We start from the raw sequence: 56,394 nt of genomic DNA, 5'->3' as shown, positions 1-56,394 counted from the left end.
GTCCGGCGGCGCGTACGCCGCGGCGTCCAACCAGGACATGCTGACCGCCGCGATCGACGGGCTGGTGGCCCGCTTCGGCCTCGCCGGCCAGAAGGTCGACGAGGTCGTCGCGGGCGCCGTGCTGAAGCACACGCGCGACTTCAACCTCACCCGCGAGTCGGTGCTCGGCTCCGCCCTCGACCCGCACACCCCGGCCGTCGACCTGCAGCAAGCCTGCGGCACCGGCCTGGAGGCCGTCATCTACGCGGCCAACAAAATCCGTCTCGGCCAGGCCACCACAGCCATCGCCGGCGGTGTTGACTCCGCCTCCGACGCCCCGATCGTCGTCAAGGAGGGCCTGCGCCGCGCGCTGCTCAAGGCGTCCTACGCCCGCAAGCCGCTCGACCGCGTCAAGGCGTTCACCGCCGTCCGCCCGGCCGACCTCGCCCCCGTGCCGCCGGCCGTCGTCGAGCCGCGCACCGGTCTCTCCATGGGCGAGTCGCAGGCGCAGACCACCGCCAAGTGGGGCATCACCCGCCAGGCGCAGGACGAGTTGGCGCTCGCCTCGCACCGGAACCTCGCTCGTGCCTGGGACTCCGGCTTCTTCGACGACCTCGTCACCCCCTACCTCAAGGTCGCCAAGGACAAGATCCTCCGCCCCGAGACCACCATCGAGGCGCTTGGCAAGCTGCGCCCGGTCTTCGGCGGGCAGGACGGCACGATGACCGCCGGTAACTCCACCGCGCTGACCGACGGCGCGGCCGTCGTGCTGCTGGCCGAGGAGTCGTATGCCCGTGAGCACCACTGGCCCGTGCTGGCCAGGGTGGTGGACGCCCAGGTCGCGGCGTCCGACTACGTCACCGGCAACGAGGACCTGCTGCTCGCCGGCGCCCGGGCCATCCCCGAGTTGCTCGAGCGCAATGGGCTGGGGCTGGACGACTTCACCTACATCGAGATCCACGAGGCCTTCGCCTCGACCGTGCTGGCCACGCTGGCGGCGCTGGAGCAGAACGGCACCGGAACCGTCGACCGCGCCAAGCTGAACGTGCACGGCAGCTCGCTGGCCGCCGGCCACCCGTTCGCCGCCACCGGCGGCCGGATCGTCGCCACCCTGGCCAAGATGCTCGCGGAGAAGGGTGCGGGTTCGAAGGGCCTCATCTCCATCTGCGCCGCCGGCGGTATGGCCGTCACCGCGATCCTGGAGGCCGTGTGATGTCGATCCTCGAGAGCATCCTCACCTCGCCCCTGGGCAAGAAGGTCACCGCCAAGGCCGGCCTCGCCGAGCCCCCGGTCCTGCGCCGTGGGCGCGTGCCGGCCGCCGGGCCCGTGGCGCTGGCGTCCCTGCCCGGCGGCGGCATCGCCGCCGACGTGCTCGGCCACCTCGGCGTCGAGACCGTCGAGCCCCTGCTCGACGTCGCCGACAACCGGACGCCGGACGAGAAGGGCCGCCCGCAGCCCCCGCGCTACACGACCCGCCCCGGCGCGCTCGTGGTGGACGCGACCGGCTTGCGCGAGATCCCCCAGCTCGAGCTCATCCGCCAGGTGCTGCGCCCGGTCATGAAGGGGCTGGAGAAGTCCGGCCGCGTCATCTTCCTGGCGACCGAGGCCGAGTTCGTCGACGGGCTGGAGGCCAAGGCCGTCGCCCAGAGCATCGACGGCATCATGCGCACGGTCGGCAAGGAACTCCGCGGCGGGGCGACCGCCAACCTGGTGCTCGTGGGGCCCGACACGCGGGCGTCCGACCTTGCCTCGACCCTGTCCTTCCTCCTCGAGGGCCGCTCGGCGTTCGTGTCAGGCCAGGTCTGGCGGGTGGGTCCCGCCAAGGGTGACCACGACGGCTCGGTGTCCGACCGTCCCTTCGAGGGGCGCATCGTGGTCGTGACGGGCGCGGCCCGGGGCATCGGCACGTCCATCGCCCAGACGTTCCACCGGGACGGCGCGGCCCTGGTGGTCGTGGACGTCCCCGCCGCCGGTGACGCGCTGGCCAAGGTGGCGAACGAACTGCGCGGCTCGGCCCTGCAGCTCGACATCACCGCCCCGGACGCCGGCGCCCGCATCGCCGCCCACGTCGCCCGCGTGCACGGGCCGGATGCCCGCATCCACGCCATGGTGCACAACGCCGGCATCACCCGCGACAAGATGCTGGCCAACCTCGACGAGAAGCTGTGGGCATCCGTGCTGGACGTCAACCTCGCCGCCGAGATGCGCATCAACGAGGTCCTGCTCGACCACGGCCAGCCCGGCGCGCTGGCGTCCGACGGCCGCATCATCGGCATCGCCTCGACCTCGGGCTGGGCCGGTAACAAGGGGCAGACCAACTACGCGGCCTCCAAGGCCGGCGTGATGGGCCTGGTCTGGGCGATGCGAGACGAACTCGCGGATTCGCAGGTCACCACCAACGGCGTGGCGCCCGGCTTCATCGAGACCGACATGACGGCGGCGATCCCGTACGTGCAGCGGGAGGTCTTCCGTCGGACGAACTCGCTGTCGCAGGGCGGCTCGCCAGTCGACGTGGCCGAGACCATCGCCTACCTGTGCGACCCCGCCTCCGGCGGCGTCGACGGCCAGGTCATCCGCGTCTGCGGACAGAACCTGATCGGGCGCTGACATGGCCGACCTCGTCTTTCCCGAGTTGCCGTCCATCGGGCCGCTGCTCGCGCGCGGCGTCGCCGGCTCGATCGGGGCCGGTCGCGGTGCGCGCCCGGTGCCCGGGCGGGCAGCGATCGTGGCGTCCCACCGCCAGGACATCGCGCGGCTGTCGGCCTACGCCCGGGTGTGCGGCTTCACGCTGCGCGACCACGTGCCGCCGACGTGGCTGCACGTCCTGACCTTCCCGCTGCAGGCGGCCCTGATGGCCGAGCGCGACTTCCCGTATGCACTGGCCGGGCTCGTGCACGCGTCGAACTCGATGATGCTGCACCGCCCTGTGTCGGTCGGCGAGGAACTCGCCCTGGTGGTGCGCGCCGGCAACGCGCGCCCGCACCGCAAGGGCGCGCTGTTCGACCTGCTGGGCGAGGTGCGTGGACGCGGCGGCGAGACCGTCTGGACGGGCACCAGCAGCTACCTCGCCCTCGGGGGCAAGGTCGCGGGAGCCTCGGCACCAGCGGAGGCCGAGCCCGCGGCGTCCGAGGTCGCGCTGCCGGCCATCAGCCAGCAGTGGCGCCTGCCCGCCGACCTGGGCCGTCAGTACGCGGCGGTGTCGGGCGACGTGAACCCGATCCACCTCAACGCGCTGACCGCGCGGGTGTTCGGGTTCAAGCGGCCGATCATCCACGGCATGTGGACGCACGCCCGCGTGATTGCGGCCCTCGAGCCGCGGCTGCCCGACGCGTACACCGTCGACGTGGAGTTCAAGCGCCCGATCCTGCTGCCCGGCAAGGCGGGTTTCGCCACCGACGGCTCCTCGTTCGCGGTCACGAACCGCGACGGCAAGCCCTACCTGACCGGCTCCATCACACCCGCCTGACCCTCCGTTCGCCGCGGCGAAGCGGGAGGCACGAGCAGGACTCCTGCTTGACCGCCGAGGGCTTGCCTACACCTCGCCGAGGGCTTGCCTTCACCTCGCCGAGGGCTTGCCTTCACCTCGCCGAGGGCTTGCCCGCGGCTCGGACGTCCGGGGCACTGCCCCCGGCGATCCCAAGCCCTCGGCGGAGTGGACCCAAGCGCTCGGCGGAGTGAACCCAAGCCCTCGGCGGAGTGGGCCCAAGCCCTCGGCGGAGTGAACCCAAGCCCTCGGCGGACCTAGGCTGTCCGCCGTGACCCGACACCGCATCTTCGGCATCCCGTTCGCCGACATCTACCCGCACTACGTCACCAAGGCGCAGAAGAAGGGGTACACGGTCGCGGACCTCCACACGGTGCTGGAGTGGCTCACCGGCTACGACGAGGCCGGCATCGCCGCGGCGGTCGCCGATCGGCGCGACCTGGAGACGTTCTTCGCCCAAGCGCCGAAGATGAACCCCAACGCCACGCTCATCACCGGGGTGATCTGCGGCCACAAGGTCCAGGACATCGAGGACCCGCTCATGCAGCAGATCCGCTGGATGGACAAGCTTGTCGACGAACTCGCCAAGGGCAAGAAGCTGACCAGCATCCTGCGGGCCGGCTGATGCCCCGCATCATCCACACCGGCCAGGCGCTGGTGGACGCCACCGCCATGATCCCCGCCCTGCCGCGCCGGGGGCAGAACGTGATGGCCGTCGACTGGAACCAGCACGCCGGGGGAGCGGTGAACATCCTCGCCGCCGCGGCCCGCTCGGGCGCCGAGTGCGTGCACGCGGGGGCGATCGGCACCGGACCCAACGGCGACCTGATCCGCTCCGCGCTCACGCGGGAGGGCGTGGTGTGGTCCGCCCCGGCGGTCCCGGACGCCGACACCGCCCTGTGCGTCGTCCTCGTCGAACCCAGCGCCGAACGGACGTTCGTCACCACACTGGGCGCCGAGCGCCGCATCACCGTCGACAGCCTCGCCGCCAGCGGGCCCGCCGCCGGCGACCTCGTCTGCGTGACCGGCTACTCGCTGGCGGTCGAGTCGACCCGGGCGCCGCTCCTGACCTGGCTCGACACCCTCCCCGAGGGGGTGGAGGTCGTCCTCGACCCCGGCGCGGCGTTCGCCGCCCTCCCGCCCGGGGACCGGGCCACGATGCTGCGCCACACCACCGTGTGGACCTCGAACCAGGAGGAGGCGGACGACCTGCTCGCCGCCCACGGCGTCCGGCGGGCCGACCACCCGGGCACGGACATGGCCGACGCGGCCGAGGCGCTCACGGGCCTGCTGCCCGGGATCGTCGTCGTGGTCCGCGACGGGCGCCACGGGTGCGCCGTCGCGGTCGGCGGGACGACCACCGACGTGCCCGGCTTCCCGCAGGAGCCGGTCGACACCAACGGGGCCGGCGACGCGCACACGGGCGTCCTGCTGGCCGAGCGCGCGCGGGGCACCGACTGGGTCGAATCCTGCCGGCGGGCCAACGTGGCCGGCGCCATCGCCGTCACCCGCCGTGGCCCGGCGGCCGCACCCACGGCGTCCGAGATCGACGCCTTCCTGGCGGGGCTATCGGCCGGGGGCGGTGGCGACCAGGGGCGCTGAGCGCGGGGCGGCGTCGAGGCCGCTGCACGCCACGGCCTTCTCCCGGTCGGCCAGCATCTGCTGCGCCGTCTCCGGGTCGGGGGCCGGGATGCCGGAGGTTGGGATCGACAGCGGCTGCCACGCGTCCCGGACGACCACGGGGCCGGGCGATGGCTCGCCCTGGGCGAGCGCCTTTCTCTTGGCCGAGACCTGCCCCTTGTCGACCTCGATGGTCAGCACGCCAGTGGAACGCCCGGGGAAGGTCGTGTTGCGGAACCACACGAAGTTGCCCAGCCCATAGCCGACGTAGGTGTCGCCCAGCCAGCCGCTTCCCATCACGCGGTGGCTGTGGCCTCCCACGACCACGTCGGCCCCGGCGTCCGCCAGCTGCCTCGCTGCGGCGACCTGCTTGGCGGAGGGGCACGTTTGCTTCTCCACGCCCCAGTGCGGCACGACCACCACGACGTCGTGGGTGATGGCCGCCTCGCGCACGGCGGCCAGCAGCCGCTCGGGGTCCTCCATGCTCGCCACGCCGGCCTTGTCCTCACCGGCGCGGAAGTAGACCGTCGTGTGGTCGCGCAGCTGGGTGGCCGCCAGCACGGCGATCGACATGCCGTCGACCGTGTGGACGGACGGCGCGAAGGCCTCGGCCGCGTTCGCCCCGATGCCGACCATGGCGACGGGGGAGCCGGCCCGGGCCGCGAGCGTCTGCTCCAGGCCCTTGGCGCCGAAGTCGACGCCGTGGTTGTTGGCCAGGGAGACCACGTCCACGCCGGCGTTGGAGAGCGTGGTGAGGCCCGAGGGCGGGGTCGCGAAGGTGAACTGCTTGCCGGCCATCCGCCTCCCGCCCCCGTCGGTCACGGCCGACTCGAGGTTGACGATGGTCAGGTCGGCGGCGCCCAGGTGCGGCGCGAGGGACGCCAGCCCCTGCGGGTCGGCGGCCACCGGGGCGAGCTGATTCTCGAAGTGGACGTCGCCGGCCAAGGCGATCGTGACCGGGTCGTCGCCGACCAGTGGCTGGCCGGGGACGGGGCCCGGGTCGGCGAGGGCGGGGACGATCCCACCCGGCGCGGAGCCGGAGCTGCCCGGTCCGATGGTGGCCACGGCGTTGACGGCGAGCACGAGGACGCCGGCGATGCCCGCTGCGGCGAGGGCACGAAGGAAGAGGACGGGAGCCATGGGGAAGACCTCCTGCGCGGCAGGGTACCCTGACCCACCCCCGGAGGCGCCGCGGCGCGCCGGGTGCTCCTGCGCGATCCGGGCGGTTCGCCCGTGCGACACTGCGGGGATGACCGCATCACAGCCGGTGCAGCAGCCGGCCCCGGGCTTCGACGAAGCCACGAAGAGCCGCCTCATCGAAACCAACGGCATCGACATCATCAGCGAGTCCGAGCGGACTGCGCAGCCCCGCGACCTCTTCTGGCCCTGGTTCGCCGCCAACGTGTCCGTGTTCGGCATGGGGTATGCCGCGTTCATCTACGGCTTCGGCGTCTCGTTCTGGCAGGCGCTCGTCGTGGCGCTCATCGGTATCCCGATCTCGTTCGTGCTCTGCGGCATCATAGCGATCGCCGGCAAGCGCGGCTCGGTGCCCACGATGGTGCTGTCCCGCGCCGCGTTCGGCGTCCACGGGCAGAAGCTGCCGGGCATCGTGAGCTGGTTGCTGTCGATCGGCTGGGAGACGTTCCTCGCCATCATGGCCGTGCTCGCTACCGCGACGGTGTTCGACCGGCTGGGCATCGGCGGGGGCGCGACGACCAAGATCATCGCGGCGGTCGCCGTCGCGGCCCTCATCGTCATCGCGTCGGTGCTCGGGTACCACACGATCATGAAGCTGCAGTCCGTGCTGACCTGGATCACCGGCGCGATCACGATCTTGTACATGCTCCTCACCGTCAGCCACATCGACTGGGCGGCCGTGCAGGCGATCCCGTCGGGCTCGGTGGGCCAGCTGCTGGGCGCCCTCACCATGGTGATGACCGGCTTCGGCCTGGGCTGGATCAACATCGCCGCCGACTGGTCGCGCTACCAGCACCGGGACGCCTCCAACGGCTCCATCGTCTTGTGGAACACACTGGGCGGCTCGGTCGCCCCGGTGGTCCTGGTGACGTTCGGCCTGCTGCTCGCCGGCTCCGACCCCGCCCTGAGCGAGGGCATCGCCAGCGACCCGATCGGCACGCTCGCCACCATCCTGCCCATCTGGGTGCTGATCCCGTTCTGGATCACCGCCGTGCTCGCGCTGGTCTCCGGCGCCGTGCTGGGCATCTACTCCTCGGGCCTGACGCTGCTCAGCCTGGGCATCCGCATCCCGCGCCCGGCGGCGGCCGCCATCGACGGCGTCATCCTCACCATCGGCACCATCTGGGTAGTGTTCTTCGCCGAGAACTTCCTCGGCCCGTTCCAGAGCTTCCTGCTGGTCCTCGGCGTCCCGATGGCGTCGTGGGCCGGCATCCTGATCGCCGACATCGTCACCCGCAAGCGCCCCTACGACGAGCTCGCGCTCTTCGAGCCGACCGGCCGCTACCAGGCGTTCGACTGGGTCTCGATCGGCACCCTGGTCGTGGCCACGATCATCGGCTGGGGCCTGGTCATCAACCAGTTCGCCGGCGATGCGCCATGGGCCAACTGGCAGGGCTACCTGCTCGAGCCGCTCGGCCTGGGCACCCGCACCGTCGTCGACGGCGTTGAGGCCTGGGACGGCGTCTGGCCGTGGGCCAACCTCGGCGTCCTGCTGGCGCTGGTGCTGAGCTTTGTCGTCACGCTGATCGCGCGCCGCGGCACCATCGTCCGCCAGGAGGAGCGGGCGTGAGCCGGCCCTGGTTGGTCGTCATCGACCCGCAGCGCATCTTCGCCGACCCGGACTCCGACTGGGGCTCGCCGATGTGGGCTGACGCCGTGCGCCGCATCAACGAACTCCTGCCGCACTACGCCGGTCGCACGATCATCACCCGCTGGGTGCCGCCCGAGGCGTCCGGGCGGTTGGGATCGTGGGACGCCTACATGAAGGCCTGGCCGTTCGCCGACCGTCCGCCGACCGACCCGTACTTCGACCTGGTCGACGACCTCGCCGACGTGGACGCGCTGGTCCTGGACGCCCCGACTTTCGGCAAGTGGGACGTCCTGGCGCCCGTGGTCGGCGAGGCCGCCGAGCTGGTCATCACCGGCGTGTCGACGGACTGCTGCGTGATCTCCACGGTGCTCCCCGCGGCGGACGCCGGCGCCACGATCACGGTCGTGACGGACGCCTGCGCCGGGTCGACCCCGGAGAACCACGCCGCCGCCGTGCAGGTGATGGGGCTCTACCCGCCGCAGGTCACCCTGGCCACCAGCCCAGACCTCATCGCGAGCCTCCAAGGGGCGTAGGATACGTTCCCTTGTTCGCTGTGGCAAGGGGTTTCAGGAGATTTCCCTCGCCGGGGGCCGTTCGCCCCGCGCGTGCCGCCGAGAGCATTGTGCACCCGCGGCGTCCGGCCTACTGTGCGCTCAAGAGACGCCGCGGTCCTCCCATGGCACGATCGGGCCGCGGCGCGCGACGACGGGGCGATGGTGCCCCGGAGAGGGAGAACCGTGACCAAGAGACGCACCCTTCAACTCGCAGCGTTCCTGACGGCCGGTGCACTCGCCCTGGCCGGGTGCGCCCCGGGCCAGCCCGCCACCACCACCGAACCCGCGCCGGGCCCGCAGAGCGCGGCGCCCGACGCCCCCCGCGAGCTCACCTACGTCTACTTCACCGACGGACCGGACGAGCAGGCGACCCGTGACCTCATCGCCCAGTTCGAGCAGGCCAACGACGCCAAGGTGACGCTCGAGGTCGTCCCGTACGCCAACCTCGAGCAGACCCTGCAGGCACGCCTGGCGGGCAACAACGCCCCCGACGTGGCCCGCGTCGCGGGCCTCGGCCCGTGGCTGGAGGACCTCGCCGACCTCAGCGCCGTCAAGGACGAGCTCGACGGCCAGTTCATCGCCGGCAGCGACGCGTTCACCCACGACGCGTCCGGCAACCCCATCGCGGTCTTCAGCGACCTCACGATGAACGGTCCGCTCGTCAACGTCGACCTCTTCGAGAAGGCCGGGGTGTCGTACCCCAAGCTCGGCGAGAAGTGGACGTGGGACGAGATGGTCGCCGCGGCCAAGCAGGTCAAGGAGAGCCAGGGCACCGAGTACGGCATCGCCATCGACATCTCGGCACACCGCCTCTCGACGATGTTCAGCCAGTACGGCACGACGCTGTTCGCCGGCGACGGGATGGAGCCCAACTGGGACGTCGCCAAGGGAGCCACGGCGATCGAGCAGTTCGTGACCCTGAACAACGACGAGGTCATGCCCAAGGACGTGTTCCTGCAGGCCGGCTCGAAGTACGCGGCGCCCGCCGACGTGTTCCTCGCCCAGCAGGTGCCGGTCTACATCTCCGGCAACTGGCAGGTCGCCTCGCTGTCGAGCAAGGCGAACTTCACCTGGGCGGCCGCGCCGAACCCGTGCGCCGAGCGCTGCGGCGGGTTCCCGGGCGGAAAGTTCATGGTCGGGTTCGAGCAGGGCAAGAACGTCCCGCTGGCTTCCGAGTTCATCGCCTTCATGAACAGCGCCGAGGCCCAGACCCACATGGCGGTGGAGGCCAACTTCCTGCCCACCCGCAACGACCTCATCGAGCAGGGGATCGAGTACACCAACCGCGGTGACGACATGAAGGTGTTCCTCGCCGACGTCGCCCTCACCCCGGACGACACGTACCCGGCCAACTTCTCGCCGGTGTTCGGCGCGACCGGACGCGAGGTGATCGCCGAGATCGGCCAGGTCATGCAGGGAGGCAAGACGGCGCAAGAGGCGTCCGAGGCGATCCGCACGGTCGTCGAGACGAATGCTGCCGGCTGACACGCTCGCGGCCCCGACGGCGGCTCCCACCCGGAGCCGCCGCCGGTGGCTGAGCCCGATCAAGATCGCGCCCTACCTGTTCGTGCTGCCCAACATGATCGTGTTCGGCCTGTTCACGATCTGGCCCGCGATCAACATGTTCAACATCTCGCTCTACGACTCCACGAACGGCCGCACGTTCCGCTGGGTCGGGTTCCAGAACTACGCGGAGCTGACCTCCAACCAGGCGTTCCTGCGCGCGTTCACCTCCACCCTCGTGTTCACCGTCGCCTTCGTGGTGCTCACCACGATCCTGGCCACGGGGTACGCGATCCTGCTCAACCAGTCCTTCCGCGGCCGTGGCTTCTTCCGGGCCGTGCTGTTCCTGCCCAGCCTGTTGTCGGCGGTCGTCGTCGGCCTGCTCTGGGGCTGGATCCTCAACCGCACCAACGGCCTGCTGAACGTGGGGTTGGACGCCGTGGGCCTCGGCCAGCCGGGCTGGCTGATCGACGGACGCCTCGCGATGGTCGTGATCATCTTCGTCGGCCTGTGGATCCACGTCGGTTTCTACACCCTCATCATGCTGTCGGGACTCCAGGGCATCGACCCGAGCGTCTACGAGGCCGCGGCCATCGACGGCGCGAGCCCCACCCAGCAGTTCCTCTCGATGACCTGGCCGCTGCTGCGTCCGACGACGCTGGTGGTGGTGATCCTGGCGACCATCTCGGGCTTCCAGTCGTTCGACTTCATCTGGACCCTCACCGGTGGCGGCCCGGTCGGCGCCACGACGCTCATGGTCCAGTACATCTACGAGCGGGCCTTCGAGTCACCGATCCGCTACGGGCTCGCCTCGGCCGGCGGCGTGATCCTGTTCATCTGCGTGTTCGGCTTCACCCTGCTCAACTACCTCAACGGACGCCGTCAGGACGCCGCATGAGCACCTCGACCTGGACCTCGACCGGCCACTGGCGGACGCCCACGCTCGGCCTCGTCATCCGCTACACCGTGCTCGTCGCGACGACGCTGGTGATACTCATCCCGCTCGTGTGGACGCTGTTGTCCTCCTTCAAGACCGAGGTGGAGCTGGCCGCGCGCCCACCGCGTCCGTTGCCCGCGCAGTGGAACCTCGACAACTACACCGGCGCCCTGGAGAGCTTCGCCTTCGGGACGTACCTGATGAACTCGACCATCGTGACCGTGGCGGCGACCATCCTCACGCTGGTGATCAACACGATGTGCGCGTACGGGCTGGCCAAGTACAACTTCCGGGGGCGCAACCTGCTGTTCCTGCTCGTGCTGGCGACGATCATGGTGCCCCTGCAGGTGATCCTGATCTCGGTGTACCAGGTGGCCGCGCAGCTGGGGCTGGTCAACAGCCTGCTGGGCATGATCATCCCGCCGGCGGCGACCCCCACCGGGGTGTTCCTGTTGCGCCAGTACATGCTGTCGATCCCGGACGAGCTGATCGAGGCGTCCCGCATCGACGGGGCGGGGGAGTTCCGGACGTTCCTGCAGGTGGTGGTCCCCCTGTGCGGGGCGCCCATCGCGGTGGTGACGATCTTCTCGATCATGTGGCGTTGGAACGACTTCCTCTGGCCGCTGATCATCGCGCAGGACCAGTCGAAGTACACGCTGCCGGTGGCGCTGGCCCAGTTCAACAGCCAGCTGGTGGTGCCCTTCAACTACATCCTCGCCATGTCCGTGGTGTCGATGCTGCCGGTGATCGCGATGTTCCTGTTCCTGCAGCGCTACATCGTGCTGGGTATCGCCAACAGCGGGCTGAAGTAGGGGCTATCGGCGCACAACATCGGGGCTCTGGGCGCACGACACCGGGGCTCTGGGCGCACGACAGCGGGGCTGTCGGCGATGGAATAGGATCGCGGCCGTGACCCAGGCATCCACGCAGACCACGCACGCGCCGGTCCTGGTCGTCGACTTCGGCGCCCAGTACGCCCAACTCATCGCCCGCCGCGTCCGCGAGGCCAAGGTGTACTCCGAGATCGTGCCGCACACGGCGTCCGTCGAGGCCATCGCGGCCCGGCGGCCGGCGGCGATCATCCTGTCGGGAGGGCCCCAGTCGGTCTACGCCGACGGTGCACCGCAGGTCGACCCGCGCCTGTTCGAGCTCGGCGTCCCGGTGTTCGGCATCTGCTACGGCTTCCAGGCGATGGCGGCCAGCCTCGGCGGCGAGGTGTCGCAGACCGGCCTGAGCGAGTTCGGCCGCACCCCCACGACGGTGACCCAGCGCGGCGTCCTGCTGCACAACCTTCCCGACTCGTTCTCCACATGGATGAGCCACGGCGACGCCGTGAAGGTCGCCCCCGACGGATTCACCGTGCTGGCCCACACAGCCGGCGCGCCCGTCGCCGCCTTCGAGGACGCCGAGCGTCGCCTCGCGGGCGTCCAGTGGCACCCCGAGGTGCTGCACAGCCAGCACGGCCAGCAGGTGATCGCGCAGTTCCTCTATGACGTCGCGGGCCTGGAGCCCAACTGGACCGCGGCCAACATCGTCGAGGAGGCGGTGGCCGCGATCCGCGCCGAGGTCGGGGACGCCAAGGTCCTGTGCGCCCTGTCCGGCGGTGTCGACTCGGCGGTGGCCGCAGCGCTCGTGCACAAGGCCATCGGTGACCAGCTCACCTGTGCGTTCGTCGATCACGGCCTGCTGCGCAAGGGGGAGCGCGAGCAGGTCCGCGACGACTTCGTCCGCATCACCGGCATCAACTTGGTCGTGGCGGACGCCGAGGAGCAGTTCCTGACCGCGCTCGCCGGGGTGAGCGAACCGGAGACGAAGCGCAAGATCATCGGACGCGAGTTCATCCGTGTCTTCGAGCAAACCGTTCGCGAGATCGACGACGCCGAAGACATTCAGTTCCTCGTGCAGGGCACCCTCTACCCGGACGTCGTCGAGTCCGGCGGCGGTGAGGGAGCGGCGAACATCAAGAGCCACCACAACGTGGGCGGACTGCCCGACGACCTCCAGTTCACGCTCATCGAGCCGCTGCGCACGTTGTTCAAGGACGAGGTGCGCGCCGTCGGCGAGGAGCTCGGCCTGCCGCACGAGATGGTGTGGCGCCACCCGTTCCCCGGTCCGGGCCTCGGCATCCGCATCGTCGGCGAGGTCACCCGCGAGCGCCTCGACCTCCTCCGCGAGGCCGACGCGATCGCCCGCGAGGAGCTGGCGGCGTCCGGCCACGAGCAGGACGTCTGGCAGTTCCCCGTGGTGCTGCTGGCCGACGTCCGCAGCGTCGGCGTCCAGGGCGACGGCCGCACCTACGGCCACCCGATCGTGCTGCGCCCCGTCTCCAGCGAGGACGCCATGACCGCCGACTGGTCGCGCCTGCCGTACGAGCTGCTCGAGAAGATCTCGACCCGCATCACCAACGAGGTGCGCGAGGTAAACCGCGTCGTGCTCGACATCACCAGCAAGCCGCCGGGCACCATCGAGTGGGAGTGACGGGCCCCGGCCCGTCGGCGCTGCTCGAGGCGATCCTGCCCGAGTGCGTCCGCGTCGCCGCCGCCTCGGGCGACGCCGGCTCCGGCCCGCTCCTGCCGCCCGAACCGGACGCCGTGCGCCACGCCACGGCCGACCGCGTCGCCGAGTACACCACCGGACGCCATCTGGCCCGCCGGGCCCTGGCCGAACTGGGTGTGGCGCCCGTCGCCCTCCCCACGGCGCCGATGCGCGCCCCGGTGTGGCCGCCCGGCGTGGTGGGCAGCATCACGCACTGCGCGGGCTACCGCGCCGCCGCGGTCGCCCGCCGCGAGCACCTGGCCGCTCTCGGGATCGACGCCGAACCCGACCTGCCCCTGCCCGGCGACACCCTCGGCGTGATCGCGTCGGACGCCGAACGCGCGGCGCTGGCCGGTCTCCCGCCAGGCCCGGCCTGGGACCGTCTCCTGTTCAGCGTCAAGGAGGCGCTGTTCAAGGCCTGGCACCCGCTGATGGGCGTCTGGCTCGACTTCGGGGACGCCGACGTCCGCCTGCACCCCGACGGCTGCGCGCGCGTGCGGCTCGCCGAACCGCTGGTCGCCGACGGCCGAACGCTGGGCGAACTGACCGCCCGCTGGCACGCGACTGGGGGGCTGCTGGCCACCGCCGTCGCCGTGGGGGCCGCCCAGAGAGGTCACGCAGCCTGCGTGAGCGACTCCCGGACCTGCTTGCGCAGCACCTTGCCGAGCAGCGACTTGGGCAGCTCCTCGACCGCGACGAAGCTGCGGGGCACCTTGTAGGCGGCCAGCCGATGCTTGGCCCACGCGCGGACCTCGGCGACGTCCAGGTGCGCGCCAGGCCGGAGGACGACGGCGGCGGCGACCTGCTCGCCCGACTCCGTCTGCAGCCCGACCACCGCGACGTCGTCGATGTCGGGGTGCTCCATGAGCACGTGCTCCACCTCCGAGGGCGACACGTTGAACCCGCCGGTGACGATGATCTCCTTCAGCCGGTCCACGATGGTGGTGAAGCCCTCGGCGTCGGTGACGACAATGTCGCCGGTGCGCAGCCACCCGTCGGGCAGCAGGGACTTGGCAGTCTCCTGCGGGGAGTTCCAGTAGCCGACGAACACCTGGGGGCCCTTGAGCAGCAGCTCGCCCTCCTCGCCCTGGGCCACCTCGCGGGTCGGGTCGTCGGGGTCAACCACCCTCATCAGCGTCGAGGGGAACGGGACGCCGATCGTCCCGGTGCGCCGCGTCGGCCAGAACGGGTTGCCCAGGGCCACCGGGGAGGTCTCGGTCAGGCCGTAGCCCTCGACGAGCAGTCCGCCGGAGACCGACTCCCACAGCTTTACGACGGGGTCGGTCAGCTTCATTGCCCCGGAGATGCAGAACTTCGCCGACTTGAGCGAGATCTTCCGCTCGATCGCGCGCCGTGCGGTCTTCTCGTAGATGGGCGGCACGGCGCAGAACACCGTCGGCGGGCGCTTGCGGGCGGCATCCAGCACCATGTCGACGTCGAACGTCGGGAACAGCACCAGCCGGGCCCGCTTGAGCATCCCGAAGGTCAGGTACAGCGTCATCCCGAACGCGTGGAACATCGGCAGGACGGCGTAGATCGTCTCCTTGCCGTCCTTCGCGTCCTTCATCCAGGCTGCACCCTGCAGCGCGTTGGCGTACAGGTTGCGGTGGGTGAGCATGGCGCCCTTGAACGCGCCGGTCGTACCCGAGGTGTACTGGATCACCGCCAGGTCGGACGCCGTGGGTTCGGCCCAGTTCTCCAGCGGGGCGTGGGAGAGCAGCTTCCGCCACGCGATGGTGCCCGGCGCCTTGGCGTGCAGCCGCCTGCGGGTGGCCGCCAGCTTCGGCACGGGGAGGTGCAGCGCGAGCCGCTTGGCGGCGGGGAAGGCCTCGAGCAGGTTCACCGCGACGACGTGGTCAACCTCGGGCAACTTGGGGACCGCGATGTCCCACGCGATGGCAATGCGGGCGCCGTGGTCGGCGAACATGGTCGACAGCTCGGTCGCGGTGTAGAGCGGGTTGTGCTCCACGACCACCGCGCCCAGGCGCAGGACGGCGTAGAACGCCACCACGTGCTGCGGGGAATTGGGCAGCACGATCGCGACGCGGTCGCCGGGGCCCACGCCCAGCGAGGCGAGGCCGGACGCCGCACGCTCGACCTGGTCGGCCAGGTCGCGGTAGCTCGTCTCGGCGCCGAAGAACTCGCACGCGGTGCGGCGTCCGCCCTTGCGCGCGGCGCGGGCGAGCATGGCCGTCAGCGGCTCGTCGGGGACGTCGATCTCGACGGGGACGCCCGGCTGGTAGTTGTTGGTCCATGCTGGATTGGTCACGGGGACCATTGTCCTCCCCCCATCGGGCAGGATGGAATCCATGAGGCCGATCCCCGCCGGCCGCGCCGGCTACGCGGGCCTGACCACGGGCGGGATCGCCGCGCTGCCAGAGTGGGCCCGCACGATGATCGGGACGCGCGTCCCGGTCGGGCCGGGTCGGGTGGTGGGACGCCTGGCCACCGCGACGGTGCGATGGGGGCTGGCGGGCGTGGAGAGCGGGCGACGGTCCGCACCGCCGCCCGCTGAGGATCTCTGAGCCTGCCGAGGGGTCAGTTGCTGGAGGAGCCGAACTGGTCCTTCAGCGCGTCGAAGCCGGTGCGACCGGAGCTCTCGGCGGGCAGCAGCAGCCACAGGGCCACGTAGATGAGCCAGCCGAACTGCAGGAAGATCGCGCCGAGCACGAACAGGACCCGGAGCAGGTTGGAGTCGATGCCGAACTGGCGGGCAAGCCCGCCGCAGACACCGGCGATGACTTTGTCGGAACTGCTGCGAACGAGGGCGTTGGACATGGGGGTCTTCCTTTCGTTGGGGTCTTGCGGTGAACTCAGGCCTTGCCCCGCGAGGCGAACAGCCCGATCAGGCCGAACACGACGAGGCAGACGGGGGCGGCGATGGCGACCGTCGACCAGGCGACGGCGCTGAAGGCCTCCCAGAGGCCGACGCCGGCCAGGGCCAGCAGCACCAGGCCGATGACGAGGGCGACGACGTCCGTGCGGGGCTTCATGGGCGGACCACCACCTCACCAAGGCCGACCTCGACCTCGATCGTTCGGGTGGGCGCTGCTGGGTCGTCGACCCGCGACCAGGTGTGGTCGAGGTCCATGCCCTCGCGGTCGCCGCTCGGGGTCTTGATCTCGCCCAGGTCGACGTGGGCGTTCACCACGACGTTGCCCTCCCGGGGCACGCGCACCTCGACGTCGCCGAGGTCGAGGCGGTAGCGGAGCGTCTCGTCGGCGGTCGGGCTGGCTGCCAGGTCGATGACGTTCTCGCCGATCGGCAGGTTCTGGACGGTGCCGGGCATCGCGACGGGAGCCGTCACGTTCGCCACCGTGGGTGCCGCGACGGGGGTGAGGAGCGGGATGGTGCCCAGGCCCACGAGGATCGCCAGCGGCAGAAGGAAGCGGGGGCGTCCGTACGCAGCACGGGCGGGGCGGGCCGACCACACGAGCGTGGCCGCCAACACCAGCAGGGCGGACGCCGCCCATGCCAGCGGCTCGACCACGACGCCCAGGGCGGATGCGATCGCCAGGCCGGTCCATGCCGAGCCGACGCCGACGCCGACGCCGAGCCACGTGCGTGCGCCGCGGCGGCGGACGGCGGGGGAGCGCCGCGACACGGGGCCCGCGGCGGGCGAGTACAGGGACGACGAGGCGGCCTCGACTTGGGGTACCCAGTCGGCGGGGCGTCCGTTCTCTAGGTTGTCGAGGCGCTGCTGCCAGGCCAGCGCCACACGCTCGAACGGGGTGGTGGGCGGCGGCAGGGGGGCGGAGGCGGCGGGCGGCTCGGGGGTGCGCCGGCCGGCCAAGCCGAAGCGCAGGATGACCCAGGCCAGCACGAGCACGACGAACGCGCCCGGTCCGCTGCCGGAGACGGCCGCGCCCACGGTCGCGGTGACGAGGACGACGACGGTCACCAGCGTCGGCCACGACCACGACCGTGTGGCGGGGAACAGCTGGTGCAGGGGGGCCTGGCCGCCGCGCTCGGGCAGCAGGGCCCACAGGGCGGCGTAGGCGGCGATAATGAAGCCGTTGGTGAAGAACGCCAGCAACACGAAGGCGACCCGGACGATGATCGGGTCGATCGACCACGCCCGCGCGAGGGCTGCACAGACGCCGGCGAGCTTGGCGTCGGTGCGCACGCGCACAGGGAGGTTGGGCATGCTCCCATTCTTCCCGGCGTCGGCACGAAACCCATCAGGGTTCCCCCGATGGGTCCCCCGGGCTGTGAGCCCTAGCATGGGGTGCATGCTCGAGGCCTCCGCGAACGACGACTCGTTGAGCGTGATCCCCACCGGCCCCCGGCACCTGGTGCGGCCGCTGGAGCGCGCCCAGGTCGCGGGGGTGGCGGCCGGCCTCGGCGACCACATCGGAGTCTCCCCGCTGATGCTGCGGGCGGCGTTCGCCGTCCTCGCCGCGTGGCAACTCATCGGCGTGGCCGCTTACCTCATTCTGTGGCTGCTGATCCCGCCGGCGACCGGACTCCGCGCCGCCCCCGGCGTGGAGGCCGCCACCCGCCGGGGCCTGCGGACGGCCGAGGCGTCCGGCCCGCGCGGCGCGGACGTCGGCCAGGTGATCGCCCTCGGCCTGGTGGCCGGGGGTGGCCTGTGGCTGCTGCAGGTGCTCGGCTGGGGGCCCCAACTCCCGTGGCTGTTGGCGGGTGGCCTGGGCGCACTGGCGGCCGGGCTGGTGTGGTGGCAGGCCGACCGGGCGCAGGGGACGCCGTCGGAGCAGGCGAACGGCTGGCGCAGTTGGGCCCGCACGGTGGCCGCCCACTGGACCATCGTGCTGGCGCACATCGTCGCTGTGGTCGCGCTCGGCGCCTCGATCACCCTCGTCCTGCTGCAGCTGCCGCAGGTGGGCACGCTCGGCGTCCTGCTGCTGGGCCTAGGCCTGCTGGTCGCCGGTCTGGCGCTGCTTGCGGCGCCCTGGGTGCTGCGCGCGCGCCGCGCGCTGGGCCGGCTGCGGGAGGCGAAGCTGCTGAGCGACGCCCGCGCCGACATGGCCGCCCACCTGCACGACTCGGTGCTGCAGACGCTCGCGCTGATCCAGCGCCAGTCCACGGACCCACGCGAGGTGTCGCGGCTGGCCCGCCGCCAGGAGCGCGAGCTGCGTGAGTGGCTCTACGGCGAGGCGGAGGAGGCCGACACGCTCCGCGGGGCGTTGCTGGAGGCCGCCCTGGAGGTCGAGGACAATTTCCCCGTCACGGTCGAGACAGTCACGGTAGGGGACGACGTCGAGCTGACCCCGGCGCTGCGGGAACTGGTCCGCGCCGCGCGGGAGGCGATGCGCAATGCGGCCAAGCACTCGGGCGCACCGCTGGTCGACGTCTACGCTGAGGTGGGTGAGGACCTCGTCGAGGTGTTCGTCCGCGACCGCGGGCGGGGCTTCGACACCGACGACATCGCGGACGACCGGATGGGCGTCCGCGGCAGCATCCTGGACCGGATGGCCCGGCACCACGGCGTGGCGAGGATCCGGTCCTCGGCCGAGCGAGGAACGGAAGTGACCCTGGAGATGAGGCGATGAGCGAAGAGACCACCAGCCCCGAGACCACCGAGACCCCGAGCCAGCCGAACCGGCAGCGGCGCGTGGTCGTGGTCGACGACCACGCCATGTTCCGCAGCGGCGTCAAGCACGACATTGGCCCGTACGTGACCATCGTCGGCGAGGGCGAGGACGTCCCGACTGCCGTCGAGGCCATCACCCGCACCACCCCCGACGTCGTCCTGCTGGACGTGCACATGCCCGGGGGCGGGGGAATGGAGGTCATCAAGCAGGTGCACGCCACCCAGCCGGACGTGAAGTTCCTGGCGGTGTCGGTGTCCGACGCGGCCGAGGACGTGATCGGCGTCATCCGCGCCGGCGCGCGCGGCTACGTCACCAAGTCGATCTCCGGCGCCGAGCTCGTGGAGGCCATCGGCCGCGTCGCCGACGGGGACGCCGTGTTCTCGCCGCGCCTGGCCGGTTTCGTGCTGGACGCCTTCTCCGGCGCCATCGACATCGCCTCCATCGACGAGGACCTTGATCGGCTCTCCCAGCGCGAGCGCGAGGTGCTGCGCCTCATCGCGCGCGGTTACGCCTACAAGGAGGTCGCCAAGGAACTGTTCATCTCGATCAAGACCGTGGAGACCCACGTCAGCTCCGTGCTGCGCAAGCTCCAGCTGTCCAACCGCCACCAGCTGACGCGCTGGGCGACCGACCGCAAGCTGGTCTGAGCACGTCAGTAGACGGCGAAAGGCCCCCGGGAGGATTCCCGGGGGCCTTCTGCCTCCTCGAGGCCGCGTGTCAGGCGCGACGGTTCTTGGTGACGAAGCCCCAGATGACCAGGACCAGCAGCGCGCCGAGGATGGCGACGATCCAGGTCTGGAGGCTCCAGAAGGTGTCGAGGCCGACGTTGAAGACGGCGCTACCGATGAAGCCGCCCAGCAGGGCGCCGACCACACCCAGGACGAGGGTGGCGAGCCACCCGCCGCCCTGCGAGCCCGGCATGATGGCCTTGGCGATGGCCCCAGCGAGGAGGCCCAGAACAATCCAACCGATGATTCCCATGGCTCGAGGCTAACCGGGCTTTGCCCGTTTGCGCTAGCCACACGCCGCCCGTTCAGGGTTCAATCAGGTGCACCCCGGGAAGTCAGCCCTGAGAGACGCGCTTTACAGGCTCAGGGCCTCACAGGAGCGGTCGCAACGGAGCGATGATCCCCTCGGACACTTTCGCGGCCAGAGGGCGCTGCTCCCACTCCTCGAGCGTGAGCTCGCGGCAGTTACCGAGGTCCATGGTGAAGATCCCCTCCATCATGGCCGCGATGTCGGCGTTCAGCACCTCGGCGTTGACCTCGTAGTTGCCAACGAGGCTGAGGCGGTCGATGTTGGCCGTGCCAATCGTCGACCACACGCCGTCGATGGTGGCCGTCTTCGCGTGCACCATGGCGTTCTGGTACAGGAAGAGGCGGACGCCACGGCTCAACAGGGCGTGGTAGGACACCCGGCTCAGCCAGTCGGCGACCACGTGGTTCGACTCGGCCGGCACGATGATCCGGACGTCGACGCCGCGCTCGACAGCCTCCACGAGGGCGAAGACCAGGTCGTCGTCGGGGATCAGGTAGGCGTGGGTGAGCCAGATGCGTTCGCGGGCGCGGTCGATGGCCTCCAGGTACATGTAGCGAATCGGATACACGCCCAAGCTGGGCACGTTGCGGGCCAGCGTGATGGGTGAGTCCCACTGCCGCTGGTCCGGTTGTGCGAGCGTCGTGTGGTTCTTGGAACGCGTCTGGTTCCAATAGTCGACGAAGACGTTCTCCAGGTCGGCGACGGCCGGGCCGACGAGCCGCATGTGCGTGTCGCGCCAACGGGTGGCGTACTCCGAGCCGATGTTGTAGCCGCCGAGGAAGCCGATCGCGCCGTCCACGACGAGCACCTTGCGGTGGTTGAGGCCGGGGGCCCGGACGGGGAATCGGCGCAGGCCCGTCCACGGCCGGTGCCGCAGGACGTTGAGGCGCGGGTCGAAATTGAAGAACTGCTGGGGCACCACGAGGTTGGCGAACCAGTCGTAGACGAGGTAGACGGCCACGCCGCGCTCGGCCGCCGCGGTGACGGCACGCTTGAACCGCTGGCCCGTCCGGTCCGCCTTCCAGATGTAGGTCTCCAGCAGCACGGTGTGCTCGGCGGCATCGATGGCTGCGATCATGTCGTCGTAGAGGTCGCGGCCCTTGGTGTAGACCGTCACCTCGGTCTCGTCGGCCGGCATCGTCTGTGGTGGCATCGTGGGGAACGCCACGTGCTGGCGGCTGCGCCGGCGCCTGCGGTCGGCGATCATCAACGTCGCGATGACGCCGGCCTGCGCCGTGGCCAGCCCGGCCACGCCCCACCGCACCGCCGTGCGCACTCCACCGATGAGCATGGGCACAGACTAACCGACGCCCCCGCGCCAACTAGGCTGGCCGGTGCCATGACTGACATGCCCGACCTCTTCTCGTTCAACGCCGAGCCCGCCCCCGTGGAACGGGCGCCGCGCGAGGTCGGTGCGGCGGTGGCGGAACGGCCCGACCGCCGCCGTCAGCCCAGCGCCGACGAGCTCCTGGAGGGCCTCAACCCCCCGCAGCGCGAGGCCGTCATCCACGCCGGCTCGCCCGTGCTGGTCGTGGCCGGCGCCGGCTCGGGCAAGACCCGCGTGCTCACCCGGCGCATCGCCTGGCTCATCGGCCAGCGGGGCGTCCACCCGGGGTCGGTGCTCGCGATCACGTTCACCAACAAGGCGGCGGCCGAGATGCGCCACCGCGTGGAGGAGCTCGTCGGAAACCGCGCACGCCTGATGTGGGTCTCCACGTTCCACTCCGCGTGCGTGCGCATCCTGCGCGCCGACATCGACCGCTTCGGCATGGCGCGGACATTCTCCATCTACGACGACACCGACTCCAAGCGCCTCATGTCACTCGTGTGCCGCGACCTCAACCTGGACGCCAAGCGGTATCCCGTCCGCACGGTGATGAACGCCGTGTCGAACTGGAAGAACGAACTGGTCGACTTCGAGTCGGCCGCCCGCCAGGCCACCGGCGGCCACGACGCCGTGTACGCCGAGGCGTACGCGGAGTACCAGCGCCGCCTCGTCGCCTCCAACGCCCTCGACTTCGACGACATCATCATGACCGCCGTGCACCTGCTGCAGGCGCACCCCGACCTGCGCGAGAAGTACCGCCGCCGCTTCCGGCACGTGCTGGTGGACGAGTACCAGGACACCAACCACGCCCAATACGTGCTCGTCCGCGAGTTGTGCGGCGCGGACGCGGTGGCCGACGACAACCTCGTCGACCCGCCCGAGCTGATGGTGGTCGGCGACTCGGACCAGTCGATCTACGCGTTCCGGGGGGCGACGATCCGCAACATCCTCGACTTCTCCTCCGACTTCCCCGGCGCCCGGACCATCCTGCTGGAACAGAACTACCGCTCCACCCAGACGATCCTCACCGCCGCCAACGCGGTGATCGAGCGCAACGAGGGGCGTCCGGCGAAGAAGCTGTGGTCGGACGCCGGCGACGGCGAGCTCATCACGGCCTACGTCGCCGACACCGAGCATGAGGAGGCGCAGTTCGTCGCGAGCGAGGTGGACAAGCTGGCTGACGCCGGCGGCCGGTACTCCGACGTGGCGGTCTTCTACCGCACCAACGCGCAGTCCCGTGCGTTCGAGGAGGTGTTCATCCGCGTCGGGCTGCCCTACAAGGTGGTCGGCGGCGTCCGCTTCTACGAGCGCCGTGAGGTGCGCGACGCGATCGCCTACCTGCGCGCCATCGCGAACCCGGCCGACGACGTGAGCGTGCGCCGCATCCTGAACGTGCCCAAGCGCGGCATCGGCGACCGGGCCGAGGCGATGGTGGACGCCTTCGCCGCCGAACATCGCATCCCGTTCGGGCACGCGCTGGACCGCATCGACGAGGTCGTCGGCCTGGCGCCCCGCTCGGCCAAGCAGCTGGCGTCCTTCGCGGCGATGATGGCCGAGCACCGGCAGCTCGTCGCCGACGGGGTGAGCGCCGACCAGATCCTGGCGTCGATCCTGAACGAGTCCGGCTACCTCGACGAGCTGCAGAACTCCACCGACCCGCAGGACCAGACGCGCCTGGAGAACGTCATCGAGTTCGTCAGCGTCGCAGGCGAGTTCGTGGCGGCCGCCCACACCGAGGACGTCGGGCCGGGGGAGTCCGGGCTGCTCGGCTCGCCCGAGCCGGACGACTCGCTGCCCGCCTTCCTGGAGCGCATCGCGCTGGTGGCCGACTCCGACCAGATCCCGGCAGCAACTGAGGACGGGGGCGAGGGCGTCGACCGCGGCGTGGTCACCCTGATGACCCTGCACACCGCCAAGGGGCTGGAGTTCCCCGTCGTGTTCCTGACGGGCTTCGAGGACGGGATCTTCCCGCACATGCGGGCCATGTCCGACCCTGACGAGCTCGCTGAGGAGCGCCGCCTGGCCTACGTGGGCATCACCCGCGCCCGGCAGCGGCTGTTCCTGACGCGCTCCACCGTCCGGGTGATGTGGGGACAGCCGCAGTACAACCCCGCGAGCCGGTTCATCGGGGAGATCCCGGCGCACCTGCTCGACTGGCGCCGCCTGGGCAGCCAGGTCGGGTCGTGGGCGTCCGGCTCGTCGCGGCGCACGGAGCAGTCGTGGCGCAGCACGGTCGGGTTCGGCGCCAAGCCGGCGGCACCCAAGGTGGTCTCGCCGCTGGGCACGGGCGACCGCGTGCTGCACACGACGTTCGGGATGGGGACCGTCACCGCGACGGAGGGCGCCGGCGACAACCTCAAGGTCGTCGTGGACTTCGGGTCGGCGGGGTTGAAGAAGCTCTCCGTGCGGCACGCACCCATGGAGAAGCTGTAGGGGCCAGCGCCCCGGAGGATCAGCGACCGGCGTACAGGTACGGCGCCGGGTCGCTGTTCACGCCGCTGACGTACACCGAGAAGTGCAGGTGCGGGGCGGTGGAGAGGCCGGTGTTGCCGACCGAGCCGATGACCTGGCCCTTCTTGACGGTCTCGCCCTCGCGGACGGTGATCGTGTGCATGTGCAGGTAGGAGGTCTCGACCGGCTTGCCCTGGATGGTGCCGTGGTCGATGCGCACGTTGTTGCCGGAGCCACCGTTGTAGCCCTGGGCCGCCTTGGTGACGACGCCGTCGGCGACCGCGTGGATCGGGGCGCCCACGGCACCGCCGATGTCGGCGCCGCCGTGCAGGCGGGTGTAGCGCAGGATCGGGTGCAGGCGCATGCCCCACGGGGAGCTGATCTCGCCCTCGGTCGGCCAGTAGAAGACCTGGGAGGCGATGCGCTCGGTCTCGGCGTCGATGGCCGAACCGGTGGTGCTCAGGGCCTGGCTACGGGCCTGCGCGGCGACCGAGGCCTGCGTGTCGGCGACCTGCTGGTCCACGGCGTCCAGCGAGCTGGCGCGGGCGACGGCGGCGGTGTTCACGTCGATCTCGGGGCGGTCCGTGCTGCGGTCGGTCACCGAGCCGCGGGCACTGAAGGCGTCGGTGGTGCCGATGCGAGCGGTCTCGACCTCGGAGGTGGCGGCGTTGGCGGCCGACACGCTCTGCGCGATGCCCGGCGTGATGACGGCAAGGACGCCCACGGTGGCGGCGGCGCCGAGCGCGATGCCACCGCGCACGAAGCGGCTGCGGCGGGCCATGCGGCGGGGGAGCCCCGCCTCGGGCAGGAAGGCCTCGTCAGGGTCAACGATGGCACAACGCGGCTGGTAGGAGCCCGAGTTGATCCGTGCCACGCTGTGCGCCTTTCCCTGAGAGATCTCAGCCACCGAGTGGTGGCCGATGCCCGCTGCCGGGCCACGAAGGACACTAGCAGTTCCTGTGTGATTCTCAGAAATCTTCTCAGACTTGTTGCCATCCCGGGGTTGCCACTCCCGGTACCCTCGTCGCGAGGTGTCGCATCGACGCGACACGCACGAGGACGGAGAGCATGGATCTATACGAGTACCAGGCCCGCGACCTCTTCGAGGCGCACGGCGTCCCGGTGCTGCGGGGCCTGGTGGCCCGCACGCCCGCGGAGGCACGTGCCGCCGCCGAGGAGCTGGGCGGCGGCGTCGTGGTCGTCAAGGCACAGGTCAAGGTGGGCGGTCGCGGCAAGGCAGGCGGCGTGAAGCTCGCGAAGTCGCCGGAGGAGGCGGAGCAGCACGCGCGCGCGATCCTCGGCATGGACATCAAGGGACACCTCGTGGAGGCCGTCATGGTCGCCGAGGGGGCCGACATCGCGGAGGAGTACTACTTCTCCATGCTGCTGGACCGTGCCAACCGCGACTACCTGGCGATGTGCAGCCTGGAGGGCGGCGTCGAGATCGAGCAGCTCGCCGAGGAGCGCCCCGAGGCCCTCGTCCGGCTCAACCTCGACCCACGCACCGGACTGGACGAGGCCGCGGCGGCCCAGATCGTCGAGCAGGTCGGCTTCGCCGAGGACATCGTGGGCCAGGTCACCGAGGTGCTGACCCGGCTGGGCGACGTCTACCGCGAGGCGGACGCCACGCTCGTCGAGGTGAACCCGCTGGTCAAGACCGGCGACGGGCGCATCATCGCGCTCGACGGCAAGGTCACCCTCGACGACAACGCCGACTTCAGGCACCCCGAGCGCGAGGAGTTGGTGGACGCCACGGCGATCGACCCGCTCGAGCTGCGCGCCCGCGAGAAGGACCTCAACTACGTCAAGCTCGACGGCCAGGTCGGCGTCATCGGCAACGGCGCGGGCCTCGTGATGAGCACCCTCGACGTCGTGGCGTACGCCGGCGAGGACCTGCCCGGCAGCCCCAAGCCCGCCAACTTCCTCGACATCGGCGGCGGCGCCTCGGCGCAGGTCATGGCCGACGGCCTGGACATCATCCTGTCCGACCCGCAGGTCGAGGTCGTGTTCGTGAACGTGTTCGGCGGCATCACCGCGTGTTCCGAGGTGGCCAAGGGCATCCGCGAGGCACTCAAGCAGCTCGGTCACCGCGCCTCCAAGCCGATCGTCGTCCGCCTGGACGGCAATGCGGTCGAGGTCGGGCGCGCGATGCTCGAGGAGTACGCGCACCCGCTGGTCAAGGTGGTCGAGACGATGGACGAGGCGGCCCGCACGGCCGCGGAGCTGGCCAGCGCGGCCATGGAAGGGAAGTGACATGGCCATCTGGCTGGACCACCGCAGCAAGGTGATCGTGCAGGGCATGACCGGCACCGAGGGTCGCAAGCACACCAACCGCATGATGATGTTCGGCACGCGGGTCGTCGGCGGCGTCACGCCCGGCAAGGGCGGGCAGTCGGTGACGTTCGAGGAGGACCCGATCCCGGTGTTCAACACCGTCCGCGAGGCCAGGCACGCCACCGGGGCCAACGTGTCCTGCGTGTTCGTGCCGCCACCGCACGCGAAGAAGGCCGTCCTGGACGCCATCGACGCGGGCATCGAGCTCGTCGTCGTCATCACCGAGGGCATCCCGGTGAAGGACACCGCCGAGTTCCGCGCGGCGGCTGAGGAGAAGGGCGTCCGCCTCGTCGGGCCGAACTGCCCGGGCCTCATCTCGCCGGGGCGCTCCAACGTTGGCATCATCCCGCCGAACATCGCGCGCGCCGGTCACATCGGCCTGGTGAGCAAGTCGGGCACGCTGACCTACCAGATGATGTTCGAGCTGGGCGACATCGGCTTCAGCTCCTGCATCGGCATCGGCGGCGACCCGATCATCGGCACCACGCACATCGACGCGCTCGAGGCGTTCGAGGCCGACCCGGAGACCGACTGCATCGTCATGATCGGCGAGATCGGCGGCGACGCCGAGGAGCGGGCGGCCGCGTTCATCCGCGAGAACGTCACCAAGCCGGTCGTCGCCTACGTGGCGGGCTTCACCGCGCCCGAGGGCCGCACGATGGGCCACGCGGGCGCCATCGTGTCCGGCTCCTCGGGCACCGCGGCGGCCAAGAAGGAGGCGCTGGAGAAGGCGGGCGTGAAGGTCGGCCGGACGCCGTCCGAGACCGCCGCGCTCGTGCGCCAGGTGATGAAGGGGCGCTGAGTCCCTACGGCAGCTGGGTGAGCCGTTCCGCGCCACGCAGGGCGACGGTGTGGAACGGCTCGTCGGCGAAGTCGAACTCCGGCGTCGGGTTCGCCATCAGGTAGATGGCGTGGTTCCCGGCCGCCAGCACCGCGACCCGGAATCGGGCGCGCGTCTCCGCCTGGTCGACCTGCCGCGTCACGACGAACGCGGTGCCGGTCCCGGCACCCGTCAGGTCGCCGGTGCGGGCCACCTCCGCCGTCGCCGTACGGCCGGCGCAGCTGTCGAAGTTGGCCGCCAGCGTGGCCACGAACCCGGCCGCCTCCTCGGGTGTGGCGAACGTGTAGACCACCTCGTCCAGGCCGAAGCCGGCGGGGGCCGCCGCGTCGTCCTGCAGCAGCAGCGTTCGCTGCTGCGCGCCGGACGCGCCCGGCGCCTGCGTCAGGTCGACGCCCTCGCAGCGCGTGCCGGGGGCGGTGACGGTCGTGGAGACGGGGGTTCCGCGCCACTCGCCGGCGGCGGCGGTGATGCGGGGCACGTCCACTCCTGCGAGGAAGCCGAAGGGCTCGACGGCCGGCGGGACGCCGTCGGCGATGGTCGCCGACGGGGACGGGCACGTGCCGTTGTCCCCGCACTGGCGGGTGAAGGTCGCGTTCAGGGCCGCCAGCAGGCCGGCTACCTCGGGGGCTTGGGTCGCCTGGGTGGCATCCACGACGTTGACGCGCGTGCCGACCCGGCTCACGAGGATGGAGTGGTACTCCGGCTGGCCGGCTTGGAGAACGATCGTGGCACCGGTGGACTCATCCCCCAGCCCCTCCATGTCGAGGCCGCCCTGAACCCAGGCGGTGTTCCGCTCGCAGGCGCCCAGCTGGGCGACCCGCGCGGCGTAGGCGGCGGTGGCCTCCTCGGGGGTGGCGTAGGTCTCCACCTGGTGGAGGAGCCCGCCCGCGTCGCCGGCGGTGGGCGAGAAAGTCCGAACCAGCGTGTCGGCCGGCTGGGCCTCGAGCTCCGGGACGGGGGTGACGCACTTGGGGGCCGGGGTGGCGGCGTCCAGCGTGGTGGCGGTGGTCACGGCCTCCCACGTGGTGTCGGGGCGGACGCCGGCCAGATCGGCGGGCTGCATCAGGTAGGTGGCGACGGGGTCGATCGTGGGCGTCGGCGTGGCGCGCGGCCCGCCGGGACCGTTCTCGCCGGCGAACCACCAGATGCCGGCGACGAGCAGGGCGACCGCGGCGATGGCGGCGATCGAGCCCAGGACCAGGCGCTTGCGGTTGCGCGGCTGCGCGGCCTCGCCCACGGCGGGGTCCAACTCGGGGTCGGGGGTGCGGGGTGACATCGCGCGGGTCGCGTCGGGAGAGAGGGCAGAGCGCCGCGGCAGAGGGCGCTCCTCGTCGTCCGGCAGGTCCATGGCGGAGAAGCGACGGCCCGCTCTCGCGGGTGCGTCTTCGGAGGCCGGCAGCACGGCCGGCGGGGGGATCGGGGTGCCGCCGGTGGCCGGGGCCGGGCCCCCGGGCTCGGAGGTGGCTGACCAGGCCCCGCGTCGGTGGGCGGCCGGGTCGGGGCCGTCGAGGACGTCGTCGGTGTCCGGAACCTCATCGCGCGGGGGTAGCGCCCGGCGTGGCGTCGGACCATCCTGCTCGTCCATCTTCCCCCCTTGCTCACGGATCACATCTCCTCGACTTTACCAAGCCGGGGCGTGTCCCCACGATTGCGACGCGACCGCGGGCGACGATGGACGCATCATGCGCACGCCCCTGGAACCCCGACGCAGCACCGTGAGCCTCACGGTGGCGTCCCCGACCGAGCCGACGGCCCCCGAGAACCCCCGCATCCCGTACGTGCCCTGGCTCGTCGCCGCCCTCGTCTGGACGGCCTGCGCCGCCCTGCTCGGCTTCGTCGTCGTCGGCCTGTTCGCCAGCGTCTCCTGGCTGACCGCCATCCACCTCGCGGCGGCCGACGTCTTCGCCACGATCGGGCAGGGGTGGCTCGCCCTCCACGGCGCGGCGGCGTCCATCGGCGGCGTCCACCTGGGGATGGTGCCGCTGGGTCTGGCGCTGCTCGTGGCGGCCGCGTGCGCCTTCGCAGCCCACCACGCCGCCGGCCAGTACGACCTGGCCCCGGACGCCCCGCCGCGCACCGCGTGGCTGGCCTGGGCGGGCGTGACCGGTGCGGGCGTGGGCGCCTACTTCGTCGTCGGCGTCATCCTCGCCGCCGTGCTCGGCGGACCCGCCCAACTCGCCGCGGCCGTACCGGGGCTGGTGCTGCTGCCCCTCGTCGGCTGCGGCGTCGGCGCCCTCTCCGGCCTGGGGCTGGAGCCGCTCGCCGGCCTGCCCGAATGGGTCCGGCGCCTGCCGGGGGCGGCGGGCCTCGGCCTGGCAGTCCTGCTGGCCGGGGGGCTGCTCGCCGGCATCGTCGCGCTGGTGGCGCACTGGCCGCAGGTGGCCGCCCTGCACGACTCCCTCCAGCCGGACACCGTGGGCGCGGTCGTCCTCACCCTCGTCCAGCTCGCCTACCTGCCCAACCTGATCGTGTGGGCCGGGTCGTTCGCGCTCGGCGCAGGGGTCTCCCTCGGCGGCACGGGCGTCGTGGCGCCCGGGGTGGCCATCCCGACGGTGCTCCCCGCGATCCCCGTGCTGGGCGCGGTGCCCGGCGTCCCCGGCGTGGCCGACTGGGCCTGGCCGCTGGTCGGCGTCGCCGCCGGGGCGGCGTCGGCCTGGTGGCTGCTGCGCCAGAGCGCGCCGGAATGGCAGCCCTGCCTGTGGCAGGGCGCCGTGGCCGGCGTGGCGCCCGGCCTCGGCTGGCTGCTGCTGGCCTGGCTGTCGACCGGCGACCTCGGCGTCGACCGGCTGGTCGGCTTCGGCCCGCGCTTCCCCGACCTGCTGCTGTGGGCGACGCTCCCGCTGGCCCTCGCCGGCGGCCTCTACGGGGTCGGCCGCGCCCTGTGGCTCTCGCGGCGGGCACCGGCGGCGGAGGACGCGCCCACTGGATAGGGTGAGCCCATGACGTTGCGGCTCCTCGTACTGGTCTCCGGTTCGGGAACCCTGCTGCAGGCGCTGCTGGACGAGCAGGCGTTCGGCAGGCTGGACGCCGCCGTCGTGGCCGTGGGGGCCGACCGCGCCTGCACCGGCCTGGAGCGCGCCGCCGCCGCAGGCGTCCCCACCTTCACCGTCCGCCTCGGCGACCACCGGGACGCCGAGGGTGCCGTCGACCGGGCGTCCTTCGACGAGGCCCTCACGCGCGCCTGCGCCGAGCACGACCCCGACCTCATCGTGAGCGCAGGCTTCATGAAGCTGGTGGGCGAAGCATTCCTGGCCCGCTTCGGCGGCCGCATGATCAACACCCACCCGGCCCTGCTGCCGAGTTTCCCGGGCGCTCACGGCGTCCGGGACGCGCTCGAGCACGGCGTGAAGGTGACCGGCTGCACCGTCTTCGAGGTGGACGCCGGTGTCGACACAGGCCGCATCATCGACCAGGTCGCCGTCCGGGTGGAGCCCGGCGACGACGAGGAGTCCCTGCACGAGCGCATCAAGGTCGCCGAGCGGCGCCTGCTCGTCGACACCGTGAACGCGTTGGCCGCGTCCCGCTGAGAGAGAAGAGAAGAATGGATCGCATCGCCATCCGCCGGGCCCTGGTCTCGGTGTACGACAAGACCGGACTGGCCGAGCTGGGCCGCGCGTTGGCCGACGCGGGCGTCGAGGTCGTGTCGACCGGGGGCTCGTACCGGTTGCTCGCCGACGCGGGTGTTCCCGTGACCGAGGTGTCGGAGTTGACCGGGTTCCCCGAGTGCCTCGACGGACGGGTGAAGACGCTCCACCCACGCGTGCACGCCGGCATCCTGGCCGACCGTCGGCTGTCGTCGCACGTGGATCAACTTGGTGAGCTGGGGGTGCAGCCCTTCGACCTGGTCGTGAGCAACCTCTACCCGTTCACCCAGACGGTGGCCTCGGGCGCGTCGGTCGACGAGTGCGTCGAGCAGATCGACATCGGGGGGCCGTCGATGGTGCGCGCGGCCGCGAAGAACCACCCGTCGGTGGCGATCGTGACCTCACCCGACCAGTACGAGGGCCTGGTCGAGGCGCTGGGTGCGGGCGGTTTCACGCTGGCGCAGCGCAAGACGTTGGCGGTGCAGGCGTTCCGGCACACGGCGGCCTACGACGTGGCTGTGGCGTCGTGGATGGGCGCCAACCTCGTGGAGGCCTCGGGCGACGACGCGATCTTCCCGCAGTGGCTCGGCGCGACGTGGGAGCGGATCGGCACGTTGCGCTACGGCGAGAACTCCCATCAGCCGGCCGCGCTGTACGACTACGCGCCCGGCCCTGCCGGCATCACCCAGGCCGAGCAACTGCACGGCAAGGAGATGAGCTACAACAACTACACCGACGGGGATGCGGCCTACCGCGCCGCCTATGACTTCGACGAGCCGTGCGTTGCGATCATCAAGCACGCCAACCCGTGCGGCATCGCGATCGGTGCCGACATCGCTGAGGCTCACCGTCGCGCCCACGCGTGTGACCCGGTGTCGGCGTTCGGTGGCGTGATCGCGACAAACCGTCCGGTGTCGGTGGAGATGGCCGAGCAGGTCGCCGACGTGTTCACCGAGGTGATCATCGCGCCCGGCTACGACGAGGGCGCCGTGGAGATCCTCAACCGCAAGAAGAACATCCGCATCCTGGTTGCGCCGCCCTACACGCACCGGCAGCGGTCGCTGCAGCCCATCTCCGGTGGTGCGCTGCTGCAGGTTCCGGACCAGCTGGACGCCCCGGGCGACGACCCGACGGGCTGGCAGCTGGTCGCGGGCGAGGCTGTGGATGCGGCGACCCTGGAGGATCTGGCCTTCGCGTGGCGGGCGTGCCGGGCAGTGAAGAGCAACGCGATCCTGCTCGCCTCGGAAGGGGCGTCGGTGGGCGTCGGCATGGGCCAGGTCAACCGCGTCGACTCGTGCAAGCTGGCCGTGGAGCGCGCGGGCGAGCGAGCGCAGGGGGCCGTCGCGGCGTCCGATGCGTTCTTCCCGTTCGCCGACGGGCCGACGATCCTGATCGAGGGTGGCATCAAGGCCATCGTCGAGCCGGGCGGGTCGGTGCGCGACGACGAGACCATCGAGGCATGCAAGGCTGCCGGCGTGGCGCTGTACTTCACCGGCACGCGGCACTTCTTCCACTAGGAGCACCATGACTGCACAGAAGCTGGACGGGGTGGCGACCGCCGCCGCGATCAAGGCCGAGCTCACCGCTCGGGTCGAGGTGTTGCGCGGCCAGGGCGTGGTGCCCGGGCTGGCCACGGTCCTGGTGGGCGACGACCCCGCCTCGCAGAACTATGTGCGGATGAAGCACCGCGACTGCCAGCAGGTGGGGATCGCCTCCATCCAGGTCGAGCTTCCGGCGGATGCGACCGCGGCGCAGGTCGAGGAGGCGATCCGGGGGCTGAACGAGGACCCAGCGTGCACGGGGTACATCGTGCAGTTGCCGATCCCCAAGCACCTCGACGAGAACTGGGCGCTGTCGCTGATCGACCCCGACAAGGATGCCGACGGCCTGCACCCGATCAACCTTGGCCGCCTCGTGCTGAACGAGCCAGCCACCCTGCCGTGCACCCCGCGCGGGATCGTCGAGCTGGTGCGCCGGCACGGGATCGACTGGCGTGGCGCGGAAGTCGTGGTGGTGGGGCGGGGGATCACGGTGGGGCGTCCGCTGGGGTTGATCCTGACCCGACGCTCGGAGAACGCCACCGTGACGCTGTGCCACACCGGGACGCGCGACCTGACCGATCACACGCGGCGCGCCGACATCGTGGTCGCGGCGGCGGGGGTGCCGGGCATGGTGACGGCGTCCATGATTCGTGAGGGTGCGGTGTGCATCGACGTCGGTGTCAGCCGGGTCGACGGCAAGACCGTGGGCGACCTGGCCCTCGACGTGTGGGACAAGGCGGCCTGGGTGACCCCCAACCCCGGCGGCGTCGGACCGATGACGCGCGCCATGCTGTTGTCGAACGTCGTCGACCGCGCGGAGGCGCTGGTAGCGTCGCGAGGGTGAGCGGTCGCGAACCTGAGGCATCCTGGTCGGTGGACCAGGGGCCGCGCGCGCCGCGCCCCTGGTGGCAGTTGATCCTGGGCCAGTGGCCGCTGTTCGTGGTGCTGCTCGGGGTGTCCATCGGGCTCGCGTGGGTCGGGCTGACGCACTGGAAACGGGGCTCATTCGTCATCGGCGTCTCCTTCCTCGTCGGCATGGTCTTGCGCGCCTTCCTGCCCGCGCACCGCATCGGACTCCTCGGTGTGCGTCGGCGTTGGGTCGACGTGTGCTGCCTGGGGTTGTTGGGCGTGGGCATCGTGGCGCTCGCTCTGGTGGTTCCGCCGCAGCCATGACGCGGCGGTGCTCTCAGCCCCGTTCGGCCGCGCGGGCGCTTCGTGGGCGCATGTGCCGTGCAGGGTGGGACTTGGTAACCCCTGGGGCTACGGCGACGCGTCCCGCTTCACCGAGGCCACCACGGCCACATGGTCCGACCCTTCCAAGGAAAGCGTGCGCGCCCCGACAACCTTCCAGCCATTGGTGGGCACGAGGATGTGGTCGATGGGCGTGCGTAGGGGTTCAGGCAGGGCGGTGGGCCAGGTGCCCCGGGACATGGGCGAACTGGCGAGCAGGGCATCGGCGTGACTGTGCACCGTGGCCAGGGTGCCGTGCCGGAGCGTCGCATTGAAGTCGCCGACGATCAGGGCCTCCTGTGCGGTTGTGCTCGCGAGCTGGGCGATCACCTCCAGGTCGCGCGACCAGGCCCCCATCAACGCGGGGAGAGGCGGGGCTGTGTGAAGAGCGACGATGTCAGGGGCTCCGTCCGACACGAGGCGCAGCGTCCCGAAAGTGGTCTGCTGGACGGGCACGGTCGAGTAGCGCGCAAAACCCTTCCGCACGATCACCGTGACCGGCCCGATGGAGCCGCCGGTGAAGGGCGACTCGAAGACGTCGTAGTCGGCCCAGACCAGCCCTGCTGATTCGATGGCCTCTTGCAGCCGTGACGTACCCGCCCGGCTGCCGCGATGATCCCCGAACTCCGGGAGCACGACCACATCGGCGGAGAGGTCCTTGAACAGGTGCCTGGCTGCGCTCGGTTCGAAGGATTCAGCGGCATTCCACTCGGCCACGGTCATGATCTGGTCCGTGGGGTCTGCCTGAGCCTGTGCCAGCGTCGGTAGGCCGACACTCGTCGAGGCCGCAACCATGACGAGGCCGGCAAGGGTCAGGAGTGCGGACGCGGCCAAGCCCCACCGCGATCGATTGCGAAGGCACAGCGCGACGGCCACCAGGGCAATGAGGGAAATGAATCCCCCGACGAGAGCCGGAAACGCCAAGAATTGCGCCATTCCCAGCATGGAAGTCAGGCCGGTGTTGATGGCGGATGCGGGGGCCAGGACGTGGGTCAGGGCGAAGATGAGAAACAGCAGCGTGAGGCTGAGGCACATCAGTGCTGGCGCCGAGATCTTGTTGTTTCGTGGCTGATGCAATCTACTCTCCGAAAAAGGGGATCATGTGGTGGGGTGTCGCTGCCCGGCCAGCCATGCGGTGGTGATCAGGGCGATGCCGGCGCCCGCGGCCAACGCGAGCCACGCGGGTCCGGCCAGCGACAGCACGGCGATGAGGTAGGGCGACAGGAACCCGATGTAGGTCAGGCAGTAGGTGATGGCCGTCGTGGCTGCCAAGAGCTCTGCCGGTGTGCGAAGCTCCACCGTCGTCATCGTGCCCACCAGCACCAGGCCGTGGGCCGAACCGAGCACCACTGCGATCAGCGGTAACCACCACCAGGCGGGGGCAAGCGCGGCAGCCGTCGCCAGGCCCATCCCCACGGCCGTCACGGCCAGTCCGACCGCTGTCACACGAGTCGTGTGGGCTGACGCCCAGCGTTTCATCGACGGCTGCAACAAGACGGACGTGCCCAGGGTCAGACCCGCCAGCGCCCCTGCAGCAGCGATCCGAGGCAGTCCGGGCAGCGGCCCGATCACTGACGGCATCACAGCGAACGACACCGAGGCGCAGCCGAACACCCAGGGTGCGGTGAGCAGCACCGTCCGCAGGAACCACGGTTGCGTCACGGTGTGTACCACCCGGGCGACGGTCGGCGTGGGGTGGTCGCCCGGGTCGACCTCGGGGGCGTTCCAGACCAGCGCGGTGGCCAGTGTCTGCACCACCAAGTGCACTGCATACGTCAGGTGCAGGGGTCCCGGCAGCCATTGGGCCAGCAGGCCCGACACCAGAGGCCCCAGCGCGAAGCCGGCGGTCAGCGCCAGCGCGGCGCGCCGAGCCCCCGTCCCCGGCGGACCGTCCGTCGACAGTTCCTTCACCCATGCGGTGCCGGGCCCCATCGCGAAGCCAATCCCCACGCCGCCCACCACGCGGCCGGCGAACAACAGCCAGGGGGCGTCCGCGCCCATCAGGAGCAGGATCGACCCCACCAGCATCAACACGGTCGAGACCCGCAGCATCGGACGCTTGCCGTGGCGCTGGGACCACCAGGCCGACAACAGCAACGCCGGCACCAATCCGCCGACGTAGCTGGCGAAGATGCCGGTGACCATCTGCTCGGTCAGGCCGCGCTCGGCCCGGTAGACCAACAGCATGGGTGCGAACTGGTTGGCACCCCAGCCGGCGGCCACGAGCGCTGCGGCCACGCGTTGCCAGGGGGCCATGCTCACCTCATCGGAAGTCGCGGTAGAAGAACTGCCCCTCATCCTGCCCGGACGCCACGCGCTGCGCTTCGGCGGCACGCAGTTCCACGCGGCGGATCTTCGAACTGATGGTCTTCGGCAGCGCCGGCGAGAACTCGATGATGCGCACCAACTGGTAGCCGTTGAGGTGCTCGCGGCAGTGCGCGAACACGGACGCCGCGACGTCCCGTCCGGCCTCGTGGCCGTCCGCGAGCGTGACGTACGCCTTCGGCACGGCGCCGCGCACGGCGTCCGGCGAGGGGACGACCGCGCACTCGGCCACGGCGTCGTGCAGCATGAGCGCCGACTCGAGCTCGAACGGGGAGATCTTGTAGTCGGACGCCTTGAACACGTCGTCGGCGCGGCCCACGTAGGTGATGTAGCCGTCGGCGTCCCGCGAGCCGATGTCGCCGGTGTGGTAGTACCCGCCGCGGCAGGCCTCGGCGGTGATGTCAGGCGCCTCGTGGTAGCCGCCCATCAGGCCGAGGTGGTCGTAGGAGAGGTCGAGGCAGATCTCACCCTCGCCGGGGCCCGCGACGACCTCGTCGGTGTGGGGGTCGACGAGCGCGACCCGGTAGCCGGGCAGCGGACGCCCCATGGCGCCGGTGCGGACGGGCTGGCCCGGCGAGTTGCCGATCGCGCACGTCATCTCGGTCTGGCCGTAGCCGTCGCGGATGGTGTTGCCCCAGGCGGCGCGCACCTTGTTGATGACCTCGGGGTTCAGGGCCTCGCCGGCGCCCACGAGCTCGCGGGGCGGACGGTTGAGCCGGGTCAGGTCGGCCTGGATGAGCATGCGCCACACGGTCGGGGGCGCGCAGAAGCTGGAGACCTCGTGGCTGTCCATGATGTCCAGCAGGGTCTCGGCGTGGAAGCGGTCGTAGTTGACGATGAACACGGTCGCCTGGGCGAGGAACGGCGAGAAGAAGTTGCTCCAGGCGTGCTTGCCCCAACCGGGGGAGGAGATGTTGAGGTGCACGTCGCCGGGGCGGACGCCGAGCCAGTACATCGTCGACAGGTGCCCGATGGGGTAGGAGACCTGCGTGTGCCGAACGAGCTTCGGGCGTGCGGTGGTTCCCGAGGTGAAGTACAGCAGCGAGGTGGAGTCGGCCGGGGTGGCGGCGTCCGGCTCGAAGGGGGTGGGGGCGGCGAGCGAGTCGCCCCAGCGCTGCCAGCCGTCCACGTCGTCGCCGACGGCGATGACCGTGGTGCCCTCGCGGACCAGGTGGAACCGCTCGGCGAGCGAGGCCGGCGCGATGGCGAACCGCGCGTCGGCTGTCTCGATGCGCCACGCCAGGTCGGCGTCGCCGAGCAGCGTCGAGGTGGGGATCGCCACGCCGCCGACCTTCATCAGGGCCATGAGGATCTCCCACAGCTCGATGGTGTTGTTGAGCATCACGATCATGGTGTCGCCGGGGCGTATGCCCAGGCCCACCAGCCACGAGGCCACCTGGTCGGAGCGGGCGGCCACCTCGCCGTAGGTCCAGGAGTTGGTCTGGCCGGTGGTCTCCTCGACGATCGTCACCGCGGGGCGGTCAGGGTGCTCGCCGGCGACCACGTCGAACCATTCGAGGGCGAAGTTGAAGTCGTCCAGCTGCGGCCAGGCGAAGTTGCGCACGACGGTGTCGTAGTCGTGCGGGTGGTGGAGCAGAAAGTCGCGCGCTGCGCGGACGGCTCGGGTCGCGTCGGTGGCGGGGCGGCCGGGGTAGGTCATGCGGGTCACTCTACGGCGCCACCCTACGGATGCGTAGGTCGCGCCACGGGTTGACGCACGCGGGTCAGGGTGCGGGGCACTCCTGGACGACCCGGGCCACGTGGAGGGTGAGGTAGGAGACCTCGTCGTCGCTGAGGGCCGCCCCCAGCCGCAGCTCGACCACGTGTGCCAGCCGCTGGGCGCACTCCAGCGCGTGAGGGTAGCTGTCGCGGATCGCGGCCCCGATGGCCGAGCGTTCTTCGTGCAGTTGCGCGTGCTGGTGGATGCGCACGAACAGGTAGCGCAGGTGGGTGATGAGGCGTCCGACGCTCACCGAGGTCGGGGGCAGGAGCACCCCGTAGGTCTGCTCGATGACGCCCACCATCTGCTGGATGATCCCGGTCATCGTGTAGGTGTAGGAGAGGTCGCCGGTCGCGATGCCCGCGTTCACGAGGTGCAGCGCGATCGCGACCGCCTCGCCCTCGGGCAGCGGCGTCTCCAGGCGCGCGTTCAGCGCGTCCAGCACGGCGAGAGCCTGGGCGTACTCGGCGGGGTACAGGTTGGTCACCTCCGCCAGCAGGGGATAGGTGACCTCCATGCCCACGTCCTGTCGGTGGAGCGCGAAGTTCACGTGGTCGGCCAGCGCGATGACGAGCGTGGTCGACCCGCCGGACGCCGCGGGCGCCACCCCGGCCCCGGCGAGGGCGGCGCTCACGAGCTGGATGTGCTCGGGCGGGATGCCGGCGAGCAGCTCGGCCAGGTGGTCGGGGTCGCGCCCGTCCGACGGTACGAAACGGCGGACGACCCGGGCGGGATCGACCACCTGGCCGGGCCTGGCCTGGAAGCCCAGGCCCCGCCCGGTGAGGATCACCTCGTCCCCGCCCGGGTCACGGGCGAGGACGAGGTTGTTGTTGAAGACGCGGAGGATCTCCACGGCTCAGCGGGTGACCTCAATGACGGTGTCACCGGCCGCCGCGTCGCGCCCGGCCAGCGGGGTGACGACGCCCTCGGCGTTCCGGATCGCCTTGGTGTTGGTGACCGTCACCAGCGTGGTGGTGTCGAACCCGGCCGCACGCACGGCGTCCAGGTCGACCTCGGCGAGCAGGTCGCCGGCCTCCACGCGCTGGCCCTTCTCGACGCGGCCGGTGAAGCCCTCGCCCTTCATCCGGACGGTGTCGATGCCGATGTGCACCAACACCTCGACGCCGGAGTCGGACTTGATGCCGTAGGCGTGCGCCGTCTTGGTGATGGTCGCGACGGTGCCCGAGACGGGGGAGACGAAGCGCCCCTCGGCCGGGACCACGCCGACGCCCTCGCCGAGCGTCCGGGAGCTGAACACCTTGTCCTCGACGTCGTCCAGGCTGACGACGCGGCCCGCGACGGGTGCGCCGATCGTGGTCGTGCCCTGGGCGAGCGTTGACTTCGGGGCGTCGGCAGCGGCGGGCGTTGCGGTCGCGGTGGCGGCCGGGGCGCCGGTGGCACCCTGGGCGGCGACGACCGCACCGGAGGCAGCGCCCGCTCCGGCGGCGGCCGGGACGAGGTTGCCCTCGGTGGCGGTCACCTCGGCGGTGGCGGCCGGGTCCTTGTAACCGGAGAAGATGACCGCGACCATGGCGACGACGAAGGCGACGGCGATGGAGATCGCGTAGATCCAGATCGGGTTGAAGACCGGGATGGTCAGCAGCGACGTGAAGGCGAACGCACCGGTGGTGACGCCACGCACGTCACCGGAGGTGAACAGCGTGCCGAGGATGCCGATGGTCAGGCCGCCGGCGAGGCAGCCGGCCAGCATGCGCGGGTAGATGCGCTTGTAGCGCAGGTGGATGCCGTAGAGCGAGGGCTCCGAGATGCCGCCGAACAGGCCGGCTGCGAGGGCGCCGGAGGCGGTCTGCCGCATGACCATGTCCTTGTCGCGGCTGGCGAGGTACAGGACGCCGGCGGTGGCGCCGAAGCAGGCGAAGTTCCACGCGCCCATGGGGCCCTGGATGAAGTCGTAGCCCAGGGTCTGGATGTTGGCCAGCATCAGGGCGTTCAGCGGCCAGTGCAGGCCCAGCGGGACGAGGAACGGGTAGATCAGCGGGATGATGATCGCGAACACCAGGGGGGCCGACGTGTTGAGCCACGCGAGGCCCGCGCCGAGACCGGTGCCGAGCCAGATGCCCAGCGGACCGATGAGGAAGGCGGTGAGCGGGATCATGACCAACATCGAGAGGAACGGCACGAACACCATCTGCACGTTCTCGGGGAAGACCTTCTTCAGGAACTTGTAGACGACCGCGAGCAGCGCGACCATCATCAGCGGCACGAACACCTGGCCGCCGTAGCCGTTGAGCTGCATCGGCAGGCCGAAGATCGTCGCCACGCAGGATTCAGTGCCCAGCGTCGGGTTCGTGGTGCAGACCGTGCTGGGGAACTTCTCCGTGTCGGTCAGGCTCATGAACTCCGGCGTGAACAGCGCCGCCATGATCGTGGCGCCCAACCACGGATCGACGTTGAGCTTCTTGGCGGCGTTGTAGGCGACCATGAGGGGCAGGAAGTAGAGCACCGAGCGCCACATGGCGTCCCAGAAGATCCAGGTCGCCCCGGCCTCGGTGGCGCGGTCAACGCCCTGGAAGGGGACGATGCCGAGGGCGTCCAGCACGGCGGCGATGGCGATGATGAGTGAGCCGCCCAGCAGCACGCCCAGCAGCGGGCGGAAGCTGTCGGAGAGGTACTCGAAGAAGGCGTCGACCCAGGCGACCTTGCCGCGCGCCTTGGCGCGGGCGGCGGCCTTGACGTCGGCGTCCGACAGGGACGCCGAGCCCATCGACCGCATGCTGGGCAGGTTCATGATGTCGGTGTAGACGCTCTGGACGGCGCCGCCGATGACGACCTGGTGGCGGTCGCCCGACTGCGGTACCGAGCCCAGAACGACCGGGTTGGCGTCCAGCGCCGCCGCGTCGACCTTGGAAGCGTCCCTCAGCTCGAAGCGCAGCCGAGTGGCGCAGTGGGTGAGGGAGGCGATGTTGTCCGCCCCGCCCACGCCATCGACGATGGCCTGCGCGGCGGACGTGGTGGTGGGTTCCACGATGATCCCCTGTCTGTGAGGGCCTGATTGGCCCATGAAAACAAAAAAAGACCCGAGATGCCATGGTCGCACCTCAGGTCTTGCCCCTTACGGGTAACAACCCTGTGAGCCGGTGAGCTCGAACGGCAATGTAGCACCACGACGCGCGTGGCACAACGGAGAGCCCGGCCAGCAGGGATACCCTCCGCGACATGGCGGGGTTGAACGGGTCGAACGGCTCTCCCCGTGGCGGCCTCCTGCCTGGGTTGTACGTGCTTCGCCACTACGACCGCGCGTGGCTGCGTCCGGACCTGATGGCGGGGCTGACCGTCACCGCCTACCTCGTCCCGCAGGTGATGGCGTACGCGCAGATCGCCGGGCTGCCGCCGGTCGTCGGCCTGTGGGGGATGCTCGCGCCGTTGGCCGTGTACGCGCTGGTCGGCTCGTCGCGGCAGCTCTCGGTCGGCCCTGAGTCCACCACAGCCCTGATGACCGCGGCCGCGGTCGGCGCCCTCACCGCGACGGTCGGGCGTGACCGTTGGGCTGATGTTGCGGCGCTGCTCGCCCTCGCCGTCGGCCTGGTGGCCCTCGTGGGGTGGGTGGCCCGCCTCGGCTTCCTCGCCACCCTGCTGTCCAAGCCCGTCCTGCAGGGCTACCTGATCGGGGTGGCCGTGCTGATGATCACCTCGCAACTGGGCCGGGTCACCAGGCTCGAGGTGACCGGCGACCACCCCGCCGACGAGGCCGCCTCGCTGGCCGCCCAGCTCGGGTCGGTGCACGTCCCGACGCTGGCGGTGGCCGTCGCGACGCTGGTGGCGGTGTTCGCCTTCGCCGCGTGGCTGCCGAAGTGGCCGGGCCCGCTGCTGGTCATGCTGGCCGCCGGCGCCGTCGCGGCCCTGCCGTTCGCGTCAGGCTGGGGGCTGGTGACCATCGGCGAGGTGCCGCTCGGCCTGCCTTGGCCGCGGCTGCCGGACGCCTCCGGCATCGACCTGCTCGCGGTGCTGCCGTGGGCCGTCGGCATCGCCCTGGTCGGGTACTCCGACAACGTGCTCACCGGGCGCGCCTTCGCCGCACGCCACCGGCAGGACGTCGACGCCGGGCAGGAGCTGTTCGCCCTCGGCGCGGTCAACATCGCGGCCGGCCTCACCCAGGCGTTCCCGGTCAGCTCCAGCGGCAGCCGGACGGTGCTGGGCGACGCGATGGGCAGCCGCTCGCAGGTGCACTCACTCGCCGCCCTGGCCGGCGTCGTGCTCGTCCTGCTGGTGGCCGGACCGGTGCTGTCGACGTTCCCGAGCGCCGCCATGGGCGCCATCATCATCTTCGCCGCCACCCGGCTGGTGGACGCCGACGCCCTGGCCCGTATCGCCCGGTTCCGCCGCAGCGAGATCGTGCTCACCGCGGCGACGGCGCTGGGCGTGGTCGCCCTGGGTGTCCTCGAGGGCATCGGCGTTGCGGTGGTGCTCAGCCTGCTCGACCTCATCCGGCGGATCGCCCAGCCGCACGCGGGCGTCCTCGGCTATGTGCCCGGCCTGGCCGGCATGCACGACATCGACGACCACCCGGGCACCACGCAGGTCGAGGGGCTGCTCGTCTTCCGCTACGACGCGCCGCTGTTCTTAGCCAACGCGTCCAACTTTCTGGCCCGGGTCCGCCGAGCGGTGCGCGAGTCGCCCCCGCCCGTGCGGTGCGTGCTCATCAACGCCGAGGCCAACATCGACCCCGACCTGACCGCGGTCGACACACTGGAGGAGCTCCGCGCCGACCTGGCCGCCGACGGCATCGTGCTGGCGCTGGCGCGGGTGAAGGCCGAGGTGCGCGAGCTGTTCGACAACGCGGGGCTGACCGCGGCGGTCGGGCCGGAGAACATCCACCCGACCCTGCCGACCGCCGTGGCCGCCTACGCGGCCGAGGTCGGACGCCCGCCCGCCGGCCTGCCTGGCTGACGCGTCAGAAGCCCGACGCGTTCACCGGGGGCAGGGCGGTCCGGAACAGGCGGGACAGGGCGTGCACGTCCTTGGCCGGGCCACTGATCTGGCCCGCCCCGGCCAACACGCAGGCGTCGGCCAGGCCGAGGTGGAGGCTGCCCAGGGCGCGCACGTCCAACCGCAGGCTCGCGCCCGAGACGGGGGTGACCTCGGCGCGTCCGTCGCGGACGACCAAGCGGTACGAACCCGACGCCAGCCCCAGCCGGTCGTCGACGGTGAAGGCGACCTCCCCGTCAGACTCGAAGCCGCGTGCGGCGATCGCGCCGGGGACGTCGAGCGCGCGGAGCCACGTGAAGTCGGCGACCTTGGTGATGGTGAGCCGGTGCGGGTCGGCCAGCGCCCACGGCAGCGCCGAGGTGGGGGAGAGGCGGCGCAACACGACCTTCTCGACCAGGTCGATCGAGGCCAGGAACTGCCACAGGGCCAGCTCGGCCTCCGGGTTCGTCGCGATGATGTCGCGCACGCGGACCTTCTCGCCGTCGTTCTCGAAGTGGTAGGAGACGACGCCGTCGGGCTTCCCATCGGCGTCCAGGTGGACGGCGCTGCGCACGTCGCGGTTCGGGGCGGCCTTCTCGTGGTCCCAGAGCCCGGAGAGGAAGGCGTCGTAGAAGGCGAGCCGCTGGTGCGAACCGCGGTTGCCGGCGTGGAAGGCGTCGAACACCGCCCGCCGCGCCTCCACGGACGCCTCGGGCGTGGCCAGCTCGACCCGAGGCTCGATGTCGCGCGCCAACTGGAACCGGGGGCCGGAGTCGAGCTCGGCAGCGACGGACGTGGTGGCGACGCCGAACCCGAACCGTCCGTAGATGCCGCCCTCGGTGACGGTCAGCGCGGCCAGCGTGAGGCCCTCGTCCCGGGCGCGGGTCAGGGCGTCGCCCATCATGCGGGTCAGCAGCCCGCGGCGGCGGTGCGTCGTGCGCACTGTGACATCGGAGATGAAGCAGGCAGGCTCGAGGTGGCCTGCGCCGGTGTTGATCGTCTGGGTCGTGGTGGCGAAGGTGGCCACGGGGGTGTGCTCGCCGAGGCCGAAGCCGGCGGCGTCCGCGTAGGCGCCATCCAGGCGCCACCCGTCGCGGGCGATCTCCTCGCGCCAGCGGGCGACAGACTCATCCTGCGCGCGGCCCTGTCCGAAGCCCAGCCCGACGGCCTCGTACCAGCCGCGGAGCTCGTCGGTGACGGTCGGGGGGACGGTGAAGCTACGGTGGGCGATGTTCACCCGCGCCACCCTAGCCGCCGGGCGGTAGGCTTCCACGGCGTGACGAACACTCCTCGCCAGCAGCCGGAGCAGCAGGCGCCGCCGGCCCAGAAGCTGCAGGTCCGCTACGCCAAGCGGGGGCGGGCGCGCTTCACCAGCCACCGCGACTTCCACCGGGCGCTGGAGCGCGCGTTGCGGCGCGCGGGCGTCCCGATGGCGTACAGCTCGGGCTACAACCCGCACCAGCGCATCTCCTTCTCCAACGCGTCGCCCACCGGCGCGGCCACCGAGGCCGAATACCTCGAACTCGCCCTGCGCGAGGTCGTCGAGCCGGACGCCGTGCGCGCGGCCCTGGACGCTGCCCTGCCCGAGGGAATGGACATCCTGGAGGTGGTCCCCTCGCCGCCGGGCGGCATCGCCGACCGGCTCAACGCCTCGATCTGGGAGATCCGCGTCGCCGGGCTGCCGCGTGCGATGCTCGAGCAGGCGGTGGCCGCCCTGCTGGCGGCCGAATCCGTCGAGGTCGAGCGCATGACCAAGACCGGGATGCGCACCTTCGACGCCCGCGCCGCGGTCATCGACCTGACGGTGACTGCCGACGACACGTTGCGCCTGGTCTCCCTGCACGGGACGCCCCTGGTCCGCCCCGACGACGTCCTGCAGGCACTGGGCCGCGCGGACGAGTCGTTCGCCCCGGCAGATCCGCCGCTGCTGACCCGCCTCGCCCAGGGCGACTGGGACGGCACCCGCATCGTCGGACCCTTCGAACCCCGCCCCACCACCTGACCCCTCCCCGCCGACAGCCCCGGCTTTGTGTGCCGAGAGCCCCGGTCTTGTGTGCCGAGAGCCCCGGTCTTGTGTGCCGAGAGCCCCGGTCTTGTGTGCCGAGAGCCCCGGCCTTGCGCGCCGAGAGCCCCGGCCGTGCGCGCCGAGAGCCCCGGCCTTGCGCGCCGAGAGCGCCGAACCCAAGCCCTCAGCGGGCCGAACCCAAGCCCTCAGCGGACCGAACCCAAGCCCTCGGCGGACCGGACCCAAGCCCTCGGCGGACCGGACCCAAGCCCTCGGCGGACCGGACCCAAGCCCTCGGCGTGCCTCCCGCTTCGCCGTGGCGGCAACACGCGCCGGCCTCCCGGCTGGGGTTTCGAGCCCGGGTGTGAAAGAATGACCAACAGGTTGGACGCCGTCCCCGGCGCCTGACCGGGCCGTAGCCGCGACGAGACAGTCGACCGCGGCGGGCCCTGTCAAACCGCAAGCTTCGTCGTGCCTGGTCACGATTTCCAGGACATGGCGCATGTCCGGCAGGTCCGCCTGCCGTGTAGAGGAGAGCACCATGCTCGATTCGGATGCCCACATCGGCGCACCCGCAGACTCCCCCGAGTCAAGCACCCCGGCGCCCCGTCGCCGCCGTCGCTCCGCCAGCCGCCCCGCCGGCCCGCCCAAGGCCATTGAGCCGACCCCCGCACCCGCCGAGATCGCACCCACGCCCGAGCCCGAGTCCGTCGAGGCCGAGTGGAGCGAGGTCCCCGTGGACGCCCCCGTCGTGGAGAGCGCGCCCGAGCCCGTGGCCGAGGAGGTGGACGCCCCCGCCGACCAGATGACCAAAGTCGAGGCCGCCCTCGATGCCGACGAGGCTGAGCTGGACGCCGAGCTCGCCCTCACCGAGGAGAACCCCGTCGAGGACGCCCCCGTCGAGGACGCCCCTGTCGAGGAAGTATCGGCCGCGGAGGCCCCCGCCGAGCCCGTCGCGGACGAGGCGCCCGCCGAGGAGCAGGCCCCCGCACCCCGCCGCCGTGCCCCGCGCCGCCGCACCCGCAAGATCGAGCCGGCTCACGAGGAGCCCGCCGCCGAGGGTTTTGACCCCGTCGGCGCGGAACTCGCCCACCTGACCGCCGAGCGCGCCCAAGACGCCGACGCCGACGCCCCCGCGCACCGCGACGACGTCTCTGCCGCCCTGGACGACCTGGCCGCCGCCATCAGCGGCGACGCCGACAGCGACGCGAACGGCGACGACACCGAGAGCGACAACTCCGACGACTACGCCGACGGTGAGGGCTCCGACGATGCGACCCCGCGCCGCCGGCGCCGCCGCCGCGGGGGCCGCCGCCGTCGCCGGGGTGGCGAGAACGACGAGGACAACGAGGACGACAGCGACAGCGACAGCGACAGCGACGACGAGTCGGACGACTCCGACGACAACGCCGAGGCGTCCGACGACGACAGCGACGCCGACTCCGCCGAGGGCGACGGCGAGTCCGACTCCGGCGAGTCGACGACGTCCAGCCGTCGCCGTCGTCGCCGCCGCCGTCGCGGCGAGGACACCGGCGCCGACAACGAGGAGGGCGTCGACGTCGTCGTGAAGGTGCGCGAGCCCCGCGCGTCCCGCACGAAGTCCGCCGCCGACGAGATCACCAGCATCGAGGGCTCCACCCGCATGGAAGCCAAGCGTCAGCGCCGCCGCGAGGGTCGGGCCGCCGGACGCCGCCGCGCCCCGATCCTGTCCGAGGCCGAGTTCCTGGCCCGCCGCGAGGCCGTCGAGCGCCAGATGCTCATCCGGCAGGCCGACGACTACACCCAGATCGCGGTCATGGAGGACGGCGTCCTCGTGGAGCACTACGTCGACCGCGACAGCTCGGCGTCCATGATCGGCAACATCTACCTGGGCCGCGTCCAGAACGTGCTGCCCTCGATGGAGGCCGCCTTCGTCGACATCGGCCGCGGCCGCAACGCCGTGATCTACGCCGGCGAGATCGACTGGGACGCCTTCGGCGTCACCGGCGACGACCGCAAGGTCGAGAAGGTGCTCAAGTCGGGCCAGGCGATCCTCGTGCAGGTCACCAAGGACCCGATCGGCGCCAAGGGCGCCCGTCTCACCGCGCACATCTCCATCCCCGGCCGCTACGTGGTCTACTGCCCGGGCGGCCAGCTGTCCGGCATCAGCCGCAAGCTGCCCGAGAACGAGCGCGCCCGCCTCAAGGGCATCCTCGATGACGCCGTCGGTGAGGACGCCAGCGTGATCGTCCGCACCGCCGCCGAGGGCGCCTCGCAGGAGGAGCTCGAGCGCGACGTCAGCCGCCTGCGCGCCCAGTGGGAGGTCATCGAGAAGAAGGTCAAGGGCGGCAACGCCCCGCAGCAGCTCTACACCGAGCCCGACCTGACCGTCCGCATCGTCCGCGACCTCTTCACGGAGGACTTCAGCGCGCTCGTCGTCGACGGCAACGGCCAGGGCGAGGACGCCTGGGACGCCATGGAGGCCTACGTCACCCACGTGGCCCCGCACCTGTCCGAGCGCCTCCGCCGCTGGGACCGCTCGACCGAGGGCGACATCTTCGACACATTCCGCGTGCACGAGCAGGTGGCCAAGGCGCTGGAGCGCAAGGTGCACCTCCCCTCGGGTGGCTCGCTGGTGATCGACCGCACCGAGGCGATGACCGTCATCGACGTCAACACCGGCAAGTTCACCGGCAACCAGGGCAACCTCGAGGCCACCGTGACCTCGAACAACCTGGAGGCGGCCGAGGAGGTCGTCCGCCAGCTGCGCCTGCGCGATATCGGCGGCATCATCGTCATCGACTTCATCGACATGGTCCTGCCCGCCAACCGCGAGTTGCTGCTCCGCCGCCTGGTGGAGTGCCTGGGCCGCGACCGCACCCGCCACCAGGTCGCCGAGGTGACCTCGCTGGGCTTGGTCCAGATGACCCGCAAGCGGATCGGCACCGGCTTGGCCGAGGCGTTCACCGTCACCTGCGAGACCTGCTCGGGCCGCGGCTACCACGTCCACGACGCCCCCGTGACGTCGCAGGCGCCCGCCGACGGTGGCGACCGCGACAGCGGACGCCGTGGGCAGCAACGCTCCCGCGGTGGCCGCTCGCGCGGCGGACGCCCGGACAACCAGGCCCCGGCGGCGCCGGTCCCGCCGACCACGCGCGTACCCAGCCCGCCGTCGCACCCGACACCGCCCGCCGTCTCGCCGGTCGAGCCGGAGCAGGCCCCCGAGCCCGCGGAGGTGGCGCCCCAGGAGCAGGCGCCCGAGCAGCCGCAGCAGGAGCAGGCCGCCGAGCCGACCCTGGCGGACGCCCCGGCCGACGGGCCCCACGAGGTCGAGGTTGTGACCCCCGGCGAGCAGGTCGACACCGAGGGCCCCGCGGAGGCCTGACATGCGGTCTGACTGGCGGTCCGCGCACGCCGAGGGGTGGGCGCGGACCGTCGTCGCCGCAGTCCGCCAGACGTACCCGTGGGCGGCCCAGCACACGGTGACCGGCCCCGACGACACGGACGCGACGCCCCAGCGCCTGCACCCGGCGTTTCACGGCAGCTTCGACTGGCACAGCTGCGTCCACATGCTGTGGTCGGGCCTGACGCTGCTGGCCGAGGCGTCCGACCACCTGTCGCCGGCCACGCGCGACGACCTCGTCGCCCTGCTCGACGAGCGCCTGACGGCCGACAACGTCGCCGCCGAGGTGGAGATGTTGCGCCGGCGTCCCGGCTTCGAGCGCCCCTACGGCTGGGGCTGGGCCCTCCAGCTCGCCGCCGCGGCGGACGCCTCGGGCAACGCCACTTGGGCCGGGGCGACCCGGCCGCTGGGGGTCCTGCTCGCCGAGCGCTTCACCGATTGGCTGCCGCGCCTGCACGCACCCATCCGCCACGGCGTCCACGCCAACACGGCGTTCGCGCTGCTGTTGGCCCGCGACGCGGCGGACGGCGTGGGGTCGACCACGCTGGTCGAGGTGGTGGATGCCCACGCCCGGCAGTGGTTCGGGGCCGACCGCGGCTACCCGATCGCTTGGGAACCCAGCGGGCACGACTTCCTGTCGGCCGGGCTGAGCGAGGCCGTGCTCATGCGGCGCGTGCTGGCCGACGACGACTTCCGCGACTGGATCGGGGCCTTCCTGCCTGGTCTCGCCGACGAGGGGGACCCCCTGCTCACCGCTCCGACCGGGGTTGACGCCTCCGACGGCCAGGCGGCGCACCTGCTCGGGCTCGCGCTGTCGCGGGCCTGGCACCTGCGCGCGCTGGCGCCCGTCCTCGATCCGGGGGCGGCCGCACGCATCGACGAGGCGTCCGCCCTGCAGGTGGATGCGGTGGCCGCCGAGATCACCGACGGTGACTTCATGGCCACCCACTGGCTGGTCAGCTTCGCCCTGAAGGCGGAACTGGCCGCCGGCTGAGGCTCAGGCCACGCGGCAGGTCAGAGCACCAGCTGGCTGACGGCGTGGATCACCAGGCCGGCCAGCGCACCGACGACGGTGCCGTTGATGCGGATGAACTGGAGGTCGCGGCCCACGTAGAGCTCGATGCGCTTGGAGGCGTCCCGGCCGTCCCAGCGCTGGATGGTGTGGCTGATGACCGAGCTGAGTTCGTGGCCGTAGGTGGTGACCGCCCAGGCGGCGGCGTCCGAGGCCGTGGAGTCGACGCGCTCGACGATCGCTGCATCCGTCAGGAGGGCATCGCCCAGCTCCTGCACGCCGCGGATCGCGCGCTCGCGCAGGCCGGAGTCCTCCTCATCGAGCGCGGACTCGAGGCTGGCCCGCACCGAGGCCCACAGCGACACGACCGTGTGGCCGATCTGCGGATGGGTGAGCAGGCGGGTCTTCAGGGCCTCGAACCGGGCCCGCACCTGCTCGTCGGCCTGGAGATCGCCGGCGATGCGCAGGAGAAGGTCGTCCAGCCCCTTGCGGGCGGTGTGGTCGGGGTCGTCGCGCACGGCCGCGACCCAGTCCAGCGCCTGCCAGTACAGGGCCGAGACGACGCGCTGGTTCACGAACTGGGGCGACCACTTCGGCGCGCGGTCGTGCAGGATCGCGACGAAGGCCTTGGGGTTCTTCGTCAGCCAGGTGTGCAGTTCGCGCAGCACGAGGTCCACGAACCCCTTGTGGGCCTTGTCGGAGACGATGCCGTCCAGCAGGGCGCCCGTGATCTGGGAGATGGGCTCGCGGTCGAGGCGGGGGAGCACCACGTCCACGGCCAGCGCCCGCACGTCGTCGTCCTTGATCCGGCCCAGCAGCGCCCGCGCCACCCGGACGCCCTCGGCGACGATCCGGCGGGCGTGCGCCTCCTCGCGCAGCCAGCCGCCCAAGCGGCGGGAGAGGCCGGCGTCGGAGATGCGCTCGCGGACGACCTCCTCGGTGAGGAAGTTGCTGGCGAAGAACGACTGCAGGGAGCCGGCGAGCTCGTCCTTCTTGCGGGGGATGATCGCCGTGTGGGGGATGGGGATGCCCAGCGGGTGCCGGAACAGGGCGGTGACCGCGAACCAGTCGGCCAGCGCGCCCACCATGGCCGCCTCGGACATCGTGTTCACGTAGCCCCACACGCCCGAGTGGTCCAGGCGCAGGGTGGCCAAATAGACCACGGCGGCGAACACGAGCAGGGACAGAGCGATCGCCTTCATGCGACGAAGGCGCCTCAGGCGCTCCTCGTCCCCGGCGGACATCGACATCAGCTGCACCCACCCAGCATTCCACGTCGCCCACAACGGCCTATCCTGTGTGCTCGTGTCCACCATCGTGTTCATGCATGCGCACCCCGACGACGAGGCCAGCCAGACCTCCGGTTCGATGACCCGCCTCGCAGCCGAGGGCCACCGCGTGGTGGTCGTCTACGCCACCGGTGGCGACCACGGCACCATCCCTGACGGCCACGAGGGCGACCTCGCCGAGCTCCGCCGGACCGAGGCCGAGGCGTCCGCCGCCGTGACGGGTGCGCAGCGCCTCGTGTGGCTCGACTACCGCGACTCCGGGATGACGGGCTGGGACACCAACGCGGCCGAGCTCGCGTTCATGCGCGCCGACGTGGAGGAGGCCGCAGCCCAGGTCGCCGCCGTCCTCGACGAGGAGGACGCCGAGGTGGTGGTCGGCTACGACTGGCACGGCGGCTACGGGCACCCCGACCACGTGCAGGTGCACCGGGTGACGGCCCGCGCCGTCGAGCTCGCCGCCCGCCGCCCACGCTACCTCGAGGTGACGATGAACCGGGACGCCATGCGCCGGCTCTTCTCCGCGGCCGTCGAGGCCGGGCAGCTCCCGGCGGAGCATGCCTGGGACGTCGACGGACCCCTCGACGACGGCAACCCCCTCGGGACGCCGGAGGCCGACATCCACTGGGCGGTCGACGTGATGCCGTGGCTGGACCACAAGCGCCGGGCGCTGGCCGCGCACGCCTCCCAGCCGGACGCCGCGGGGATGCTCCAGATGCCCGAGCAGGCCTTCGCCGCGATGATGGGCACCGAGCACTTCCGCGAGGAGGGCCGCCCGGTCGGCATGGTCGTGGGGTGGCCGTTCGCCTGAGTCGTGGCGGCGGATGAGGACTCTCTCATCCAGACCTCAAGGACGCCTCATGCGCACCGTGTTCACTGGAGGGCGAAGACAGGGGGGACTCTTGATGGGGAAGAAGCTCACGGGACTGGTGGTGGCCATGATCCTGGCCGGCAGCGCCGGGATGGGGGCCGTGATGGGCATGATGGGCGGCCCGGAGAAGCAGCGCAGCGTGCGCCCTTCCATCGTCGTCGGTGGCGGCGCCGTGACGAACGGCTCGGCGGACGCCGACGCCCCGCAGGAGCAGGCCGACGCCCCCGGCGCCGAGGGCTACCTCCTGCCGGCCGACGGCTCGTGGTCGGCCGCACTCGACCAGGCCGCCGCCGAGCGCGCCGAGGCCGAGCGCCTGGCCGCCGAGGCCGCCGCCGCGGCTGCCCAGCGCTCCGCGCAGCAGGTCAAGGCCGGCCCGAAGAAGGCCGCCCCCAAGCCCGTCTACCGTGCCGACGACGATGACGACGACGATGACGAATGGGACGACGATGACGACGACGAGTACGACGACTGACAGCGTCCCGGCTCAGACGAGCCGGTAACCCATGCCGCGCACCGTCTCGAAGCGCTCCGCGCCGAGCTTGCGGCGGAGGTAGCGCACGTACACGTCCACGACGTTCGAGCCGGGCTCGAAGTCGTACCCCCACACGTTGGAGAGCAGCTGCTCGCGGCTCAGCACCTGCCCCGGGTTGCGCAGGAACGTCTCGGCGAGGGTGAACTCCCGTGCGGACAGGTCGATCGACTTCCCGTCGACCTCCGCCCGGCGCGTCCGCAGGTCGAGGGTCAGGCCGTCGTGCTTGAGCACCGCGCCGGGGTCGGTGGCCCCGGCGGGCTGGTCGGCCCGCAGGCGCAGCTGCACGCGCGCCAGCAGCTCCTCGAAGCTGAACGGCTTGGCCATGTAGTCGTCCGCACCGCCCTGCAGGCCGGCCACCGTGTCGGTCACCGACGAGCGGGCCGTCAGCATGATCACCGGCACCCGGACGCCCTGGCCGCGGAGCTGCTCCAGCACCTGGAAGCCGTCGAGGTCGGGCAGCCCCACGTCGAGGATGACGAGGTCGAAATTGCCGTGCGTCGCCAGCGCGACGCCCTCCAGCCCGGACGCCGTGGCGTGGGTGGTGAAGCCCGCGGCCTTCAGGCCCTTGGCCACGAAGTCGGCGATGCGCGCCTCGTCCTCGATGATCAGGATGGTGCTCATGACTCTCCTCGGGGGTGGCTGGGGTGCAGGGGGATGACGATGGTGAAGGTCGAGCCGACGCCCGGCTCGGACACGATGTCGAGGTGGCCGCCGTGGGCCGCCGCGATGGAGTCCACGATGCTGAGGCCCAGGCCGGACCCCTCGAACCGCCCCCGGACGCCCTTGGCGCGGCCGAACCGGCCCCGGACGACCTCGAGCTCGTCGGCCGGGATCCCGATGCCGCGGTCGGCGACCCAGAGGTAGGCCTCGCCCATCGAGGCGCGGCTGCCGATCTGGATCGGGGTCTCGGGCTCGGAGTACTTCACCGCGTTGGCGGCGAGCTGGAGCCACGCCTGGGTGATCCGGTCGGGGTCGATGTCGGCGACCTCGTCCGCCACGCGCGACATCACCCACGTGCGCTCGCCCAGGGCCCTGGCCTTGGTGAGGACGGAGTCGGTCAGCTCGGCCAGCTCGGTGGGCCGCCTGCTCAGGAAGTCGGGCTGGTGCGCTTTGGCGAGCACGAGCAGGTCGCTGATGAGGCCGCCCATCCGGTCCAGCTCGTCGATGGCGATGGCGCGGGTGTTCCGGACGTCCTCGGGGTCGTCGGTGTCCATGAGCTCGAGGTGGCCCCGGACGACCGTGATCGGGGTGCGCAGCTCGTGGCCGACATCGTCCAGCAGGGCCCGCTGCTGGCTCACGCCGGTCTCGATGCGGTCGAGCATCTGGTTGACGGTCGTGGTGAGGGCGGCCAGCTCGTCGTTGCCCCGCACGGGCACGCGATCGGAGAGGTCATGCTCGGAGATGGCGGTCGCCGTCTCGCGCAGCAGGGCGATGGGCCGCAGCAGGCGCCGCACCCAGGCGGCGACCACGACCGAGGTCAGCACCAGGCTGGCCAGGGCCACCCACAGGTAGTCGACGATCATCTGGTGCAGCGTCGCGCGCTCGGCGTCCATGTCGGTGGCGTACGCCAGCGCGCCCGTCTGCGGGCTGCCCGCGAACCGGACCGGGGCCACCATGTAGCGGTACTCGCGCTGCTCGGTCCGCAGCCCCCCGGTGACGACGTCGGCGCCGCCGGCCAGGCTGACCAGGTGCTCCTCCAACTGCGGGTCGTCCTCCAGGCGCAGCCGCACGCCGGTCGGGGCCTCCCAACGGACGCCGTCGCCGACGATGCCCAGGATGCCCGCGGACGGGGGGAGGGCCGCGCGCTCGAGCATGACCTCCAGGAGGGGCTCCGGATCGGTGAAGGGCTGCCCGGTGTCGGGGTTGACCCCCTGGGTGGCCAGGATCTCGAACTGGCTGGCGATCAGCTCCTGCTCGGCCCGCACGCGCTCGTCGATCTGGCCGCGCACGACCGCGTACAGGCCACCCCCGACGAAGCCGAGGGTGCCCAGGAGGATGAGGAACAGGCCCCCGATCAGCCGCCAGCGGATGCTGCCCCTACCCGGCCGGGCGGGTGGGCTGGCGTCGGGGGGCATGGATTCATCGTGCCATAGGCGGCCGTCAGGGGCGGGTCAGGCCGCGTTGCCGGCCGCATCCACCTCGTGGCAGGTGACGATCATCCGCTTGAGCCACGGGTTGCCGAAGTTGGTCACCAGCGGTACGTCCGCGGCGTCCCGCCCGTGGGCGATCGTGACGTGCCCCTTGCGCGGCACATTGTGGCGGGCGTCGATCGTCCACCAACGGTCGCCGTAGAAGACCTCCGACCACGCGTGGAAGTCCATCTCGGCGGGGTCCACCTCGGTCACGTCCATGTCGGGCAGGTACCCCGACACGTAGCGCGCGGGGATGTTGAGGGCCCGGCAGAGGGCGACGAAGGTGTGGGAGATGTCCCGGCAGATGCCGTAGCCGTTGTTGAAGGTGTCGACCGCCGACCACCACGACATCGTGCTGCCGGTGCGGTACTGGACGTGGGAGTGCACCCAGTCGGACACGTCGAGGGCCCGCTGCAGGGTGCGCGGCCCGGCGCCGAACAGGCGCCACGCGTCCGAGCTCAGCACGTCCGACTGGCAGTAGCGCGAGGGCCACAGGTAGGTGAGGACGTCGTCGGGGAGGTCCTCGGGTGCGAGTTGTTCGGCCGCCGGGTCCTGCTCGTCGACGTTGTCGGGGACGGTCGCCGTCGCCGACCACTCGAACACCGACTCGCCCGCGGGGAGGGTCAGCTTCTGGCCGCGGTTGCCGTACAGGTCGGTCCAGGGCCGCAGCTCCATCGCGTCGTCGCTGGTGGACCAACGGCGATCGGCCAGCACCACGCCCTCCTGATCGGGGGCCTCGACGAGGGTGAAGCTCGAGGTGGGCCACTGGGCCACGTGGGTGAAGCGGGCCCCGAGGGCCAGTGTGCGGGTGTCCATGCTGCTCCGGTTCTTGTTTGCGCGGTGAGAGGATACAGCGCATGACGCCGACCGCCCTCCTCGACCTGGCAACCCCGGACGGGCCCGGCCGCCTCCACGTGGACGCCCCGGCCGAGCCCCGCGGCGTCCTGCTGCTCGGGGGCGGACACTCGGGCCAGGTCCGCACCGTCGACCTGGACGCCCTGGCCTGCGCGCTTCCCGGGCTCGGGTGGGCCGTCGTCCGGTATGAGCTGCCGTGGCGTGTGGCCGGCCGGAAGGTGGGGCCGCGGCCCCCGGCGTCCGACCCCGCCTGGTCGGCCGGGGTGGACGCCGTGCGCGCGGCTTGGCCAGGGCTGCCGCTGGTGACGGGCGGGCGCTCGGCCGGGGCGCGCATCGCCTGCCGCACGTGGGACGCCGACCTGGCCGGCGTCCTGGCCCTGTCCTTCCCCCTGCACCCGCCGGGCAGGCCCGAGGCGTCCCGGCTGGGGGAGTTGACGCCGGTCGGCGTCCCGGTGCTGCTCATCAGCGGTGCGCGCGATCCCTTCGGATCGCCGGCCGAATTGGCGGACGCCCTCGCCACGCCGCAGGGCGGCCCCCGCGAGCTGGTCGTCATGCCCGGGGCCACCCACTCGTTCCCGAAGCCGACGGCGCAGGTGCTCACGGGCGCGGTGGCCGACTGGCTGGCGGGGCGCTCGGTTTGACCCGTCCGGGCCGGTGCACGTAGTCTTGATCCCCGGTGCCCGAGCGGGCGTGCGTCGATTCGGCGCCTCCGGCACCGCGTGAATGCGGCGTCTCGTCGCCGTGTTCGACACAGACGACACATTCAGGAAAGCAGGTCAGGCGTGTACGCGATCGTGCGCAGCGGCGGACGCCAGCACAAGGTGGCTGTCGGTGATCTCCTCACCGTCGACAAGATCGTCGGCGCCGAGGTCGGCTCCACCGTCAACCTCACCCCGCTCATGCTGGTCGATGGCGATGCCATCACCACTGAGGAGGACAAGCTGGCCAAGGTGTCCGTGACGGCGGAGGTCATCGCCGAGCACAAGGGCCCCAAGATCCGCATCCTCAAGTACAAGAACAAGACCGGGTACAAGAAGCGCATGGGCCACCGCCAGCGCTACACCCGTGTCAAGGTCACCGGCATCGAGAGCTGAGGGAGAACCAAGATGGCACACAAGAAGGGCGCATCGAGCTCCCGCAACGGTCGTGACTCGAACGCGCAGCGCCTCGGCGTGAAGCGCTTCGGCGGCCAGGACGTCAACGCGGGCGAGATCCTCGTCCGCCAGCGCGGCACCAAGTTCCACCCGGGCGACAACGTCGGCCGCGGCAAGGACGACACGCTGTTCGCGCTCAAGGCGGGCACCGTCGAGTTCGGCGAGCGTCGCGGCCGCAAAGTCGTCAACGTGGCGCTGGCGCTGGCACAGGACGCCTGACCCACACCCGCACCACACGCACGAGGGCGGCCCCACCCGGGGCCGCCCTCGTGCTTTGTCGTATTCCCCGGCGGCCAGGGGCATCGCCGCGGCGATCCTGGACGACAATGCCGCCGGCGCCCGCGAGAACGGCTACGTCAACTCCGACTCCGGCATCACCGACCCCGCCGATGGGTGCCCCTCGCTCTGGCAGGCGTCCTCGGGGCGCTCACCCTGCGCTACATCGCCACGGGGGAAGCCGTCCACCTGCTCCACCTGTACCCGCTCGCGATCGCCGCACCGTGGCTGGTTGCCGTCGACGCCGACGTGCACCGCCTGCCCTACCGCACCACCATGCTCACCCTCGTCGCCAGCGTCCTCGGCGTCGTGGCCACCGCCGCGCTGACCGGCGCGTGGCCGCTCGCGGCGGCCGCAGCGCTCGGCTGGGCGCTCAGCTACGGCCTGTTCTGGGTCCTGAACAAGGCCGGTCGGGGTGGTCTCGGTTACGGCGACGTCCGCCTCGCCGGCCTCATCGGGCTTACCACCGCCCCCCTCAGCGCCTCAGCCACCTAGGGCGTGTCTCGTTACCCTGCAGGGGCTTCTCGGGCAGGGTGAGGTCCCGTGAGTCGGATGCCGGTGTTGACCGATGAGGACTGGGCTCGGTTGGCGCCGTTGATGCCCCGAGCCGGTGCCAG

At 71.5% G+C, this 56,394-nt stretch carries 52 protein-coding genes (1 of these 52 only partly in view); 33 read left to right on the top strand and 19 right to left on the bottom strand.

The window, feature by feature from the left end:
* The 5 genes from ET989_RS02490 to ET989_RS02470 form a co-directional block, all read left to right on the top strand.
* Window positions 1-1,192, top strand: the 3' portion of a protein-coding gene (locus tag ET989_RS02490) for an acetyl-CoA C-acetyltransferase (protein WP_131166989.1). Its footprint begins 71 nt before the window's first position; only the last 1,192 of its 1,263 coding nucleotides appear in the window; the start codon falls outside the window, past its left edge; its stop codon occupies window positions 1,190-1,192.
* Window positions 1,192-2,586 carry a 3-oxoacyl-ACP reductase gene (locus tag ET989_RS02485; protein WP_131166988.1) on the top strand — a complete coding sequence of 465 codons (1,395 nt, stop codon included), beginning with the start codon at window positions 1,192-1,194 and terminating at the stop codon, window positions 2,584-2,586. The genes ET989_RS02490 and ET989_RS02485 overlap by 1 nt, the downstream gene beginning before the upstream one ends.
* 1 nt (window position 2,587) lies before the next feature.
* Window positions 2,588-3,445, top strand: a complete 858-nt coding sequence (locus ET989_RS02480; protein WP_131166987.1) for a MaoC/PaaZ C-terminal domain-containing protein — start codon at window positions 2,588-2,590, stop codon at window positions 3,443-3,445.
* Between the two features lie 289 nt (window positions 3,446-3,734).
* Window positions 3,735-4,088, top strand: a complete 354-nt coding sequence (locus ET989_RS02475; RefSeq protein ID WP_131166986.1) for a DUF2200 domain-containing protein — start codon at window positions 3,735-3,737, stop codon at window positions 4,086-4,088.
* Window positions 4,088-5,065, top strand: a complete 978-nt coding sequence (locus ET989_RS02470; protein ID WP_131166985.1) for a PfkB family carbohydrate kinase — start codon at window positions 4,088-4,090, stop codon at window positions 5,063-5,065. The genes ET989_RS02475 and ET989_RS02470 overlap by 1 nt, the downstream gene beginning before the upstream one ends.
* On the opposite strand, the gene ET989_RS02465 is transcribed toward ET989_RS02470, so the two are convergent.
* On the bottom strand, window positions 5,030-6,223 hold the full coding sequence (locus tag ET989_RS02465; protein WP_165489992.1) for a CapA family protein: 1,194 nt from the start codon (window positions 6,221-6,223) through the stop codon (window positions 5,030-5,032). The two genes, ET989_RS02470 and ET989_RS02465, sit on opposite strands and share 36 nt — an antisense overlap.
* Before the next feature lie 109 nt (window positions 6,224-6,332).
* On the opposite strand from ET989_RS02465, the gene ET989_RS02460 reads away from it, so the two are divergent.
* The 7 genes from ET989_RS02460 to ET989_RS02430 all read left to right on the top strand — a co-directional run bounded on the left by ET989_RS02460 (window position 6,333) and on the right by ET989_RS02430 (window position 14,119).
* Window positions 6,333-7,850, top strand: coding sequence for a purine-cytosine permease family protein (locus tag ET989_RS02460; protein WP_131166983.1), 1,518 nt, complete (start codon window positions 6,333-6,335; stop codon window positions 7,848-7,850).
* The gene (locus tag ET989_RS02455) at window positions 7,847-8,404 is read left to right on the top strand and encodes a cysteine hydrolase family protein (RefSeq protein WP_131166982.1); all 558 of its coding nucleotides are present in this window, start codon (window positions 7,847-7,849) and stop codon (window positions 8,402-8,404) included. The genes ET989_RS02460 and ET989_RS02455 overlap by 4 nt, the downstream gene beginning before the upstream one ends.
* A gap of 204 nt (window positions 8,405-8,608) precedes the next feature.
* The gene (locus ET989_RS02450) at window positions 8,609-9,910 is read left to right on the top strand and encodes an extracellular solute-binding protein (protein WP_165489991.1); all 1,302 of its coding nucleotides are present in this window, start codon (window positions 8,609-8,611) and stop codon (window positions 9,908-9,910) included.
* Window positions 9,897-10,826: a carbohydrate ABC transporter permease gene (locus ET989_RS02445; protein WP_131166980.1), complete on the top strand. Its 930-nt coding sequence runs from the start codon at window positions 9,897-9,899 to the stop codon at window positions 10,824-10,826. Before ET989_RS02450 ends, ET989_RS02445 begins: the two co-directional genes overlap by 14 nt.
* Entirely contained in the window at window positions 10,823-11,677 is an 855-nt protein-coding gene (locus tag ET989_RS02440) for a carbohydrate ABC transporter permease (RefSeq protein WP_131166979.1), read from the top strand. Before ET989_RS02445 ends, ET989_RS02440 begins: the two co-directional genes overlap by 4 nt.
* A gap of 97 nt (window positions 11,678-11,774) precedes the next feature.
* Window positions 11,775-13,343, top strand: coding sequence for a glutamine-hydrolyzing GMP synthase (gene guaA, locus ET989_RS02435; protein ID WP_180320750.1), 1,569 nt, complete (start codon window positions 11,775-11,777; stop codon window positions 13,341-13,343).
* A complete protein-coding gene (locus ET989_RS02430) occupies window positions 13,340-14,119 on the top strand; it encodes a 4'-phosphopantetheinyl transferase family protein (protein ID WP_131166977.1) in 780 nt (259 codons plus the stop codon). Before guaA ends, ET989_RS02430 begins: the two co-directional genes overlap by 4 nt.
* Here the strand turns inward: ET989_RS02430 and ET989_RS02425 are convergent.
* Window positions 14,014-15,669: a long-chain-fatty-acid--CoA ligase gene (locus ET989_RS02425; RefSeq protein ID WP_421958205.1), complete on the bottom strand. Its 1,656-nt coding sequence runs from the start codon at window positions 15,667-15,669 to the stop codon at window positions 14,014-14,016. The two genes, ET989_RS02430 and ET989_RS02425, sit on opposite strands and share 106 nt — an antisense overlap.
* Window positions 15,670-15,709: 40 nt before the next feature.
* On the opposite strand from ET989_RS02425, the gene ET989_RS02420 reads away from it, so the two are divergent.
* On the top strand, window positions 15,710-15,925 hold the full coding sequence (locus ET989_RS02420; RefSeq protein ID WP_131166976.1) for a hypothetical protein: 216 nt from the start codon (window positions 15,710-15,712) through the stop codon (window positions 15,923-15,925).
* 13 nt (window positions 15,926-15,938) lie between these two features.
* Here ET989_RS02420 and ET989_RS02415 read toward each other — a convergent pair whose 3' ends face one another.
* The 3 genes from ET989_RS02415 to ET989_RS02405 are packed head-to-tail and all read right to left on the bottom strand — an operon-like array spanning window position 15,939 to window position 17,547.
* Window positions 15,939-16,178: a PspC domain-containing protein gene (locus ET989_RS02415; protein ID WP_131166975.1), complete on the bottom strand. Its 240-nt coding sequence runs from the start codon at window positions 16,176-16,178 to the stop codon at window positions 15,939-15,941.
* A 35-nt stretch (window positions 16,179-16,213) separates the two neighbouring features.
* Window positions 16,214-16,393 carry a hypothetical protein gene (locus tag ET989_RS02410; protein ID WP_131166974.1) on the bottom strand — a complete coding sequence of 60 codons (180 nt, stop codon included), beginning with the start codon at window positions 16,391-16,393 and terminating at the stop codon, window positions 16,214-16,216.
* Complete coding sequence (locus ET989_RS02405; RefSeq protein WP_165489990.1) at window positions 16,390-17,547, bottom strand: PspC domain-containing protein; 1,158 nt, start codon at window positions 17,545-17,547, stop codon at window positions 16,390-16,392. Before ET989_RS02405 ends, ET989_RS02410 begins: the two co-directional genes overlap by 4 nt.
* 85 nt (window positions 17,548-17,632) lie before the next feature.
* On the opposite strand from ET989_RS02405, the gene ET989_RS02400 reads away from it, so the two are divergent.
* A complete protein-coding gene (locus ET989_RS02400) occupies window positions 17,633-18,913 on the top strand; it encodes an ATP-binding protein (protein WP_165489989.1) in 1,281 nt (426 codons plus the stop codon).
* Window positions 18,910-19,602 (top strand): response regulator, encoded by a 693-nt coding sequence (locus tag ET989_RS02395; RefSeq protein ID WP_131166971.1) that lies wholly within the window; start codon window positions 18,910-18,912, stop codon window positions 19,600-19,602. The genes ET989_RS02400 and ET989_RS02395 overlap by 4 nt, the downstream gene beginning before the upstream one ends.
* A gap of 70 nt (window positions 19,603-19,672) precedes the next feature.
* On the opposite strand, the gene ET989_RS02390 is transcribed toward ET989_RS02395, so the two are convergent.
* Both ET989_RS02390 and ET989_RS02385 read right to left on the bottom strand, forming a co-directional pair.
* Window positions 19,673-19,936: a GlsB/YeaQ/YmgE family stress response membrane protein gene (locus ET989_RS02390; protein WP_131166970.1), complete on the bottom strand. Its 264-nt coding sequence runs from the start codon at window positions 19,934-19,936 to the stop codon at window positions 19,673-19,675.
* 118 nt (window positions 19,937-20,054) lie between these two features.
* Entirely contained in the window at window positions 20,055-21,284 is a 1,230-nt protein-coding gene (locus ET989_RS02385; RefSeq protein ID WP_131166969.1) for a phospholipase D-like domain-containing protein, read from the bottom strand.
* Window positions 21,285-21,332: 48 nt separating this feature from the next.
* Here ET989_RS02385 and pcrA point away from each other — a divergent pair, with 48 nt between their 5' ends.
* Window positions 21,333-23,753: a DNA helicase PcrA gene (pcrA, locus tag ET989_RS02380; RefSeq protein ID WP_131166968.1), complete on the top strand. Its 2,421-nt coding sequence runs from the start codon at window positions 21,333-21,335 to the stop codon at window positions 23,751-23,753.
* Window positions 23,754-23,772: 19 nt separating this feature from the next.
* On the opposite strand, the gene ET989_RS15215 is transcribed toward pcrA, so the two are convergent.
* A complete protein-coding gene (locus ET989_RS15215; RefSeq protein ID WP_206662194.1) occupies window positions 23,773-24,645 on the bottom strand; it encodes a M23 family metallopeptidase in 873 nt (290 codons plus the stop codon).
* A gap of 194 nt (window positions 24,646-24,839) precedes the next feature.
* On the opposite strand from ET989_RS15215, the gene sucC reads away from it, so the two are divergent.
* Both sucC and sucD read left to right on the top strand, forming a co-directional pair.
* A complete protein-coding gene (gene sucC / locus ET989_RS02370; RefSeq protein WP_131166967.1) occupies window positions 24,840-26,024 on the top strand; it encodes an ADP-forming succinate--CoA ligase subunit beta in 1,185 nt (394 codons plus the stop codon).
* Between the two features lies 1 nt (window position 26,025).
* On the top strand, window positions 26,026-26,907 hold the full coding sequence (sucD, locus tag ET989_RS02365) for a succinate--CoA ligase subunit alpha (protein ID WP_131166966.1): 882 nt from the start codon (window positions 26,026-26,028) through the stop codon (window positions 26,905-26,907).
* Window positions 26,908-26,911: 4 nt separating this feature from the next.
* Here the strand turns inward: sucD and ET989_RS02360 are convergent, their stop codons facing one another.
* The gene (locus tag ET989_RS02360; protein WP_131166965.1) at window positions 26,912-28,531 is read right to left on the bottom strand and encodes a hypothetical protein; all 1,620 of its coding nucleotides are present in this window, start codon (window positions 28,529-28,531) and stop codon (window positions 26,912-26,914) included.
* A 97-nt stretch (window positions 28,532-28,628) separates the two neighbouring features.
* On the opposite strand from ET989_RS02360, the gene ET989_RS02355 reads away from it, so the two are divergent.
* The 5 genes from ET989_RS02355 to ET989_RS02335 are packed head-to-tail and all read left to right on the top strand — an operon-like array spanning window position 28,629 to window position 33,244.
* The gene (locus tag ET989_RS02355; protein WP_131166964.1) at window positions 28,629-29,876 is read left to right on the top strand and encodes a cell division protein PerM; all 1,248 of its coding nucleotides are present in this window, start codon (window positions 28,629-28,631) and stop codon (window positions 29,874-29,876) included.
* A 9-nt stretch (window positions 29,877-29,885) separates the two neighbouring features.
* Window positions 29,886-30,473, top strand: coding sequence for a phosphoribosylglycinamide formyltransferase (gene purN / locus ET989_RS02350; protein WP_131166963.1), 588 nt, complete (start codon window positions 29,886-29,888; stop codon window positions 30,471-30,473).
* A 14-nt stretch (window positions 30,474-30,487) separates the two neighbouring features.
* Window positions 30,488-32,047, top strand: a complete 1,560-nt coding sequence (gene purH, locus ET989_RS02345; protein ID WP_131166962.1) for a bifunctional phosphoribosylaminoimidazolecarboxamide formyltransferase/IMP cyclohydrolase — start codon at window positions 30,488-30,490, stop codon at window positions 32,045-32,047.
* Between the two features lie 7 nt (window positions 32,048-32,054).
* The gene (locus ET989_RS02340; RefSeq protein ID WP_131166961.1) at window positions 32,055-32,915 is read left to right on the top strand and encodes a bifunctional methylenetetrahydrofolate dehydrogenase/methenyltetrahydrofolate cyclohydrolase; all 861 of its coding nucleotides are present in this window, start codon (window positions 32,055-32,057) and stop codon (window positions 32,913-32,915) included.
* Window positions 32,912-33,244 carry a DUF3017 domain-containing protein gene (locus tag ET989_RS02335; RefSeq protein ID WP_165489988.1) on the top strand — a complete coding sequence of 111 codons (333 nt, stop codon included), beginning with the start codon at window positions 32,912-32,914 and terminating at the stop codon, window positions 33,242-33,244. The genes ET989_RS02340 and ET989_RS02335 overlap by 4 nt, the downstream gene beginning before the upstream one ends.
* Before the next feature lie 87 nt (window positions 33,245-33,331).
* Here the strand turns inward: ET989_RS02335 and ET989_RS02330 are convergent, their stop codons facing one another.
* The 5 genes from ET989_RS02330 to ET989_RS02310 form a co-directional block, all read right to left on the bottom strand.
* The gene (locus tag ET989_RS02330) at window positions 33,332-34,378 is read right to left on the bottom strand and encodes an endonuclease/exonuclease/phosphatase family protein (RefSeq protein ID WP_131166959.1); all 1,047 of its coding nucleotides are present in this window, start codon (window positions 34,376-34,378) and stop codon (window positions 33,332-33,334) included.
* A gap of 21 nt (window positions 34,379-34,399) precedes the next feature.
* Window positions 34,400-35,557 (bottom strand): MFS transporter, encoded by a 1,158-nt coding sequence (locus ET989_RS02325; protein WP_165489987.1) that lies wholly within the window; start codon window positions 35,555-35,557, stop codon window positions 34,400-34,402.
* Window positions 35,558-35,564: 7 nt separating this feature from the next.
* Window positions 35,565-37,286 carry an AMP-binding protein gene (locus tag ET989_RS02320; RefSeq protein WP_131166957.1) on the bottom strand — a complete coding sequence of 574 codons (1,722 nt, stop codon included), beginning with the start codon at window positions 37,284-37,286 and terminating at the stop codon, window positions 35,565-35,567.
* Window positions 37,287-37,350: 64 nt separating this feature from the next.
* Window positions 37,351-38,199, bottom strand: a complete 849-nt coding sequence (locus ET989_RS02315; RefSeq protein ID WP_131166956.1) for a PRD domain-containing protein — start codon at window positions 38,197-38,199, stop codon at window positions 37,351-37,353.
* A gap of 3 nt (window positions 38,200-38,202) precedes the next feature.
* A complete protein-coding gene (locus ET989_RS02310; RefSeq protein WP_241656177.1) occupies window positions 38,203-40,332 on the bottom strand; it encodes a glucose PTS transporter subunit IIA in 2,130 nt (709 codons plus the stop codon).
* Window positions 40,333-40,523: 191 nt separating this feature from the next.
* On the opposite strand from ET989_RS02310, the gene ET989_RS02305 reads away from it, so the two are divergent.
* On the top strand, window positions 40,524-42,254 hold the full coding sequence (locus ET989_RS02305) for a SulP family inorganic anion transporter (protein ID WP_131166954.1): 1,731 nt from the start codon (window positions 40,524-40,526) through the stop codon (window positions 42,252-42,254).
* A 4-nt stretch (window positions 42,255-42,258) separates the two neighbouring features.
* On the opposite strand, the gene ET989_RS02300 is transcribed toward ET989_RS02305, so the two are convergent.
* On the bottom strand, window positions 42,259-43,509 hold the full coding sequence (locus ET989_RS02300; protein ID WP_165489986.1) for a GNAT family N-acetyltransferase: 1,251 nt from the start codon (window positions 43,507-43,509) through the stop codon (window positions 42,259-42,261).
* A gap of 39 nt (window positions 43,510-43,548) precedes the next feature.
* On the opposite strand from ET989_RS02300, the gene ET989_RS02295 reads away from it, so the two are divergent.
* The 3 genes from ET989_RS02295 (at window position 43,549) to ET989_RS02285 (ending at window position 48,653) form a co-directional block, all read left to right on the top strand.
* A complete protein-coding gene (locus tag ET989_RS02295; protein ID WP_131166952.1) occupies window positions 43,549-44,274 on the top strand; it encodes a TIGR03936 family radical SAM-associated protein in 726 nt (241 codons plus the stop codon).
* Between the two features lie 544 nt (window positions 44,275-44,818).
* Complete coding sequence (locus tag ET989_RS02290; RefSeq protein WP_131166951.1) at window positions 44,819-47,641, top strand: Rne/Rng family ribonuclease; 2,823 nt, start codon at window positions 44,819-44,821, stop codon at window positions 47,639-47,641.
* A gap of 1 nt (window position 47,642) precedes the next feature.
* Entirely contained in the window at window positions 47,643-48,653 is a 1,011-nt protein-coding gene (locus ET989_RS02285) for a DUF2891 family protein (protein WP_131166950.1), read from the top strand.
* A 20-nt stretch (window positions 48,654-48,673) separates the two neighbouring features.
* On the opposite strand, the gene ET989_RS02280 is transcribed toward ET989_RS02285, so the two are convergent.
* Window positions 48,674-49,873 (bottom strand): DUF445 domain-containing protein, encoded by a 1,200-nt coding sequence (locus ET989_RS02280; RefSeq protein WP_131166949.1) that lies wholly within the window; start codon window positions 49,871-49,873, stop codon window positions 48,674-48,676.
* Window positions 49,874-49,976: 103 nt separating this feature from the next.
* On the opposite strand from ET989_RS02280, the gene ET989_RS02275 reads away from it, so the two are divergent.
* On the top strand, window positions 49,977-50,768 hold the full coding sequence (locus ET989_RS02275; RefSeq protein ID WP_131166948.1) for a PIG-L family deacetylase: 792 nt from the start codon (window positions 49,977-49,979) through the stop codon (window positions 50,766-50,768).
* 94 nt (window positions 50,769-50,862) lie between these two features.
* A complete protein-coding gene (locus ET989_RS02270; RefSeq protein ID WP_131166947.1) occupies window positions 50,863-51,300 on the top strand; it encodes a hypothetical protein in 438 nt (145 codons plus the stop codon).
* A gap of 12 nt (window positions 51,301-51,312) precedes the next feature.
* On the opposite strand, the gene ET989_RS02265 is transcribed toward ET989_RS02270, so the two are convergent.
* From ET989_RS02265 to ET989_RS02255, 3 genes are read right to left on the bottom strand one after another with little or no spacing between them, the layout of a single operon-like run.
* Window positions 51,313-51,981 (bottom strand): response regulator transcription factor, encoded by a 669-nt coding sequence (locus ET989_RS02265; RefSeq protein WP_131166946.1) that lies wholly within the window; start codon window positions 51,979-51,981, stop codon window positions 51,313-51,315.
* Window positions 51,978-53,435 (bottom strand): sensor histidine kinase, encoded by a 1,458-nt coding sequence (locus ET989_RS02260; protein WP_131166945.1) that lies wholly within the window; start codon window positions 53,433-53,435, stop codon window positions 51,978-51,980. Before ET989_RS02260 ends, ET989_RS02265 begins: the two co-directional genes overlap by 4 nt.
* Window positions 53,436-53,471: 36 nt before the next feature.
* Window positions 53,472-54,308, bottom strand: coding sequence for a transglutaminase-like domain-containing protein (locus ET989_RS02255; RefSeq protein WP_131166944.1), 837 nt, complete (start codon window positions 54,306-54,308; stop codon window positions 53,472-53,474).
* 41 nt (window positions 54,309-54,349) lie between these two features.
* Between ET989_RS02255 and ET989_RS02250 the strand changes: the two genes are divergently transcribed.
* The 4 genes from ET989_RS02250 (at window position 54,350) to ET989_RS02235 (ending at window position 56,272) form a co-directional block, all read left to right on the top strand.
* Window positions 54,350-54,988 (top strand): alpha/beta hydrolase family protein, encoded by a 639-nt coding sequence (locus ET989_RS02250; protein ID WP_131166943.1) that lies wholly within the window; start codon window positions 54,350-54,352, stop codon window positions 54,986-54,988.
* 141 nt (window positions 54,989-55,129) lie between these two features.
* On the top strand, window positions 55,130-55,441 hold the full coding sequence (rplU, locus tag ET989_RS02245) for a 50S ribosomal protein L21 (protein ID WP_131166942.1): 312 nt from the start codon (window positions 55,130-55,132) through the stop codon (window positions 55,439-55,441).
* A 12-nt stretch (window positions 55,442-55,453) separates the two neighbouring features.
* Window positions 55,454-55,720, top strand: a complete 267-nt coding sequence (rpmA, locus tag ET989_RS02240) for a 50S ribosomal protein L27 (protein WP_131166941.1) — start codon at window positions 55,454-55,456, stop codon at window positions 55,718-55,720.
* A 174-nt stretch (window positions 55,721-55,894) separates the two neighbouring features.
* Window positions 55,895-56,272 carry a prepilin peptidase gene (locus tag ET989_RS02235; protein WP_131166940.1) on the top strand — a complete coding sequence of 126 codons (378 nt, stop codon included), beginning with the start codon at window positions 55,895-55,897 and terminating at the stop codon, window positions 56,270-56,272.
* Window positions 56,273-56,394 lie beyond the last annotated feature (122 nt).

Origin of the sequence: Propioniciclava sinopodophylli, from assembly GCF_004324755.1 — a bacterium.
Taxonomy (GTDB): Bacteria; Actinomycetota; Actinomycetes; order Propionibacteriales; family Propionibacteriaceae; genus Propioniciclava; species Propioniciclava sinopodophylli.
Note: the sequence above shows the minus strand (reverse complement) of the source record. Positions and strands in the feature narration are given on the sequence as shown.

Excerpts from the sequence above, each read along its gene's own strand:
- ET989_RS02485 (WP_131166988.1), top strand. The coding sequence starts at position 1,192 with ATGTCGATCCTCGAGAGCATCCTCACCTCGCCCCTGGGCAAGAAGGTC.
- ET989_RS02480 (WP_131166987.1), top strand. The coding sequence starts at position 2,588 with ATGGCCGACCTCGTCTTTCCCGAGTTGCCGTCCATCGGGCCGCTGCTC.
- ET989_RS02470 (WP_131166985.1), top strand. The coding sequence starts at position 4,088 with ATGCCCCGCATCATCCACACCGGCCAGGCGCTGGTGGACGCCACCGCC.
- ET989_RS02465 (WP_165489992.1), bottom strand. The coding sequence starts at position 6,223 with ATGGCTCCCGTCCTCTTCCTTCGTGCCCTCGCCGCAGCGGGCATCGCC.
- ET989_RS02460 (WP_131166983.1), top strand. The coding sequence starts at position 6,333 with ATGACCGCATCACAGCCGGTGCAGCAGCCGGCCCCGGGCTTCGACGAA.
- ET989_RS02445 (WP_131166980.1), top strand. The coding sequence starts at position 9,897 with ATGCTGCCGGCTGACACGCTCGCGGCCCCGACGGCGGCTCCCACCCGG.
- ET989_RS02440 (WP_131166979.1), top strand. The coding sequence starts at position 10,823 with ATGAGCACCTCGACCTGGACCTCGACCGGCCACTGGCGGACGCCCACG.
- ET989_RS02420 (WP_131166976.1), top strand. The coding sequence starts at position 15,710 with ATGAGGCCGATCCCCGCCGGCCGCGCCGGCTACGCGGGCCTGACCACG.
- ET989_RS02415 (WP_131166975.1), bottom strand. The coding sequence starts at position 16,178 with ATGTCCAACGCCCTCGTTCGCAGCAGTTCCGACAAAGTCATCGCCGGT.
- ET989_RS02410 (WP_131166974.1), bottom strand. The coding sequence starts at position 16,393 with ATGAAGCCCCGCACGGACGTCGTCGCCCTCGTCATCGGCCTGGTGCTG.
- ET989_RS02405 (WP_165489990.1), bottom strand. The coding sequence starts at position 17,547 with ATGCCCAACCTCCCTGTGCGCGTGCGCACCGACGCCAAGCTCGCCGGC.
- ET989_RS02400 (WP_165489989.1), top strand. The coding sequence starts at position 17,633 with ATGCTCGAGGCCTCCGCGAACGACGACTCGTTGAGCGTGATCCCCACC.
- ET989_RS02395 (WP_131166971.1), top strand. The coding sequence starts at position 18,910 with ATGAGCGAAGAGACCACCAGCCCCGAGACCACCGAGACCCCGAGCCAG.
- ET989_RS02390 (WP_131166970.1), bottom strand. The coding sequence starts at position 19,936 with ATGGGAATCATCGGTTGGATTGTTCTGGGCCTCCTCGCTGGGGCCATC.
- ET989_RS02385 (WP_131166969.1), bottom strand. The coding sequence starts at position 21,284 with ATGCTCATCGGTGGAGTGCGCACGGCGGTGCGGTGGGGCGTGGCCGGG.
- pcrA (WP_131166968.1), top strand. The coding sequence starts at position 21,333 with ATGACTGACATGCCCGACCTCTTCTCGTTCAACGCCGAGCCCGCCCCC.
- sucC (WP_131166967.1), top strand. The coding sequence starts at position 24,840 with ATGGATCTATACGAGTACCAGGCCCGCGACCTCTTCGAGGCGCACGGC.
- sucD (WP_131166966.1), top strand. The coding sequence starts at position 26,026 with ATGGCCATCTGGCTGGACCACCGCAGCAAGGTGATCGTGCAGGGCATG.
- ET989_RS02360 (WP_131166965.1), bottom strand. The coding sequence starts at position 28,531 with ATGGACGAGCAGGATGGTCCGACGCCACGCCGGGCGCTACCCCCGCGC.
- ET989_RS02355 (WP_131166964.1), top strand. The coding sequence starts at position 28,629 with ATGCGCACGCCCCTGGAACCCCGACGCAGCACCGTGAGCCTCACGGTG.
- purN (WP_131166963.1), top strand. The coding sequence starts at position 29,886 with ATGACGTTGCGGCTCCTCGTACTGGTCTCCGGTTCGGGAACCCTGCTG.
- purH (WP_131166962.1), top strand. The coding sequence starts at position 30,488 with ATGGATCGCATCGCCATCCGCCGGGCCCTGGTCTCGGTGTACGACAAG.
- ET989_RS02340 (WP_131166961.1), top strand. The coding sequence starts at position 32,055 with ATGACTGCACAGAAGCTGGACGGGGTGGCGACCGCCGCCGCGATCAAG.
- ET989_RS02325 (WP_165489987.1), bottom strand. The coding sequence starts at position 35,557 with ATGGCCCCCTGGCAACGCGTGGCCGCAGCGCTCGTGGCCGCCGGCTGG.
- ET989_RS02320 (WP_131166957.1), bottom strand. The coding sequence starts at position 37,286 with ATGACCTACCCCGGCCGCCCCGCCACCGACGCGACCCGAGCCGTCCGC.
- ET989_RS02305 (WP_131166954.1), top strand. The coding sequence starts at position 40,524 with ATGGCGGGGTTGAACGGGTCGAACGGCTCTCCCCGTGGCGGCCTCCTG.
- ET989_RS02290 (WP_131166951.1), top strand. The coding sequence starts at position 44,819 with ATGCTCGATTCGGATGCCCACATCGGCGCACCCGCAGACTCCCCCGAG.
- ET989_RS02285 (WP_131166950.1), top strand. The coding sequence starts at position 47,643 with ATGCGGTCTGACTGGCGGTCCGCGCACGCCGAGGGGTGGGCGCGGACC.
- ET989_RS02280 (WP_131166949.1), bottom strand. The coding sequence starts at position 49,873 with ATGAAGGCGATCGCTCTGTCCCTGCTCGTGTTCGCCGCCGTGGTCTAT.
- ET989_RS02270 (WP_131166947.1), top strand. The coding sequence starts at position 50,863 with ATGGGGAAGAAGCTCACGGGACTGGTGGTGGCCATGATCCTGGCCGGC.
- ET989_RS02265 (WP_131166946.1), bottom strand. The coding sequence starts at position 51,981 with ATGAGCACCATCCTGATCATCGAGGACGAGGCGCGCATCGCCGACTTC.
- ET989_RS02260 (WP_131166945.1), bottom strand. The coding sequence starts at position 53,435 with ATGCCCCCCGACGCCAGCCCACCCGCCCGGCCGGGTAGGGGCAGCATC.
- ET989_RS02255 (WP_131166944.1), bottom strand. The coding sequence starts at position 54,308 with ATGGACACCCGCACACTGGCCCTCGGGGCCCGCTTCACCCACGTGGCC.
- ET989_RS02250 (WP_131166943.1), top strand. The coding sequence starts at position 54,350 with ATGACGCCGACCGCCCTCCTCGACCTGGCAACCCCGGACGGGCCCGGC.
- rpmA (WP_131166941.1), top strand. The coding sequence starts at position 55,454 with ATGGCACACAAGAAGGGCGCATCGAGCTCCCGCAACGGTCGTGACTCG.